This window comes from Enterococcus sp. C50 (genome assembly GCF_040887505.1).
Lineage (GTDB): Bacteria > Bacillota > Bacilli > Lactobacillales > Enterococcaceae > Enterococcus_B > Enterococcus_B thailandicus.
The window spans coordinates 115,344-157,966 of the sequence record NZ_JBFOFW010000006.1 but is presented as its reverse complement, the minus strand read 5'-3'; the positions used below and the strand labels follow the sequence as shown (position 1 = coordinate 157,966).

Here is a 42,623-nt window from a genome sequence, read left to right as displayed (position 1 = left end):
AGTCTTTTTATTTTTTCGGGAAGTAGCTCAGCTTGGTAGAGCACTTGGTTTGGGACCAAGGGGTCGCAGGTTCGAATCCTGTCTTCCCGATTTTTTTATTGATTTTTTATTAAATTTGTTTTATAATTTTTATTAATTGAATATGCGCCCATAGCTCAACTGGATAGAGTGTTTGACTACGGATCAAAAGGTTAGGGGTTCGACTCCTCTTGGGCGCGTTAATACGGAATAGATTATTCCGTATTTTTTTTGTTCTAAAATAGTATTTTATTGAAACTTTTATTAACTAAAGGCATTCTCCTTTCATTCTTTGTTTAAATTAGCTATAATTAAGGTCAATATTAGTCAAAGGGAATGAAGAAGATGGCACATCAAAATACCTCGGATTTAATTGAGTCATATATAAAAAAAATTCTAGAAGAAAATGAAATGATTGAGATTCGAAGGATTGAAATGGCAGACCTCTTTAACTGCGTTCCTTCGCAAATAAATTATGTTATAAATACTCGTTTTACTATCCAACGCGGTTATTTAGTAGAAAGTAAACGCGGCGGTGGAGGCTATATTAGAATTGCAAAAGTTCGAATTTCTGATAAGAGACATATGTTGGACCAAATTAATCAGCTATTCGATGAAACGATTAGTGAAAAAGATTCATTTTCAATTATCCAAAAACTATATGAAGATAAGATGATTACAAAAAAAGAAGGAAACTTAATGCTTAGTGCTATTGCAAAAAGTACTCTAAATTACAGTGACTTAGAAGGTCATATTCGTGCTAGAATTCTACGATCTTTTTTAGAACGGTTAAGTTATGAAGATGGGAAGTGAAGATTGATGGAAGAACTTTTTAATGAACGGGCCCAAGTAGTTTTAGAAATTGCGCAAGATGAAGCAAAAAGATTAAAACACCAATCTGTTAGTTCTGAACATATTTTGTTAGCTTTAGTTTTGGAACCTAATGGAATTGCTGGAAAAGTTTTACGTGAATTAGGTGTAAATGAAACAGATATTTATGAAGAAATTGAACATTTAATTGGTTATGGTGGCGTAAATAAGTATACAGAAGGAATTTATCTCCCATACTCACCACGAATGAAACAAATTTTTGCATTAGCTAATAGCGAAGCAAAAAAAATGAATATTCAAAAAATCGGAACAGAACAGATTTTAGCTAGCTTACTAAAAGATGAGAGTATTATGGCTACACGCATTCTTATTAATCTAGGGGTCGATGTTTCTACTGTTCGCCAAATGCTTAAACGAAAAATGGGTATGAATGAAGGACCTAAAAATAATGCTAGTCGTCGGAGAAGTCCGCAAGACAAACGTCAGACCGTTAAAGGAACACCGACCTTAGATTCGTTAGCACGTGATTTAACTAAATTAGCGAAAGAAAATAAATTAGACCCTGTTGTAGGTCGTTCAAAAGAAGTGAAAAGAGTAATCCAAGTATTAAGTCGACGAACAAAAAACAATCCTGTTCTTGTTGGAGAACCTGGCGTTGGTAAAACAGCCATTGCTGAAGGATTGGCTCAGAAAATTATTTTAGGTGAAGTACCTGAAGAAATGCGTTCAAAACGCTTGATGATGCTAGATATGGGTTCTTTAGTGGCAGGAACAAAATATCGTGGCGAATTTGAAGATCGTATGAAGAAAGTAATTGACGAAATTTATAATGATGGCCAAGTTATTTTGTTTATTGATGAGCTACATACATTGATTGGCGCTGGTGGTGCTGAAGGCGCGATTGATGCATCAAATATTCTAAAGCCGGCATTGGCGCGCGGTGAACTTCAAACAATTGGTGCGACAACCTTAGATGAATACCAAAAGTACATCGAAAAGGATTCTGCTTTAGAAAGACGTTTCGCACGTATTCAGGTAGAGGAACCTTCAGCTGAAGAAGCAGAAGAAATCTTGCGTGGGTTACGTTCACGTTATGAAGAACATCATGGTGTAGCAATTACTGATGAAGCTTTACGCGCTGCAGTTACCCTTTCTGTTCGCTACATCAATTCTAGACAGCTTCCAGATAAAGCAATTGATTTGATTGATGAATCGGCAGCAAAAGTTCGATTAGATCAAACGAGTGATGTAAGCGAGTCAGTTGTAGTTAAAGCTGAGATTGACCGTTTAATTAGTGAGAAAGAAAGAGCAATTCAAAAACAGGATTTTGAAACTGCAGCTCATTTGCGCAACCAAGAAAAGAAAGCTACACAAAAGCTTGAAAAACTTTTGTTGATAGAAGAAAAAAATACAAGTGGTTACGCTAATCGAGTAACGGATGAAGATGTTGCAACAGTTGTGTCTGAATGGACAGGTGTCCCATTACAACAACTGGAGAAAAAAGAAAGCGACCGTTTGTTAGAGTTAGAAGTATTATTACATGAACGAGTAGTAGGACAAGACGAAGCGGTTAAAGCAGTATCTAGAGCAATTCGTCGAGCACGGAGTGGGTTGAAAGATCCACAGCGTCCAATTGGTTCATTCATGTTTCTTGGCCCAACAGGTGTTGGAAAAACAGAACTTGCAAAAGCTTTATCCGAAGTAATGTTTGGTAGTGAAGAATCATTAATTCGTGTAGATATGTCTGAATTTATGGAAAAATATAGTACTAGTCGATTGATTGGTTCGCCTCCAGGCTATGTTGGTTATGATGAAGGTGGACAATTAACAGAAAAAATTCGCCAAAAACCGTATTCAGTTATCTTGTTAGATGAAGTTGAAAAAGCGCATCCAGATGTTTTTAACTTATTATTACAAGTACTTGATGATGGTCATTTGACGGATTCAAAGGGTAGAAAAGTTGATTTTAGAAATACAATTCTAATTATGACATCGAACATTGGAGCGACACAAATTCGAGAAGAAAAAAATGTTGGATTTAACGTCCAAGATTTAACAAAAGATCATAAAGCAATGCAAAAAAGAATTTTGGAAGAATTAAAGAAAGCCTTTCGTCCCGAATTCTTGAACAGAATTGATGAAACAGTAGTCTTCCATTCTCTGAACAAAGAAGAAATTCGTGAAATTGTTCAAATTATGAGTAAAGCGATTGTAAAACGTTTAGCAGACCAAGATATTGAAGTGAAAATTACCCAAGCTGCAATTGATATCATTGGTAAAGCTGGATTTGATCCAGAGTATGGCGCTCGTCCAATCCGTCGTGCTCTTCAAAAAGAAGTCGAAGATCGATTGAGTGAAGCTTTGCTTAGTGGGGAGATTCATCTAGGTGATCGAGTAACTATTGGTGGTTCGAAAGGGAAAATCACTTTGAATGTTAGAGAACCGAAAGTTAGAAAGGAAATCGTTTCTGTCTGAATCTAGATTGGATAAATGACACAAAAATCAAAATTGATTTTTGTGTCATTTTTTTACTTTCTAACTAAGAAAACCAAAATATATTTTCGAAAATCCAACTTTAAATATAACGGACTATTGGAAAGTTTTTAGACCTATGCTACTATTATGAGGTTGTAGAAGGAGGTAACTATGATCGAAATCATAACTACTGTTGAATCATTTAACCAAGCAGAAGAATTACTAAAAGCAGGTGTTGATACTTTATATTTTGGTGAAGAACAATTCGGGTTACGTTTGCCGGCTTCATTTACTAGAAATGAACAGTGCGAATTAGTTGAATTAGCACATAAATATGGAAAAAAAGCGAATATCGCTGTTAACGGTATTATTCATCCAGAAAAAATGAAAAAGGTACCAGAATATCTTCAATTTTTAAAAGAAATTGGAACAGATGTCATTACGGTAGGCGACACTGGAATTATTTATACAATGAAGAAAAATCCAGAATTACGGTTGCCGTTTATTTATGATGGTGAAACACTGGTAACGAGTTCACGCCAAATTAATTTTTGGAGTAAAAAAGGAGCTGTTGGTGCTGTTTTATCGAGAGAAGTTCCTTTTGATGAGATGAAAGCAATGGCAGAATCACTAGCAGTTCCAACAGAAATTTTAGTATACGGTGCTACTTGTATCCATCAATCAAAACGACCACTATTACAAAATTATTATAACTATACACAACAAACAGAAGAAGTTGGACGTGAAAGAGGTCTTTTTATTTCTGAACCTAAGAAAGAAGAAACTCACTATTCGATTTACGAAGATAGTCATGGCACACATATTTTTGCAAGTAATGATTTGAATTTAATGAACGAGTTGGAACAATTAAATACTTATCATTATCAAACTTGGAAACTAGATGGTTTATTCACTTCAGGAGAAGCTTTTGTTGAAATTGCTAAGTTATTTGTCGAAGCAAAAAATAATATTTTAGCAGGAAATTGGAACGAAGGAATAGCAAACGAATTAACAGAGAAAGTTCGCAAGTTACATCCAGAAAATCGAGAATTGGATACAGGATTCTTTTATATTGATCCTACTTCAATCAAATAAGGAGTATGACGAAAGAAAAATGACAACCAAAAAGAAATTAAAACGTCCGGAAGTCTTAGCTCCGGCTGGAACATTAGAAAAATTAAAAACGGCTATTCATTATGGTGCTGATGCTGTTTATATCGGTGGAAATGCTTATGGGTTACGAAGTCGCGCGGGTAATTTTACTTATGAAGAAATGGCTGAAGGTGTTGCTTTTGCAAAAGAACATCAAGCAAAAGTTTATGTAGCTGCAAATATGGTTACGCATGAAGGAAACGAAGAAGGAGCGGGAGAATTTTTCCGTAGTTTACGTGATGTTGGTATTTCTGCTGTGATTGTCTCTGATCCAGCATTAATTGAAATTTGTGCAACAGAAGCACCCGGGTTACCAATTCATTTGTCAACACAAGCTTCTGCTACCAATTTTGAAACTTTGGAATTTTGGAAAGAGGAAGGTTTGGAACGAGTTGTTTTGGCTCGTGAAGTATCAATGGAAGAAGTTGCAGCTATTCGTGAAAATACGGACATTGAGATAGAAGCATTCATCCATGGAGCTATGTGTATTTCGTATTCTGGTCGTTGTACATTATCTAATCACATGTCGATGCGTGATGCAAACCGTGGTGGATGTTCACAATCATGTCGTTGGAAATATGGCTTGTTTGATATGCCGTTTGGTCAAGAACGTAATAGTTTAACAGATTCTGGAGAAATCGAAGAAGAATTTTCAATGAGTGCTGTAGATATGTCAATGATCGAACATATTCCTGAACTAATCGAAAACGGCGTAGACAGCTTTAAAATCGAAGGTAGAATGAAATCAATTCATTATGTTTCTACGGTTTCAAATGTTTATAAAGCTGCGGTAGATAGTTATATGGCTGATCCAGAAAATTATGTATGTAAACAAGAGTGGATTGATGAATTGTGGAAAGTTGCACAAAGAGAACTGGCAACTGGATTTTATTATGATACGCCGAGTGAGAACGAGCAATTATTTGGTGCGCGACGTAAAATCCCTGTTTATAAATTCGTTGGAGAAGTTTTAGCTTATGATACTGAAACGAAAATGGCGACAATTCGTCAAAGAAACTTATTTTCTATTGGGGATGAAATTGAGTTTTATGGTCCTGGGTTCAATCATTTTTATCAAACGGTAGAAGTTATGTATAATGAGGACGGCGAATCAATTGACCGTGCACCAAATCCAATGATGATTTTAACAATGCCGGTTGAGCAACCAGTTAAACCAGGTGATATGATTCGTAAAAAGAAAGAATAATGACCGAGGCAACTCGTCTTTTCTAGGAGGAACGAAATGAAAACCTATGATTATATCGTGATTGGTGGAGGATCCGGCGGGATTGCTTCTGCGAACCGTGCGGGTATGTATGGCGCGAAAGTTTTATTGATTGAAAGTAATGAACTTGGCGGAACTTGCGTAAATGTCGGTTGTGTACCTAAAAAAGTGATGTGGCAAGCAAGCACGATTTTAGAAACAATTGAGCGAGATGCATCAAGCTATGGAATTCAAGCAGATGTAACGAAGGTTGACTTTTCCGAATTAGTAGAAAAACGTCAAAAATATATCGACTTTTTACATGGAGCTTATCAGCGAGGATTAGACAGTAATCAAGTAGATGCAATTAAGGGATATGCAACATTTATTGATAGTCAAACAGTTGAAGTAAATGGTGAACAATACCAAGCACCTAAAATTTTAATTGCGACAGGTGGTCGTGCAAGTCAAATGAAAATCCCTGGTGGTGAATACGCAATTGATTCTAACGGTTTCTTTGAATTAACTGAGTTACCAGCTCGAACAGTTGTACTAGGTGCAGGATATATTGCTGCAGAACTTTCTGGCGTGTTGCAAGGGTTTGGTAGTGAAGTGATGTGGGCATATCGAAAAGAAAGACCCTTACGCACATTTGATAAGATGCTATCAGATAACCTGATTGAAATATACCAATCAGCAGGAATGAAGACTTTTGCTAATCATACAGCGGTTGAGATTATCAAAAATGAAGAAGATTATACAGTTGTTTTTGAGAACGGTAATACGTTAACGGGTGACTGTGTGCTTTTTGCAGGTGGTCGTGTACCTAATACTGAAAATCTTGGACTAGAAAATACAAATGTAACACTTACAAAAAAAGGTTTTGTTCAAGTTGATAAGTATCAAAATACAACAGATGAACATATTTTTGCTGTGGGTGACGTCATTGGGAAAATCGATCTAACACCAGTGGCAATTGCTGCTGGACGCCGGTTATCAGAGCGTTTATTTAATGACAAGAAAGATGAACATTTGGATTATAACTTAGTTCCGACTGTGATCTTTACACATCCACCAATTGCTACGATTGGTTTGACAGAAGAAGAGGCATTGGAAAAATATGGTGAAAAAGAAATCAAAGTTTATCGCTCACGTTTTACTCCAATGTACTTTGCACTGAGTGACTATCGTCAAAAATGTGAAATGAAACTGATTTGTGTTGGAAAAGAAGAAAAAATCGTTGGGCTACATGCTGTTGGTGTAGGTGTAGATGAAATGTTACAAGGTTTTGCTGTTGCCATCAAAATGGGTGCAACAAAAGCAGATTTTGATGACACAGTGGCTATTCATCCAACTGGGGCAGAAGAATTCGTAACTATGCGCTAGAAAATTCATAAAATAAAAAACGTTCAAGCAAAAAATCACTATTGATTTTTTTGCTTGAACGTTTTTAATTTGTTCTAGTCAAAATTGTTTGTGTTAAAGTTAATAAATTTTCTTTGGTTTGTTCAGTTGTTTGAGGTAATTTTTGAATATCTTTCAAAGCAGCATCGGTATATTTAGCAGCTAATCGTTGTGCGTGTTTAACACCACCAAATTCATGAACTAATTGTCGGACTGTGTTGACGTCTTCAAGATTCATATCTCCTCTTTTTTCTAAATAAGGAAGTAAGGCAGCCTGTTCCTTTTGCAAAGAATAAATCAATGGTAGTGAGTAGACACCTTGACGCATGTCTTCCAAAACCGGTTTACCAATTTCCTCACTGTCTTGTGTGTAATCTAAGATATCATCAATGATTTGAAAAGCAAGTCCGATATTTTTGCCAATTTCACCTGCTTTTTTAGCAAAATATTCAGATGTACCACTTTCATAGGCACCAATAAAACAACTCAATTGGAAGAGTTCAGCGGTTTTTCCTGAGATATTTTCTAAATATTCTTTTACAGATAAATTGTATTGATAACGGTCATCCATTTGTCCAAGTTCACCATCGAGTACTTTTTCCATACTTCTTGAGTTTAGTTGTAAACTTTTAAGTGATGTTGAGTAGTCTGATAATAACTTGAAACAACAAACAAATAAATAATCGCCCGCGTATACGGCAACGGTGTTCCCAAATTGATTACGTAAAGTGGGCTTTCCACGGCGTAAATCTGACTCATCAACGATATCATCGTGGATGAGTGTTGCTGTGTGTAACATTTCAATTGACGCAGCAAGCGAAATTGCTTTGTCACGATCACGTTCTGATCCAAATTGTGAAAAAAGTAATTGATAAGCTGGTCGTAATAACTTCCCACCAGCATGAATTGTTTCACGAATTGCTTGCTCGACAGGTTTATTTTTAAGATTGATGATTTGTTCCATTTTGGTTAACGTAGCTTCTAGTTCTAAAGCTAAAGTTGGGTAATTTTTCCACATTGGATGTAGATTCATAAAAAACTCCTCGTATAACGATTATTTTTTTAAAAACACTGGGCTCCATTTTTGTTTGGTTTCCCGTTCATAATCCAGTTGGAATCGTTGAAGTGTTTGGACATGCTGTAATAAATAATTTGCGGCAATACCAATTGCGATTCCAGATAAAATGCCAAAAATTGAAAGGACAGGTAGGTACAGCATAACTGTCCAAGATTGGGCAATAAAGGACGCAGTGACTAATTGACCTACATTATGCATAAAACCACCTGTAGCACTGATTCCAATAATGCTGACGCGTTTTGGCCCTAATTGTTTTATCAAAAGCATTCCAAAGTAACTCAATAAAGCACCGCTCATACTATAAAGAAAAGTTGAAATCGTTCCGCCAAGTAAAGTTGTTAAAAATAAACGCAACCAAATCAAGAGGAAACTATCTCTTTTTTTCATTGTAAAAATGGCTACAATGGTAATTAAATTTGCTAATCCTAATTTTGCACCAGGAGCAAAAGCAAACGGGTAAGGAATCATATTCTCTAATAAACCAATAATGACTCCTTGAGCCACGAGTAAGGAGATATAAATTAATTTTTGTAGTTTGCTCATAATTTTTCCAGCTAGTAAATCAAGCTGTCTGCCTCACTCCCGTCTGTTGATCGAACTTCAATCACTAATTTATGAGGTAAACAAACAATTGTCTCGCCGTTTTTCGTTACCCATCCACGACGAACACAAATTTGATCCCCACAATCTGCTTCTTTCATTCGTATTTTATCACCGGCAATCTCAATAATATTGTAGTCGCCATCTGCATCTGTATATGTGTAAGTATAGCTCTTATTTCCACTGATTAAAGGAAACGTTTTGATTTCTGTTCCATCTACGCGTAAAACAGCTTCTTTTTCTGCAACAGACTGACTTTGTTGACTCCCAAAAATAATAATTGGTAGAAAAGAAAGGACAATCAAAAGCATAATGATGAAAATATCCCATGGTTTGAGTAAACTTTTCTTGATAAAATCTTTCATTCTGTAATTGACCCCCTTGTTCCAGAATAACTGCTCCAATTTTAGCATAGGAACAAAAGAAAGTCCTAGGTTCCCCTAGAACTTTCTTCTAAAATCATTTTATTTTTCGCCGTAGCGAGCTTTTGGTCTACCATACCACCAACTACCTAGTGTACGTTGTAACCATGGGATAACCCAACGATCTAAACCAATTGCGCGACCAGAACCATTCATAAGTGCGAATGCTACAAAGATAAACCAAATGTTTACCCAATAGAACATACCTGATAGACAGAAAGTAATGACAAGAACGATTGTTGTTGCACTACATAACCATGTAAATAATCCTGCAATCAATGCTAATGCTAAAGCAATTTCGAAGAAGACCATGAATTTTTGGAAGAACATTGCAACGTCATTATTGGGCATAATAAATTGCATGATTTTTGTAAACCAATTTGGTGATTTTTCGATAACTGCCATTGGTTGTTCGCCATAAGCGTAACTTAAACCAAAGTGTGCAGCTTGTGTAGCTGTTTCTGCTGTTGCTTCACCAGCACCACTCGCAGCTGTTGTTGCATCACCGGCTGCTGATGCGCCACTTGCAACATCTGCAACGTTGTATTCCCATGTCCAAGGGAATACGCTATTTCCTTGGAACCATGAACCTTCACCAAACCAAGTGCTAGGTTTTAGTACTTCACCATCACCAACAATTTTCTTACCAGCTTCTATAAACCATACCAGTCCGTAGAAAACACGAAGAGGAACACTCCACAAAACATTTCCGTAACGTGAAGAATGTCCGCGGGCAACATTACGATCATCTTTAATGTGGAAGAACTCATGCATCAAGTATTGGAACATATAGTAACCAGAACGAATATCGAAGAAATATTTTAAGTTAACGATATGTTTCATAATGATAGCTAAAAATCCGCTTAAATGAATTTTATCAAATAAGTTTGCAACGCCCCATTTGGCTCCAATTGAAACCATAAATCCTTGATAATTTCCTTTGAATTTATGTTTCTCGCCGCCTTTAATAGAAGCGACGATGTTTGCAGCAGCAGTATGACCTGTTTGTTCAGCCGCTTGAACGATTTGAGGAGTTGGTGTATTTGGAAATTCTTCATAGAATACTAAATCACCAATGATATAAATGTTTTTATCTTCATATCCTTTAGCTTGCATGTATTCATTAGCAACTAGACGTTGGCCACGTGCTGTTTCAAGACCAAAGTCAGCAGCATCCGTTGTACCTTTGACACCAGCAGTCCAAATTAATGTGTGTGTTGGAATTTGACGTCCGTCTTTTAATTTAATGTGATCCGCATCCACTTCAACGATTGGTGAATTTAACAATAGTTCAACGTTGTGCTTTTGTAAGTAACGTTCTGCTTTAGCAGCGTCGTTACGATCAAGCATATTTAAAATTGTTGGCATTGCTTCAACAACCATTAAAGTAATTTCGTTTGGATCTAATTTATAGTCTTTTGCTAAACGAGCTTTCCAATCGATTAACTCACCAATCATTTCAATCCCAGTGAATCCAGAACCACAGACAACGAATGTTAGCATTGCTTTTCGTAAGGCATCATCTGGTTCAATTGCTGCTTTAGCAACAGTTGTTTCAATGTGTTCACGAATTTTTACTGAGTCTTCAAATGACCAAAGTGTGAATCCATGTTCCTTCACTCCAGGAGTTCCGAAATCATTTGGTTCACCACCCATACCTAAAATCAATTGATCAAATGGATAAGTACCTAGTTTTGTTTTAACAATTTTCTTTTCTTTGTCGATACCAATTACTGTATCGGTAACTAATTGCACATTTTTTTGGCGAGAGAATAAGTGTTGTAAGTCATATTGAATGGCTTCTGGTTCAACACGTCCTCCGGCAACTTCATGTAGTTCTGTCATCATAGTGTGATAAGAATGGCGATCAATCAAAGTGATCGTTACGTCTTCTTTTTTAAGTTTTTTTGCCAGTAATTTTGTTGCTGACACACCGGCATACCCTGCACCTACAACGACAATGTTTTGCTTTGTCATTGATAATCCGCTCCTTAGTAAACATTTCAGTTTGATAATTATTACACAATCATTTTACATTATATATACGTTATGTAAATTTGTCTAACTCCTTTTCCATTTTTTAATCAAAAGATTATTAAGCGCTTTTTTCACGAAAGTTACTGAAAGAAAACGATTTACATATTCATGTTATTTTTTTAAGAAAACGGTTGACTTATTGGTGTGATTCATTAGAATGTATAATGAATCACAAATTATTTATAAGAATTATAAAAAGGGATTGGTGGGTTAATAATGAAAAAGAATCGTTTTGTAACTGGATTTGCTGTTTTAGCGTTTTCAGCCTTGGTATTAGGAGCTTGTGGAGCAGACAACAACAGTAGTTCAGAAAGTTCAACTTCAGAATCTTCAGTTGCACAATCTTCACAAAGTTCAACAACTGAATCAACTGCAACTGTAATCGCAGGTGGAGAATTACAAGATGGCACATATAAATTAGAAGAAAAAAATTATTCAAATGGTTATCGTACCGTGTTCACAATCGTTGTTAAAGATGGAAAGATCACTGAATCAAACTATGACAATGTAAATGAAGATGGAAAATCAAAACAAGAAGATGCTGATTACAATAAAAATATGAAAGCAAAATCTGGTACAAATCCAGAAGCATTTATTCCTGAATTAAATGAAAAATTTGTTGAAGCACAAAACCCAGGTGATGTAGAAGTAGTAACAGGAGCGACTCATTCATCAGAAAGCTTCCAAAATTACGCTCAACAATTAGTCCAAGCTGCTCAAGCTGGAAACACAGAAACAATTGAAATTGATAATGGTGCTGACTTGAAAGATGGTACTTATACTTTAGAAGAAAAAAATGAAAAAAATGGTTACCGTACAACATTTGAATTAACTGTAGCTGATGGTAAAGTTACAAAATCAAACTTTGATTACATCAATGCAGATGGAAAATCAAAACAAGATGACGCTGAATACAACAAATCAATGAAAGAAAAAAGCGGAACTGCTCCAGAAACATACATCCCAGAACTAAACGAAGAATTAGTTAAAGTGATGAGTGAAGAAGACGGTTCACCAGCTGATGTAGAAGTAGTAACAGGTGCTACACATAGCTCACATTCATTTATTATGTATGGTCAACAATTGATCAATGCTGCTGAAAAAGGCGATACAACGACAATTGAAGTTGACAACATCGTAACTAAATAATTAAACAAGAAATGATGACGGGCTGATCACTTAATTGGGATCAGCCTCTTTCTTTTTGGTGTCGACCTTTTCATTTAGAAAAAAAGAAGGTATGATAACTTGAGAATAAGTAAAAAGGGGAAAATTATGCGTAAAAAATTACTACTTTCCTTAATAGCCGTATGTACCTTAGTTGCACTAGTTGGTTGTGGTTCATCATCTGAAAAGACAGCTGATAGCGATAAACCAGCCAAAGGAATTTTGAGTGAACCATATGCACAAGAAAAATTCTTGTTAGGAACTTATGTACGAATACGAGTGTATGATGAAGGAAAAAAATCTGTATTAACACCAGCCTTTGATCGAGTAAAAGAATTAGGCGACAAAATTACAATCAATCAATCAGGTTCCGAGATTGATGAGGTCAATGCACAAGCAGGTATTAAACCTGTTAAAGTTTCTGATGATGTTTATTCACTTGTGAAGAAAGCGTATGAATATAGTGAAGATTCTCGTGGCGGTTTTGACATGGCAATTGGTTCAGTAACACAACTGTGGCGCATTGGTTTTGATGATGCCAGAAAACCATCACAAGAAGAAATTGATCAAGCTTTAAAATTAGTTGACTATCATAAAATTGAATTGAATGATGAAGAAAAAACTGTTTACTTAAAAGAAAAAGGAATGATTATTGACTTAGGGGCAATTGCTAAAGGATACATTACGGATGAAGTTGTCAAGGTACTAAAAGATAACGGCGTAACAACAGCAATTGTTGATTTAGGCGGAAATGTGTATGTTTTAGGACACAGTCCTCGTGGAGAAAATCAAGATTGGAATGTCGGCATTCAGGATCCTAATCTTGCTCGTGGTTCGGTTTTAGGGACAATCAAAGAAAAAAATAAAACGCTCGTAACCTCTGGAATTTATGAACGCTATTTGGAAGTAGATGGTGTGAAATACCATCATTTATTTGATCCTCAAACAGGATATCCTTTTGACAATGATATTGCTAGTGTGACAATCATCACAAATAAATCAATTGATGGTGACGGCCTTTCAACAGCAGTTTTCTCAATGGGTGTGAAAAAAGGGTTATCTTATGTTGAAGAATTAGATAATGGAACAAATGCTATTTTTGTTACCAAAGAAGGAAAAGTCTATGTGACTGATCCAATCAAAGATGAATTCAAATTAGCGGAGGACTCAGATTACTCAATGGGTGATCGTTCGAAGCTAGAATAGGAGTAAGCAGATGTCACTGAAAATTTTTTTAGAAGTCGTTGAGATTCGAACAAAAGTGGCAAGTGTATTTCCTTTTGCGATAGGGGTCTTATTCTCTATCGCTTTTTTTCATGAAGTACACTGGTTAAGTACACTTTTATTTTTTATAGGAATGTTAGTTTTTGATTTAGCAACGACAGCAATCAATAATTATATGGATTATCAAAAAGCGCATTCGGAAGTCTATAAATATCAAGAAAACGTAATTGGTCGAACAAATACTTCACCAAAAATTATTCGAAATATGATTTTGGGAATGATTGCATTTGTTTTTATTATCGGTATCATTTTGACAATCCAAACGGGCTGGTTACTGTTAGTGATGGGCGCTGTTTGCTGTTTTATTGGTGTGTTTTATACTTTTGGTCCCATTCCTTTATCACGTATGCCATTAGGAGAAATTTTTAGTGGATTTACGATGGGTCTGGGGATTTTTGCAATGGTTGTTTATGTCAATACTCATAATACGAATGTCTATGATTTAATGATTGATTTCCAAACTGGTAATTTTACGTTGGAAGGAAATTTTTGGGCAGTTGCGGCTATTGTTCTTGCTTCTTTACCATTAGTTTTTACAATTGCCAATATCATGCTAGCCAATAATTTAAGAGATCTTGATCGAGACATTGAAAATCATCGTTATACGTTAGTGTTTTATATTGGTCGCCCAGTGGGAACAGTTCTTTTTCAAAGCTTGATGTATGCTAGTTATGTAGCGATATTATTAGGATTGTTGACGGGCGTATTTGAATGGCCAATCTTGATTATCTTAGCAACTTTTCCGAAAATTCACGGGAACTTGCAAGCATTCAAAAAAAGTTTGCCACAACCAATTAGTTTTAGTTATTCCATCAAAAACATGATTTTGTTTAATGGTAGCTATGTTTTAGGATTATTGTTAACTATTCTTTTTCAAAATATCTAATAAAAAATACGCATATCTTATGATAGAAAATTTGTCATAAGGTATGCGTATTTTTAATTGATTGATGAAAGACTGATTTCCCCAGAAGATAATATTTTAAGTTCTTGAGGGGTTTGAACTACTAATTCACCTGTATTCGTAATTGATTTAGCAACGCCATGATACGTGATACCTTTTTGAGTAAAAGAAACTTGTTTACCTAAAACAAATGATTTTTTTCGATAGAAGGATAAGTATTCTTTATTTGCTGGCTCACGTAAGTAAGCAAATAATTCTTTCCAAATTTCAATGATTAATTGATTACGAGTAATCGTTGCATGACCATCAGGAAATATAGAAGTTGCTTTTTGCTGTATTTCTTGGGGAAATTCATTTTGTGGTAATGAAAAATTAATACCCATCCCAATAATTACATGGCTGATTCTGCCAGATTCCATATCGCTAATCGCTTCTGATAAAATACCACAAACTTTTTTACCATTGATATAAATATCATTGACCCATTTGATTTGAGTTGATGCCCCCGTAAGTTTTTCGATTGCTTTAGCACAAGCGCTGGCTGCAACTAAAGTGTATTGAGGTAATTCATCAAACTCTTGGTTGGGATGCAAAAGTAAACTCATGTAAATGCCACGTTCTGGTTCGGCAAAAAATGGTCGGCCGAAACGACCACGTGCATTTTCCTGCATGTCTGCCACAAATAATGCAGGGTAGTCTGCTCCTTTTGCGGCAACTAGTTTTGCATCTTGCATCGTTGATTCAGAAGTAGCCATTGTCTGCACGTGCAAATGTGGCTGGTCGTTCTGAAGTTCCTGTTTGATTTCTGTTGCGTCTAGTACATCAGAGGGTAAGTACCGATAGCCGGTTGGCCCATGTTCAAATTGATAGCCCGCTTTTTCTAATTCTTTGATTGCTTTCCAAACACTGGTACGAGAAAGTTGTAGTTCTTGGGCAATTTTTTCTCCAGAAAGAAATGTCGTTGAATTTTTTAGTAAACGAAGTACAGTATCTTTTGTAGCCATCTGATTATCCAACTCCTTTTTTGCTATTGTATCAAATTCTGGCTTTCTTCGTATACAATAGTAAAAAGTTAATTTCAGCTGCTTTTCTTTTTATTGAATTAAGCTAAAAGAACAGTATCTTCTTTCAGTGTTGTACCGCTATTCTTTTTGAAAAGATCAAGTAATTTAGTAACAGTTAATTGTTGTTTTTCTTCATTTGCAATATCAACAACGATTTGCCCTTGATGCAACATGATTAAGCGATTGCCGTAACGAATGGCATCTTCCATATCATGTGTAACCATGAAAGCTGTTAATTTTTGTTCCTGAATTAATTTCTGAGTCAATTCCATTACAGTAGCAGAAGTTGCCGGATCCAGTGCAGCAGTATGTTCATCTAATAAAATCAATTCGGGGCGTTGTAACGTCGCCATTAATAATGTGATTGCTTGTCGTTGCCCGCCAGATAATAAACCAATTTCTGTAGTCAAACGATTTTCTAATCCTAAATTCAGGCTTGCTAGTTGTTCTTTAAAAAATTGGCGGTCCTGAGGCTTTACGCCACGAAAGAAACCACGTTTTTTGCCTCGTTTCATTGCAAGAGCTAAATTCTCTTCAACAGTTAAGCGAACAGCTGTCCCTAGCTTGGGATCTTGGAATACACGGCTGATATTTTTGGAACGTTCTACTACAGATTTTTTGGTAATGTCTTGTTCACGTAAGAGAATTTGCCCTTGATCGACAGTAAAAGTTCCCGCAATGCTATTAAGTAAGGTAGATTTTCCAGCACCATTTCCTCCAATAATTGTTACAAAATCTTCTGGTTGGAGTGCGAGGTTGATTCCTTTTAGTACATGATTTTCGTTTGTTGTTCCTTTTTCAAAAGTATGATGTAAATCTTTAATTGTCAATACAGGACTCATTTGTTGTTCCCTCCTCGATTGAATTTAGGAATGCGCAATTTTTCTTGAATTTGTGGGAAAGATAAACAGATAACTAAAACTAATGCAGAAGCTAATTTAGAGTCACTAGGTTCGACATTCAATTCGAAAACGAGTGCCAAAATGAAGCGATAAATCACTGCACCAAGAATGACTGTTAAGAAACGTGAAAGTAGAGGTTGGTTACGGAATAAAACTTCCGCAATAATAATCGAAGCTAAGCCAATAACAATTGTGCCAATTCCAGAATTCAAGTCAGCAAAGCCATTGTTTTGTGCAAGCAATGAGCCAGCTAAAGCAATACAACCATTGGAGATCATATAGCCAATGATTTTCATGTTATCCGTGTTGATTCCATTTGCTTCGCTCATCGCTAGGTTGTCTCCCGTTGCTCGAATTGCAAGCCCTGTTTCTGTTCTTAAAAAAAACACTAGTAGAAAAACAATCAGTAAAGCGATACATAAACCGACAATTAAAACGGCAGTTGTTTTTGAAACACCCAATGATTCGACCCATTCAAAAATAGTGGGCTGTCCAAGCAATGAGATATTAGGTGCGCCCATCACTCGTGAGGTCACAGAATACAAACCTGTCATGGTAATGATCCCTGCAAGTAATGCAGGGATTTTTAGTTTGGTATGAAGCAAGCCAGAAACTAATCCAGCTAACGCACCGCCTAAAAAACCTAGCAGGCAGGCAAGCAAAGGATGAATTCCTTGTGTAATACTCATTGCTGCAATTCCAGCACCTAAAGGAAAACTTCCTTCAGCAGTTAAATCAGCAATATCTAAAATACGAAACGTAATATAAACACCAATTGCTAATAATGCCCAAAGAACACCTTGTGAGGCAGATGATAAGAAAATTGAAAGTAGATTTAACATGTTTTGCTCCTCCTATTGTCTGCTATTCGGCTACTTTGATGCTGGAAGGATCAATCCCTAAAGCATCTGCCATTTTTTCATTCACAACTAGTTCTAAATCGTCTGCAGATTCGACAGGAAGTGAGTCGGGTGTTGCTTTTCCATCAAGAATTTTTGCAGCCATGATTCCAGTTTGTTTTCCAAGTTTTTCATAATCAATGCCGACAGTTGCAAGTCCGCCTTCTTTTACTTGTGCAGCTGAACCAGCGACGACAGGGGTCTGCGTTTCTTTTGCGACTTCACCAACGACACTTGCGGCACTAGCAAATGTATTGTCTGTTGGAATATAAATACCATCAACATCTTTGGCTAAACTTTTCGTTACTTGTTGAACATCGTTGGTGGAGTTGGCAGTTAAGACTTTTACTTTGATTCCCGCTTTTTTTAATTCTTTTTGAGCAAGATCGCCTTGAAGCTTAGAGTTTGCTTCACCGTTGTTGTACATGATTCCGATTTTTTTAGCGCCAGGAACGATGCTTAGTAATAAATCAATTTGTTTTTTGATTGGAACCATATCAGAAGTTCCAGTGACGTTCCCGCCAGGTTCTTTGTTGGAAGAAACTAGTTTTGCTTCTTTTAAATCAGTCACCGCAGTAACAGTAATTGGAATAGTTGTCGTTTCATTTAGTAATGATTGGGCAGCAGGTGTTGCAATTCCCAATAATAAATCAGGTTTTTCTTTGACTAATTTTTCGCTCATACTTTTCAAGTTATCCTGATTGTTTTGAGCGTTTTGATAGTCAATCGTTAAATTTTTGCCTTCAACGTAGCCACCTTCTGACAAGCCTTCTTTGAATCCTTTATAGGAATCGTCGAGTGAATTATGTTGTACAAGTTGAAGTACGCCGACGGTTTTCATTTCTTCATCGCCATTTTTTGCTTCGCTTTTTTGAGCACAGCCGCCTAGTGCAAGTAATACTGTTAGTCCAAGTCCAATTAATACATTCTTTTTCATTTGATTTCCTCCTTAGTTTTAAGAAACAAAAAAATCCATTCAGACATGACGTCTAAATGGATTCGAAAAAGCGAGAAAATAAATAGAAAAGTATGGTACCAGAAATACTTTGTATTTTCTTTGCTTAGCCACTTAGCGTAATGTCTACGTGGCTTTTTGCGTAATACAAAGTTCTTTAGCCATCATAGATACAAACAAGTTGTTTAACGTTTGTATCCATCATGATGAATACAAACCTATCTAAAGTAGCTAAAGTAAAAGTTATTCAGTTGTGTTGGTGTTATTCGATTAGTAATCATAGTAGTTCCTCCACAAAATAAATTTTCTCAATCTTAGCAAAGGAGGTTTGGTCTGTCAACACAAAAGTGAACAATGAAAAAAATTGGTAGTAGATGAAAAATTAAGAAAAGGTTGCGAAAGCAAGTGAGGTAAGCGATGAGAGGTTGACTTTTGTACGAAATACGTGTATTATATGAAGTTGCAAAAACTATCTGATGAATGAAAGGCAGAAACGAAATATTGTCCGTTTCGGCTTTATAAGAGAAACAAAAGTAGGAGCTCACGAAAGTAAGTTTTCAAGAGATTGTTCTATTTTTGGTTTTTTTTTGCCTAAAAGCCGCAAAAAATGTCTGTTGTTACCTAAAAAAAATATTTGAAATATTTTTGTAACAATTAGTCGGGTAGTCTTTTTGAATGACATTTTAGAGGGGTGAAGAGCTTGGCTGGACACGTAGTAAAATACGGAAAACATCGCGAACGTAGAAGTTTCGCACGCATCAGTGAAGTGTTGGAATTACCAAATTTGATTGAAATTCAAACAGACTCTTACCAATGGTTCTTAGATGAAGGACTTAGAGAAATGTTTGAAGACATTTTGCCAATCGATGATTTTAATGGCAATTTATCTTTGGAATTTGTGGATTATGAACTTAAGGAACCTAAGTATACAGTAGCAGAAGCTCGCGCACATGACGCTAACTATTCTGCACCATTACATGTTACTTTGCGTTTAACAAATCGTGAAACAGGTGAAATCAAAGCACAAGAAGTATTCTTTGGCGATTTCCCACTAATGACTGAACAAGGTACATTTATTATCAATGGTGCTGAACGTGTAATTGTTTCTCAATTAGTTCGTTCACCAGGTGTTTACTTCCATGGGAAAATAGATAAAAACGGAAAAGAAGGCTTTGGCTCAACAGTTATTCCTAACCGTGGTGCTTGGTTGGAAATGGAAACTGATGCAAAAGATATTTCTTATGTACGTATCGACCGTACACGTAAAATTCCTTTGACTGTTTTGGTTCGTGCATTAGGATTTGGTTCTGATGATACGATTTTTGAAATCTTCGGCGATAGCGAAACATTGCGTAACACTATTGAAAAAGACTTGCACAAAAATGCAAGTGATTCACGTACAGAAGAAGGTTTGAAAGATGTTTACGAACGTTTACGTCCAGGAGAACCAAAAACAGCAGATAGTTCTCGTAACTTATTAAATGCTCGTTTCTTCGATCCAAAACGTTACGACTTAGCAAATGTTGGTCGTTACAAAGTAAATAAGAAATTAGACTTAAAAACACGTCTATTAAACTTAACATTAGCTGAAACATTAGTTGATCCAGAAACTGGTGAAATCATCGTTGAAAAAGGAACTGTGTTGACTCACCAAGTGATGGAAACATTAGCTCCATTTATTGACAATGGCTTAAACTCAGTTACTTATTACCCATCTGAAGACGGTGTAGTAACTGATCCAATGACTGTTCAAGTGATCAAAGTCTTTTCACCAAAAGATCCAGAACGTGAAGTTAACGTAATCGGTAATGGTTACCCAGAAGCAGCTGTTAAGACAATTCGTCCTGCAGATATTATTGCTTCAATGAGTTACTTCTTGAACTTAATGGAAGATATCGGGAATGTTGATGATATCGACCACTTAGGTAATCGTCGTATCCGTTCAGTTGGTGAATTATTACAAAATCAATTCCGTATTGGTTTAGCTCGTATGGAACGTGTGGTACGTGAAAGAATGTCTATTCAAGACACAGAGACTTTAACACCACAACAATTGATTAATATTCGTCCAGTTGTAGCAAGTATCAAAGAATTCTTTGGTTCTTCACAGCTATCACAGTTCATGGACCAAACAAATCCATTGGGTGAGTTAACACACAAACGTCGTCTATCAGCCTTAGGGCCTGGTGGTTTGACTCGTGACCGTGCTGGTTATGAAGTTCGTGACGTTCACTATTCTCACTATGGTCGTATGTGTCCGATTGAAACCCCTGAAGGTCCGAATATCGGATTAATTAACAGTTTGTCAAGTTATGCAAAAGTTAATAAGTTTGGTTTTATTGAAACACCATATCGCCGAGTTGATCGCGCGACAGGGCGTGTTACTGATCAAATTGATTACCTAACTGCTGACATTGAAGACCACTATATCGTTGCCCAAGCAAACAGCCTTCTAAATGAAGATGGTACATTTGCTGAAGACGTTGTAATGGCTCGTGCACAAAGTGAAAACTTAGAAGTTTCTATTGATAAAGTTGACTACATGGACGTTTCTCCTAAGCAAGTAGTTGCTGTTGCGACAGCATGTATTCCTTTCTTGGAAAACGATGACTCCAACCGTGCCTTGATGGGTGCCAACATGCAGCGTCAAGCTGTTCCATTGATCAATCCGCAATCACCATGGGTTGGTACTGGTATGGAATATAAATCTGCGCATGACTCAGGTGCTGCATTATTGTGTAAACATGACGGTGTCGTTGAGTATGTAGATGCTTCAGAAATCCGTGTTCGTCGTGATAACGGAGCATTAGATAAATATGTTGTAACAAAATTCCGTCGTTCAAACTCTGGAACAAGTTATAACCAACGCCCAATCGCCCTTTTAGGTGAACGCGTTGAAAAAGGTGATACTTTAGCAGATGGACCTTCTATGGAACAAGGTGAAATGGCGCTAGGACAAAACGTTTTAGTTGGTTTCATGACTTGGGAAGGTTACAACTATGAAGATGCGATTATCATGAGCCGTCGTCTTGTAAAAGATGATGTTTATACTTCAATTCATATTGAAGAGTACGAATCAGAAGCTCGTGATACAAAATTAGGACCTGAAGAAATTACTCGCGAAATCCCTAACGTTGGGGAAGACGCTTTGAAAGACTTAGATGAAATGGGCATTATCCGCATTGGTGCGGAAGTTCAAGATGGCGATTTACTTGTTGGTAAAGTCACTCCAAAAGGTGTAACTGAATTATCAGCAGAAGAACGCTTGCTACATGCAATCTTTGGCGAAAAAGCTCGTGAAGTTCGCGATACTTCATTACGTGTACCACATGGTGGTGGCGGAATCGTTCACGACGTAAAAATCTTTACTCGTGAAGCTGGCGATGAATTGTCACCAGGTGTTAACATGCTCGTTCGTGTTTATATCGTTCAAAAACGTAAAATTCATGAAGGGGATAAAATGGCCGGTCGTCATGGTAATAAAGGGGTTGTATCCCGTATTATGCCAGAAGAAGATATGCCATTCTTACCTGATGGAACACCAATCGATATCATGTTGAATCCATTAGGGGTACCATCTCGGATGAACATCGGACAAGTATTAGAATTACACTTAGGTATGGCTGCACGTCAATTAGGAATCCACGTAGCGACTCCTGTATTTGATGGCGCGACTGATGAAGATGTTTGGGCAACAGTTCGTGAAGCTGGTATGGCTAGCGATGCTAAAACAGTTCTTTATGATGGACGTACTGGGGAACCTTTTGATGGACGTGTGTCTGTTGGGGTTATGTATATGATTAAACTTGCCCACATGGTCGATGATAAATTACATGCTCGTTCAATTGGACCTTACTCATTGGTTACACAACAACCATTGGGTGGTAAAGCTCAATTTGGTGGACAACGTTTTGGGGAAATGGAAGTTTGGGCACTGGAAGCTTATGGTGCTGCTTATACCCTACAAGAAATCTTGACATACAAATCAGATGATGTTGTTGGTCGTGTGAAAACATACGAGGCAATCGTTAAGGGCGAACCAATTCCAAAACCTGGTGTACCAGAATCATTCCGTGTATTAGTTAAAGAATTACAATCATTAGGTTTAGACATGCGTGTCTTAGATATCCAAGACGAAGAAATCGAATTACGCGACATGGATGACGAAGATGATGATTTGATTACAGTAGATGCTTTAACAAAATTTGCTGAACAACAATCTGCAAAAGAATTAGAAAAACAAGCTGCAGAACAAGTTGAAGAAGTGCATGAAGATGCGATTCAAAACTTTGAAACTGCAGAAGATAAATTAGACTAATCCGGTCTATGGGCTGCGAGGCGGTCGATGATCAGCCGCCTTGTGGTTTTGCCATTAAACGAAATGGAGGGAACCCCTTTTGATCGATGTAAATAAATTCGAAAGTATGCAAATAGGTTTGGCTTCTCCCGAAAAAATCAGAAGCTGGTCTTACGGCGAAGTTAAAAAGCCTGAGACGATTAACTATCGTACCTTAAAACCTGAACGCGAAGGGTTGTTCTGTGAGCGGATTTTTGGTCCTACAAAAGACTGGGAATGTGCCTGCGGAAAATACAAACGTATCCGTTATAAAGGAATTGTTTGTGACCGTTGTGGAGTAGAAGTTACTCGCTCGAAAGTTCGTCGTGAACGTATGGGTCACATTGAATTAGCTGCTCCTGTTTCACATATCTGGTACTTTAAAGGTATTCCTTCACGTATGGGTCTTGTTTTAGACATGAGTCCACGCGCATTAGAAGAAATCATTTACTTTGCCTCTTATGTAGTTATCGAACCAGGTAATACTAATTTAGAGAAGAAACAATTATTGACTGAACGTGAATATCGTGAAAAACGTGAACAGTATGGTCAAGAATTCCAAGCTGCAATGGGTGCGGAAGCAATCAAACAATTACTAGATAATGTTGATTTGGATGCAGAAGTTGCAGAATTAAAAGAAGAATTAAAATCAGCACAAGGACAAAAACGTACACGTGCTATTCGCCGCTTAGATATTTTAGAAGCATTCCGTGCCTCTGGAAATGAACCAAGCTGGATGGTTATGGATGTTATTCCTGTTATTCCTCCAGATTTACGTCCAATGGTTCAATTAGAAGGTGGACGTTTTGCAACAAGTGATTTAAACGATTTGTATCGTCGAGTAATCAACCGTAACAATCGTTTGAAACGTTTATTAGATTTGAACGCACCAGGAATCATTGTTCAAAATGAAAAACGTATGTTGCAAGAAGCAGTTGATGCATTGATTGACAATGGTCGTCGCGGCCGTCCAGTTACTGGACCAGGTAACCGCCCATTGAAATCTCTTTCTCATATGCTAAAAGGGAAACAAGGTCGTTTCCGCCAAAACTTACTAGGTAAACGTGTTGACTATTCAGGTCGTTCAGTTATCGTTGTTGGTCCTTTCTTAAAAATGTATCAATGTGGTCTTCCAAAAGAAATGGCTATCGAATTGTTCAAACCATTTGTAATGCGTGAATTAGTCCAACGTGAACTTGCATCAAACATCAAAAATGCAAAACGTAAAATCGAACGTCAAGAAGATGAAGTTTGGGATGTTTTAGAAGACGTAATCAAAGAACACCCAGTATTACTTAACCGAGCACCTACACTTCACAGACTTGGTATTCAAGCGTTTGAACCAGTATTGGTCCAAGGACGTGCAATTCGTTTGCATCCACTTGTTTGTGAAGCCTACAATGCCGATTTCGATGGAGACCAAATGGCTGTCCATGTTCCATTGAATGAAGAAGCGCAAGCTGAAGCACGTATGTTAATGCTTGCTGCACAAAATATTTTGAATCCAAAAGACGGTAAACCAGTTGTAACACCTTCTCAAGATATGGTTTTAGGTAACTATTACCTAACTATGGAAGAAGAAGGTCGTGAAGGCGAAGGAATGGTCTTCAGAGATCAAAATGAAGCTGTGATTGCATGGCGTAACGGCTACGTTCATTTACACTCACGTATTGGTGTGAACCCTAACACATTAGGTGACAAACCATTTACTGATTGGCAAAAAGAACGCACAATGATTACTACTGTTGGTAAGATTATCTTTAATGAAATCATGCCACAAGAGTTCCCTTACTTGAATGAACCAACTGACTTTAACTTAACTGTTCAAACGCCAGATAAATACTTTGTTGAAGCGGGTACAGATATTCCTGCACACATCAAAGAACAAGAATTGATCTTGCCATTCAAGAAGAAAAACTTAGGAAATATCATTGCTGAAGTCTTCAAACGTTTTAAAGTCACTGAAACATCTAAGATGCTTGACCGTATGAAAGACTTAGGGTACAAACATTCAACTCATGCAGGTATTACTGTAGGGATTGCGGATATCAGTGTTCTTGAAGAAAAACAAGGAATTATCCAAAATGCACACAAACAAGTTGAAACAATTACAAAACAATTCCGTCGTGGTCTAATTACAGATGACGAACGTTATGAACGCGTAATCGCTGTTTGGAATGCTGCCAAAGATGAAATCCAACAAAAACTGATGGAAGGTTTGGAAGCAAAAAATCCAATCTTCATGATGTCTGATTCTGGAGCTCGTGGTAACATCTCCAACTTTACTCAGCTTGCCGGTATGCGTGGATTGATGGCCGCTCCGAATGGTCGAATCATGGAATTGCCAATCATTTCAAACTTCCGTGAAGGACTATCTGTCTTAGAAATGTTTATCTCAACCCATGGGGCTCGTAAAGGGATGACCGATACTGCCTTGAAGACAGCCGATTCAGGTTACTTGACTCGTCGTTTAGTTGACGTAGCGCAAGATGTCATCATCCGTGAAGAAGATTGTGGTACTGATCGTGGTCTTGAAATTCGTGCAATTCGTGAAGGAAATGAAATCATTGAATCATTAGAAGATCGTTTAATTGGACGTTATACTCGTAAAGAAATCCGTAACCCTGAAACAGACGAACTAATTATTGAAGGAAATGAATTAATTTCTGAAGATATCGCAAAACAAATCGTTGATGCTGGCGTTGAAACTGTAACGATTCGCTCAGTATTCACATGTAATACAAAACATGGTGTATGTAAACATTGTTATGGACGTAACCTTGCAACTGGTTCTGATGTTGAAGTAGGTGAAGCAGTTGGTACAATCGCTGCTCAATCAATCGGTGAACCAGGTACACAGTTAACAATGCGTACGTTCCATACAGGTGGGGTTGCCGGAGATGATATTACTCAAGGTCTTCCTCGTGTCCAAGAAATTTTTGAAGCACGTAATCCAAAAGGACAAGCTGTGATTACTGAAGTAACTGGTGATGTTATTGATATCTCAGAAGATCCTGCAACACGTACAAAAGAAGTAACAATTAAAGGTAAAACAGATACTCGTACGTACACTGTACCTTATACAGCACGTATGAAAGTCGCTGAAGGCGATATGATCCATCGTGGTGCTCCATTAACAGAAGGTTCAATCGATCCTAAACAATTGTTGCAAGTTCGTGATGTTTTATCTGTTGAAAATTATCTATTGCGTGAAGTACAACGCGTGTACCGTATGCAAGGGGTAGAAATCGGCGATAAACATATTGAAGTAATGGTACGTCAAATGTTACGTAAAGTTCGCGTAATGGACCCAGGTGACACAGAAATTTTACCAGGTACTTTAATGGATATTGCAGACTTCAAAGATCAAAACTACAATACTTTAGTTGCTGGTGGTGTCCCTGCGACATCTCGTCCAGTCTTGCTAGGTATTACAAAAGCTTCATTGGAAACAAACAGCTTCTTATCTGCTGCGTCATTCCAAGAAACAACTCGTGTCTTGACGGATGCTGCAATTCGCGGTAAGAAAGATCCACTTCTTGGTTTGAAAGAAAATGTTATCATCGGTAAAATCATCCCAGCTGGTACTGGTATGCAACGTTACCGTGATATGGAACCAAAAGAAGTTGGTGTGGCTAGCGAAAATGTGTACAGTATCTCTGATATTGAAGCACAAATGGCTGCTGAAGATGCAATGAACAATAATCAAACAAAATAAATCATTCACTTGAGAATTTTGAATTGAAATAAAAAGAGGTCGAACGTCTTGACGTTCGACCTCTTTTGTACTTTGTGGATAAAAAAGGAGCTAGAAACAGACAGAAATATCCACAAGAACAATAAATAAAAATAGAAATAGAATTTCCACATGTGGAAAACTTGGTTTCTATTATTTGTAAAGAAGAGTAGCATACATCTTTTGGAATATACCCCTAGAGGGTAAACCAAATAAGACTTTGTGCGCCATTGTTTCAAGCAAAATAATGTCCCTTTTCTGAGAAATGAGTATGATAAAGAAAAGGAGATGACTTAAAATGACAAGTAAAACGAAAACAGCAATTTTTGCTGGCGGATGTTTTTGGTGCATGGTAAAACCTTTTGATACGCAACCAGGAATTATTTCGGTCACTTCTGGTTATACTGGCGGACACGTTCCAAATCCAACTTATGGACAAGTAACAACGGGTACAACAGGACATACGGAAGCTGTAGAAATTGAATACGATCCTGACGTAATCAGTTATGAACGATTACTGGACACTTATTGGCAACAGACAGACCCAACGGATGCTTTAGGGCAATTTGCTGATCGAGGAGACTCCTATCGGCCAGTTATTTATTATGGGAATGAGGAAGAACAAAAACTAGCAGAGGAGTCTAAGCAGCAATTGGAAGCGAGTGGTCGATTTGAGCAACAACCAATTGTAACTAAAATTGAACCAAGAGCTCCCTTTTACCCAGCAGAAGAATATCATCAAGATTATTATAAAAAAAATCGTGTACATTATAATTTATATCGTGAAGGTTCAGGCCGTGCTGGTTTTATCCGAAAACATTGGACAGATAAGATTTCTAAAAAATAATGAAAAGAATTTCTGTTTTGTATAGCTGTAAGTAAAAAGCGATGGCTCTGGGCATCGTTTTTTATTTATGGACTGCTTAAAACAATTATTAATCCCATAGTTAAAAAAGGAATGAAAGGAAGTTGAACAAGTTGTTTCTGGTAACGTAAATAATAGAAAATGAAGAACGTTACGCCTAGTAAGCTCGCAATAAATAATAGTTGAGCCAAAGAGGCAAATGATAATCCGCCGCTCCAACAGATCAACAGTAAGCAATCACCTATTCCTAACGACCTAGGTACAAATGCTAAAAGCAAGCACATAACAAAAACGACGAGGATGACACTCTCCCAGTGAAAACTGGCAGTCAAAAGCCATGAAAACCACAGGACTCCCCAAAAAAGATAAAGAAGTAACGAATCAATCAGTAGATAAAAGACATCCATTAGGCTTAACAGAAAAGCTGTGCTAATCCAAAATAAAGGAAGAAACTCCCACGGATAAAAGTAAAAGTGCCAGCTAAATAAAGCTCCGCAAAGTGTCTCAGCTGAAAAATAACTGATTGACAATTTACAATGGCAATAGCGGCAACGAAACTTTTGCCAAAGTATTGAGAATAAAGGAATCAGTTCATACCAGACCAAGCGTGTTTGACAGTGATTACAATGTGAGCCAGGTGATAGAATGGATTCGTAAACGGGAAGCCGCTGTGCAATTAAACAAAAAAATGATCCGAAACAACTACCAATAATAAAATGAAGTATCATCTGATTTGCCCCTTTCTAAAATGAAATACGCAAAATGAAACGCAGAAAATTATTTAATTAAAATTATCGAAAAAATGATATATCATTTGTTTTTTCGGCAGTTACACAGAAAAAATTTTAGTTGAACAATGATTGGGATGAAAATCATTCTCAGGTAATTGGTTTTAGTGTACATTTAATTGAAAATTGACTATGATTTTATATGTAAACAAATGTAGGGAGGTAACAAAATGAAATTTCCAAAAACAAAAGAAGTATTGAACCAATTAGTTGCAGATTTAAGCCAAATGTCTGTTGTAGTGCATCAAACACATTGGTACATGAGAGGTCCAGGTTTTCTTACTTTGCACCCAATGATGGACGAATTCATGGATGATCTGAATGATCAATTAGATGAAATCTCAGAACGTTTGATCACGCTTGATGGCGCACCTTACTCAACATTACGTGAGTTTGCAGACAATACAAAAATTTCTGACGAAGTGGGACGCTGGGATCGTACTATTCCAGAACGTTTAGAAACGTTAGTGAAAAATTATCGTTATTTAGCTGATCTTTACCAAAAAGGAATTGAAGTTTCTGGTGAAGAAGGCGACGATCCTACACAAGATATCTTTATCGAATTTAAAACAGCAACTGAAAAACGCATCTGGATGATCCAAGCACACCTTGGAAAAGCACCAGAAATCGATGCTTAAATTTTTATTTCTATAATATAGAAGAAAAAAGACACGCAGCTTGAATAAGTCGCGTGTCTTTTTGTGCGAATGAGGTGGGTCGTCCATGTATAATAACAACTTTTCAACAGAACAATTTAAGGTAAGTGAATGGATTCAGATGATAATTGAGCAAATGCGTGGTTGATTTGTGCTCTTACTTGGTCAAAGCCAGTACCACCTTCGGAAGTTCTTCTTTTAACGGCTACTTCTGAGCGCAATGTATCATAAATATCATCTTCAATTAATGAACTGATTGCTTGGTATTCAGTTAGCGGAATATCCTGCAAAAAACAGCCCTTTTGTGTGCAGTGGAGTACAAGTTTTCCGACAATCTCATGCGCTTGTCGGAAAGGGATTCCCTTGGTAGCTAAATAATCGGCTAATTCTGTTGCATTAGAAAAATCTTTTTGCGTGGAGGCGTACATACGTGATTGGTTGACTTTCATTGTCGCAATCATGCCATCCATAATCGTTAAACTAGCTAGGACTGTTTCACTTGAGTCAAACATACCTTCTTTATCTTCTTGAAAATCTTTATTATATGCAAGAGGTAGACCTTTCATCAATGTTAGAAGACCAAAAAGATTTCCGTAAACTCTCCCGGTTTTCCCTCGAATGAGCTCAGCCATATCTGGATTTTTCTTTTGGGGCATAATGGAACTTCCCGTAGAGAAAGTATCTGTCAATTCAACAAATTGAAACTCATGACTGCACCATAAAATCAATTCCTCGCAAAAGCGCGAAAGGTGCATCATTAAAAGGGAACAGTTACTTAGGAATTCTAAGATAAAATCACGATCACTTACAGCATCTAAGCTGTTTTGATAAATACCAGAAAAACCTAATTCTTTTGCAGAAAATTGACGGTCGATTGGAAAGGTAGTTCCAGCCAGTGCAGCGCTGCCCAGTGGCGATAAATCAATCCTTTTTAAATTTTCTGTAAAACGTTCCGTATCTCTGGTCAACATTTGATAATAGGCGAGCAGATGATGGCCAAAGGAGATTGGTTGTGCATGTTGAAGGTGCGTATATCCAGGGGCAATTGTTTCAACATGTTCTTCTGCTGTCTTGACCAAAGTTGTTCGTAATTGCTGAAGTTTGGTGATTAATTCCAAAACAGTTTCCTTGAGAAAAAGATGCATATCTGTCGCAACTTGATCATTTCGACTGCGAGCGGTATGTAACTTTCCTGCAACCGCACCGATTTCTTGATGAAGCAACGTTTCAATATTTAAGTGGATATCTTCGTTTTCAATGGTAAACTGTAACTCATTTTCTGCTAATTTTTGCTGCAAAGTTTCTAAACCAGAAATAATTGCTGAAGTTTCATCTTTAGTTAAAATTCCTGTATGTCCTAACATTTTGACATGAGCTAAGCTACCAAGAATATCTTGCTCTGCTAACTTCTGATCAAAAGAAATCGATGCTCCAAATTCATCAATCCACTGTTCACTTTTTCCTTGAAAACGACCACCCCAAAGTTTTTCCATGTCTATTCCTCCCAAAAAATTATGTAAAACAATGAAGACTTCTTTTTCCTGTTATAACGTAAAGAAATCTTCATTGGCTAATATATTTAAATTATTTGTGACAAGTTTTCTTGCTGCGATTGTACCTCTGCGTGAACCTTAGAAGGTAGTCCCCAAAGTTTGATGAATCCAATAGCAGCTTGTTGATCAAATGTATCTGCCGATGTATAAGTAGCAAGTTCTTCACTGTAAAGGCTATTGGATGACTTCCGCCCCTCCACAATTATATTTCCTTTAAAGAGCTTGACCCGAACGGTACCATTTACATAAATTTGAGTTGATTTTAGAAATTGTAATAAAGCTTCCGTTAAAGGATTGAACCATAAACCATCATAAATCATTTGACCAAGTTGTTGCTCAATCAGTGGTTTAAAGTGCGCTAGTTCACGAACAAAAGTCAAATCTTCCAATTCTTTGTGCGCTTGCATCAATGTTACCGCACCTGGACATTCATAAACTTCACGAGATTTGATACCAACTAACCGGTTTTCAACATGATCAATCCGACCGATTCCGTGTTTACCAGCGAGCTGATTTAATGTCAAGATTAGTTGTGATAAAGACATCTTTTCTTTATTTAATGCAATTGGGATACCTTGTTCAAACGTTAGCTCAATTACATCTGGCTGGTCTGGTGTGTATTCCAAAGCAGTCGTTAACTCATAAGCTCCTGCTGGTGGTGTTGCCCAAGGATCTTCTAGAATTCCGCATTCACATGCGCGACCCCAAAGGTTTTGATCAATTGAATAGGGGTTATCTAAATTTGCAGGAATCGGAATACCATTTTCTTTTGCATAAGCAATTTCTTCTTCACGAGACCACTGCCATTGACGAACGGGCGCAATGATTTTTAAGTCAGGTGCTAACGCATTGATTGCAACTTCAAATCGAACTTGGTCATTTCCTTTTCCGGTACAGCCATGAGCAATGGTTGTAGCTCCTGTTGTTCGAGCAAGCTCGACTAGTTTCTTCGCAATTAAGGGGCGTGAAAGAGCAGAAACCAATGGATAAGATTGTTCATAGAAAGTATGTCCTTGAAGCGCGACCAAAGCAAATTCTTGTGCAAATTCCTCTTTAGCATCAATTGCATAAGAAGCACTAGCACCAACTTGCAAGGCTTTTTCTTTGATAAAGGCAGTATCTTTTCCTTCACCAATATCTAAACAACAAGCAATCACGTCATATCCTTCATCTGTCAGCCATTTAATTGCAACAGATGTATCTAATCCACCGGAATAAGCTAAAATAATTTTCTCTTTCATAAAAAACTCCCCTTACTTTGCATTCTTTTTGAAAATTGATGTTTCAAATAATAGCATCATAAAAATAAAAAAGCAATACTTTTATTTAATAAATATGCATTATATTATAAATAAATTATTTAATATACAAAAAACAATGTAGTTTCTTTCTTTTTTATACAAAAAATAGAATTTTAAATGTAACAGGGAAATGAAAATAGCTAAGAGGTGTAAACTTTTGGAAAATTTTTCATGCGAGCAGAAAAACGTTGACATTATGCAAAGTAGCAGGTAATATGTTAAATGGTATTGTTTGCCCCACAAAGAGCCCCGGAAACTCGAAGTGTATGTCAAACATCAGAACTTAAATTGGAGGAAACTAACGTGCGTACAACATATATGGCCAAACCAGGCGAAGTAGAACGTAAATGGTATGTAGTAGACGCAACTGATGTTCCATTGGGACGTCTTTCAACAGTTGTTGCATCTGTACTACGTGGTAAAAATAAACCAACTTTCACACCTCATGTGGATACTGGCGATTTCGTCATTGTTATCAATGCAGATAAAGTGAAATTAACAGGTAAAAAAGCGACTGACAAAATTTATTACCGTCACAGCAACTACCCAGGTGGATTGAAATCAGTCACAGCTGGCGAATTGCGTGCTAAAAATTCTCGTCGTTTAATCGAAACTTCAGTAAAAGGAATGCTTCCTAAAAACACTTTAGGCCGCAAACAATTTACTAAATTGAACGTATATGGTGGTTCAGAACATCCACATACTGCTCAACAACCAGAAGTTTTAGATATCACAAACTTAATCTAATAGGAGGGAATTTCATTGGCACAAGTTCAATATATCGGCACAGGCCGTCGTAAAAATGCAGTTGCTCGCGTACGTTTAGTACCAGGAACTGGTAAAGTTATTGTAAACAAAAAAGATGTTGAAGAATACATCCCACATGCTGACTTGCGTGAAGTTATCAATCAACCTTTCGCTGTTACTGAAACAAAAGGCGCATATGACGTTTTTGTTAACGTAAACGGTGGAGGCTATGCTGGACAATCAGGAGCTATCCGTCATGGTATCGCTCGTGCATTGCTAGAAGTTGATCCTGACTTCCGTGCAGCTCTTAAACGTGCTGGCTTACTTACTCGTGACGCACGTATGGTCGAACGTAAAAAACCAGGTCTTAAAAAAGCTCGTAAAGCATCTCAATTCTCTAAGCGTTAAAAACAGCTTCATATCAGTACTTTCAGGCGTTTCGCAATTCATTTTGCGAAGCGTCTTTTTTTGAGTTGACACCATTGTTGACACCATTCCGGTCTGCATCTTTTTGAGACAATTTGCGATAGGCAATTTCACCAATGGGTATTTGAATGACGTTTGGTGTGTTTACATAGGTCCTCGTGATGTTTGTATCGCTGTGAGTCAATGCTTCAGAAATCTGTTCTAGAGCGACACCAGCTTGTTTGGCTAAAGTTGCCCCAGTATGCCGTAACTTGTGTGGAGTCGCATGGGTAAGGTGTTTATGTCGTCGCTCAATGGACTTCATACGGTAGTTCAAATAATCTGTATGAAGCCTTTGATTGATATTCCCTTTATCATCAAAGAAGGTAAAGAGTAGCTGTTCTTCGGTTTGTTCGATTTCAAATTGAGCTAGTTCTTCTTTTTGTTGGACTTTCCACTGTTGAAGTAATTGCTTTAGCTCATTTGGAATATGGAAGATTGTCGTTTTATTCCCTTTTGTGCTTTTTTCATTGCCAAATTTATCCAAGGCTTTACCAATCGTAATCTGGGAAGTAGTGAAATTCACGTTCTTCCATTTGATGGCGTAAGTTTCTGATTTTCGATCAGATAAAAAGAAGGTAGTTAGAAATAATACATAGTCTTGTAAAGTTAGTTGTCCACTTTCGTAATCACTTTGGACGGCAGTTAGCCATTCTTGAAGTTGTTCAAAGGAAAGGTATAAATCTTCTTCTTTCTTAGCTTCTTGTAATTGGTTTTTCTTAGTAGCATTGATTCGTTTAAGCGATTTTTCTAGTTTATTCCGTTCAATGTATTCAAGCTCTTCTGCCCAATCGAAAATAGAATTAACGTAGCTACGTAGTATTTTGAAGTTTGCGTATTCGGCAGCCTTTTGAGTCATGATTTTTAGAACAAAGGCTTTGTTTTGATTCAGATAGTTCAACGTGTATTTTCCGAACATTGGTAAGATGTGAAGTCGAAAAATATCTTTTGTATTCGTGATTGTGACAGGAGTAGGAGACTTCGTGTTTCGAGAAGTTAAGCCAGCTGTATAAGCATCAATCCAGATATCTTCATAGAAATCTTTGAACAGTGCTTCGCCACCTAGTTCAAAAGCGTTCTTTTCTTTGTTTTCCCGTAGCTCTTTAATCTTGGCATAAAAATCAATTTCTGCTGCTTTTGCCTCCTTTCTAGTTTTGAAAGTTTTAGAATAAAGTTTGTTTACGCCTATCATCTCTTGGATATCTTGTGGATAGTAAAGCCGTAAACGGTAAGTCTCATTTTCTGTTTTGCTAATTGCCATAGTATTTCCCTCCGAGTTTGCGAGCCGAAATCAAATACTATATATGGAGTATAACGATGTCGGAATTATTTTGCTAGGCTTGCTAGCCATTGATCAATGGCGATACGGTCAAATCTATTAGAACCGTGGATTTGAATAAGGGGTAAGCCCTCTTTAATCCAGCCATCTAACGTATTGTTGGAAACTTGTAGATAGTTACAAGTCTGCTTCTTATTCATATAGCGGTGTTGCAGGTTTTCCTGTGTCTTAATTTTTTCGATTTCAGTTGTGATTAAATTAGATAGTTGAGTAGAAATGATGCCCATCTGATCATCACTGAGTAAAATTTTCATTTCGGTCATATTCTCACTTCCTTTGAATTTTGCGTAGGGAATAATGAATTATTTTTTTATCTTGGTATAGCGAACAGTGCTTTCTTGAAAATCCATCACTTGTTCTGGAGTTCCGCTTTCGTTTATCGCACTGTAAAATATCGGACGTCTTACGAGGTACTCATTGGTATAAAGTACGTCTTGATTTGTGGTATCAAAGGGTTGCTCCACCAGTTGTTTTGTGACGCTGGGCACTTTGAGGTTGCGGGATTTGAAGAAGGCTTTTTTCTTATGCTCTTTCATATCCAAATCTTTATCGAAGTATTTGCTGATATAGCGCCCACGATTTTCGATACTATCCACATCAATCTTGTTGATTTTGACAAATCCATGTCCCCAGATCGTAGTAAGACGATTCACGGATATGAAAGGGAAGGTAAATAAGATAATGTGGTAATGGATCGCACCTCGTTCTTGTTTTTCCCACGTGGCTAGGTATTTTAGATTTGCTTTTTTTGTGTGATAGAGTTTGTAGTTTAGTCGTTTGATAAATTTTTTAAATTCATTATTCGCATAAGCAATGTCTTGAATGTTTTCTCTGAAAGTGAGGGTTAAAAATTTTGTCTGATTGTCAAAATTTGTGTCCACGAGTCGGGCGATTTCAAAACGCATATTTTGATAGTATTTTTGTTTTCGTTTTAAACTGTCGTATTGTCCTTGGGCAGATAGTTCATCATAGTTTTTTCTTTTGTCGGTAGTCGTATCTTCTTCATAAAGCCAAGCTAATTCTTTTTGTCGTTTTGGGTTGGTTTCATTTTTGTCTGCTTTTTGTTTGGGAGTAATGATTGCTTCATAATCATAAATTTCAAGGTACGTGGGAGTTTCAATGATTTTCTGATTATAAGCTTTCAAAAATCATCACTCCTTGGTGAGTATTCAGTTGTCAAAGAACCATCATTTTTTCTCCTGATGTTGTTCTATAAATCAAGTTAAGGGGAAGGGCTGCAAGCAGTCCTTCCAGCCTATGAGTTTATTGGGCGGTCTTAACGGACAGAAACGGCTCTGTGGCGTTGCCCCGCCGTTTCGTCCTAACCACCCAACAAACTCATAGGAAAATTAGTTTTGCGTAGTGGACCCTTGTTTTTTCGGAATCAAGGTTGTCGAATCTGCCGTTGCTGATAAGCCATAGCTGATAAATTGACCATTCACACGCCCCCACGGACTAATGACTAAATTCGAAAAGGTTACAACGGCTAATCCCTGTTGATCCAATTCTTCTTTTGTAATGACTGGATTTTCCGACTTGACTTTCACGCTGATTTTTTCGTAGCGAAGTTTGGGTAGGAGGCATTCATAGCTCCAACCTAGAATTTCGCCATCCTTTTGCCAGCGAGAGACATTAACGACTTGGTATTCTTTTTCGAGTTTTTCTTTTGGTAACATGAGATCGTTGATTTTAATTGGCATAATAGCCCTCCTTATCATATACGAAAATTTATACGTTGGTTTTAAAAAAATAGATGGCCATCTACGATTTATATTTTATACGTTTATTTATACGAAGTCAAGAGATTTTTATAAAAAATATATACGAAATTTTATACGAGTGGTATAATAGAAAAAAAGTGACAGGGAGGAAGCAGAATATGTTTGGTTTAGTGCAACCTGATAAAGTGAAGGTGGGACAAAGGATCAAAGAAATCAAAGAGGGAATGAATCTCTCTTTTACAGAATTAGGAAATCGATTAGGTTTAAAGAAGCCAACGATCAGTTCTTATGTTCAAGGATATGCGTTAGCCCCTGAAAGTGTCATTAATCAGTTGTCCAGCATCAGCGGAAAACCTGTAGGTTGGTTTTATTTTGGGGACATTGAAGAATATATCGCAGACTACTTGCGATTGAAAGGACAGGCAGCGATTGTTCAAGAACATCCCGAAGTTGTTCGAAAGATCAAAGAAGAATTTTATACTGGTGAATATAAAAATCCAGATTGGGAAAATGAAGTCGGGTACCCTTGCGAAGAATTCATTGACGATTATTTTTATGAGTTGCAACAAGAGGTTATCAAGGAAGAAATCCAAAAATTGACATCCAATGAGATTGAGAACCTACCATTTGCCAGTGAACTATCCGATGCGAAAAAAGACGAAGCAGTCACCGTTATTACGAGTGGTATCATCGAATACATGGATGTAGCTGGCGAATTTAATTATGAAAAAAAAGATGATATGATTAAAATGGTGAATCGAGAAGTCAATAAGTACGATTTTTTTGCGGATAGTAATTTTGAAGATCGGTATTTAGTGGGAAAACTAATAAATATTTTGGCAGATCAACAAAAAACCAGCGAATTAATCAATCATTTATCTGAAGAGTTGACAGATAGGGCATTTACAGGATTGTTTGGTGGGAAAGAGTTGGTAGAAACGATTCAGACGTTAAGACCAGCGTTAATTAATCTGTCCAATAAAATTAGTGCTGATCAGCTTGAGGATTGGTTTGAAAAGTATAATTAATTTAAATTAGGGATTGATGATATGTCGCTAGGGGATCAATTGAGACTGAACCGATAATGAATAGGGCTATAAATTGGCTTAATATTCCCCGTCAGATTATTTCAAAAAAATTGTATGCTTACATTTGCATGGTATAATCACTGATAGTTAACATAAGGTATATTTCAGTTTTTTTAATTGTGAAAAGACGATAAGACATTATTTTCTCTTAGCGAAAATCAATCAGGTTGTTTTGAAATATCGCGGATATTGTTTCGTCTTTATCTATTAAAGTATTCATAAATACACTAATTTTTTCAAAAGGAGATTGTAGATAATGGATGATATAGGGGTATTTATTTCCCATTTAAAAAAACAATACCAAAAGTTAGGAGTGGTAGTATCTAGCCAGGGTAAAGAAATTAATATGGATAGAGTGGAATTCGTAAAATTGAACCTACCTTTAAGCGAATTACTTCTGGAAAAGAGTCGGCGAAGTTGGTATCTGGTTACTTCTGATTTTATCAAAGGAATAATAGAACATTCTTCAGAAGAAGTTGTTCTGTTTGATAACTTTGAATTGATAATGAATCCAGAATTAGGTGTCAACTTTATGGATTTATTGCTAGAACTAAGTAAGATAAAAATTGTTTTGATTGCATGGCATTATGATGTTGAAGGGACCACTCTCATATATGCAAAACCTGGGCACAAGGAATACCGCCGAATTGAAATGAAAGAAGATCAATTATTTTTTGGATAGGAGAAGAAAATGCTCTATAAAGAATTAGTAAATTTTGAACCAATTGATTCAGTCATCCAATTAACAGACGCAAATTCAACAGAAAAGGCAATGCACCTGTTGGATACATACGTAATCTCAGATCGCATGGCAGAAACAATTAATGAAATTATTTTTAAGCAACTACAATACACTAGACCAGAGGACAACAAGGGATTATTGGTCGTTGGTAACTATGGCTCAGGTAAGTCACATTTGATGTCAGTGATCTCAACAATTGCTGAGTATGAAGGTGCTAGTAAGCATATTGCAAATAAAGAAGTAGCTGAGCACGCTAAACAAATTGAAGGACAATTCAAGGTAATCAGGTTTGAGATTGGTGGGGTAGATCGCCCGTTCAAAGATATTATTATTTCACAACTCGAAAAAGGCTTTATTGAAATGGATGTCAACTTTGAATTTCCAGAAGATGATTCGAAGTTAACCAATAATAAAGAATGGCTACTGGAAATGATGGATGCCTTTAATACAAAATATCCAGAAAAAGGGTTATTAGTAGTCGTTGACGAACTTCTGGATTATCTTCGTTCACGTAAAGAGTTAGAAATGACATTGGATTTAGGGTTCTTACGTGAGTTAGGTGAAGTAGCGTATGATAGCCGCTTTAGGTTTATGGCCGGGATTCAGGAGATGCTATTCGATAATCCACGTTTCTATTATGTAGCGGATCCACTTCGACGGGTAAAGGAACGTTTTGAGCAAGTACGTATTGTAAAAGAAGATATTGCCTATGTTATTTCACAACGATTACTTAAGAAAAATGATTTGCAAAAAGATAAAATTCGTGAACACTTAACGGAGTTTTCTAAGCTCTATGACCGACTAAGTGAGAATATAGAAACATATGTTGAGTTGTTTCCAATTCATCCAGCATATTTATTGACATTTGAGAATGTTCATAATATTGAAAAACGGATAGCATTAAAAACCATTACCAATGAAATGAAGAAGATTATTAATCACGAAGTGCCGATAGATGATCCAGGATTAGTTTCCTATGATAGTTATTGGACATACATTGAGGAAGACCCATCTTATAAGACAATTCCTGAAGTTCGAGAAGTGATGGATAAAGTATCAATTTTGAAGGATAGAATCAATAGTGCCTTTCCTTCAACAAAAAGACGCTATCAAAAAATGTCTATTCGTATAGTGAATGCTATGGCATTGAATCGTCTAACTACTGATGATATCTATTCTAAGGTAGGGATGACTTCTGATGAATTGAAAGATGACCTTTTTCTAACAATTCCTGGTCAGATGGATATGCTGCTTGAAGATCCTGATCCTGCTGGATTTTTGAAAACAAATATAGATGTGGCTATTAAGACAATTATGGAAACCGTTAGCTATCAATATATTTCAGTAAATGAAGTCAATGCACAATATTATCTAGATTTGAAAAAGGATATTGATGTAGATAGTTTGATTGCAGATCGTGCTGAAATTATTGAAGCGGACACAATGGATCGCTACTATTTTGATTTATTACAAAATGCGATTGCTTTGGATGATCTTACTTATATTTCTGGTTATAAGATTTGGTCATATGAGCTTCCTTGGGAACAACGCCGAGTAATGCGAAAAGGATATCTTTTCTTGGGTTCTCCCAATGAGCGATCTACAGCGCAACCAGAGAGAGATTTTTACATTTACATGTTACGACCATTTAATACCGTAAACTATAAAGATGAGAAGCGCTCGGATGAAGTCTTCTTCAAACTTAATTTAGAAGACGATTACTTTGAAAAGACATTACGAAAATATGCTGCAGCAAAAGAGCAGTACATTGAAACAACACAAGCTCAAAAACCTTTATTTAAAGCTAAGTATGATAGCTACTATAAGCAATTGAATAAATGGCTGTTCGAACATTTTGTAGATGTATTCAAGGTGGTTTATAAAGGTAAAGAAGGATATCTTTCTGATTTTGTAATGTTCCTTCCGCAAGAAGATACTTTGAAAGCAATGGTCAACTATGCTTCTGCAGAGCTCTTGAATGAAGCCTTTCAAGAGAAATACCCAGATTATCCAACCTTTAAAGAATATAAGCCAGGATATCTAACAAATGATAATATCAAAACTTCCGCAAGTGATGCCTTGCAATTCTTAAATGGACGTTCAACAAAAACTGGGGAGGCCATACTGAACGGCTTGGTTATGGAAGATAGCACTGGGAAAGTCACTGCCGAATCCATTTCTAATTCTGACTTTTCACGTTGGATTTTGGAAATGCTAGAAGAAAAAGGTAACGGCAAGGTGGTTAATAATAAGGAAATATATGATCAAGACGCCTTACGCGGTACAGGTGATAGACGACTTTCAAAAGAGTTTAAATTGGAGCCCGAATTAGTAGTTGTCGTGATTGGTGCGCTTCTTTATGCAGGAAAATTAGAGATAAGCGTAGCTGGAACGAACTATACAGCAATGAATTATCGAGAGTTTGCTGCCGAAAATATCGAGGTATTGTCTAATTTCGACTATATCAAAAAGCCATCTGGTCTTCCAATTAATGAAATCAATGCGGTACTAAATCTATTTGATGAGTACGCCCCAAACTTTGATGAAAAGATTCTAGAAGGATATATTAGGCGCTTTAGCAGCAAGTCAATTGAAGAAGTGAGTCATACCTTAAATACTATTGAGATGGTCAAGAAAGGTTTTTCTATTGGCGGCACAGAAGTTATGGATGCAAATACTCGACAAGATACAATTATGAGACTCACTTCTTATAAAGATTTTTGTGAAAAAGTCCAACGGTATAATACCGTTGCTAAAATGAAAAACTTTTCGGCTAGCGTTATTGAAATCTCAGAACAAGAAGAAAACAAGAAATTAATTGATTCAATTGAACAGATGAAGAAAGACGTTGACGAAGTCGGTACACTAGTGACATACATTACACAGGCTACTTACAACTATGGCCTTGAGAGTGATTGGACAAAGAATGCCCAAGAAGCGATTAATGCTGTCGTTGAAGCCGTGAAGAAAGGTGCTGGATTCAAGTCGCAAATGGATGACTTGAAAGAAATTAAAGAGCACTATATAGATGAATATTATGATATTCATCAGAAATCTCGATTAACAAGTAAAGAGGAAATTAATCGTGATGCGCTACTTAATTCAGTTGAGGCAGATGTATTAGCTACACTAAAGGCCAATATCGACATTCTTCCGGGGCAACAGCTTATTGATTGGGTCCGAGAGCTACGTGCTGCAAGAGCTTGTTTTTCACTAACAAAAGCTGAACTAGAACAATATCCGACATGTACTCATTGTAATTTCGAAATTGGAAAAACTGATCGGAATTCTAAATTGGTTGTATCTAATGGTAAAGAAAAGTTAACTGGAATTTATGAAAATTGGATGGAGATTCTTGTAAGTAGCTTACAACAGGGAGACATTGTTGAGAATCGGGAACTCTTGAATAATGAAGAAAAAGTAGAAATTAATCAATTCATTGCTACAAAAGAATTAACATTTCCGGTTAGTCCTCAATTCTTGAATACCATAAATAATTTGTTTAAAGGCTTTGAGAAGGTCGAAATAACTGAAGCGGAGCTGGTTAAAGCGATGGGAGATGGTAGTCCAATGTCAGTTAATGAACTAGAAGGACGTATCCGTCAATTGATTGCAGAGCTAACTGAAGGCAAAGAGAAAAATAAAGTTAGAATTATGTTTAAGAGGTGAGTAGATGTCATTAGAAAATGAACAATTGTCTTTTGATTCTGAACAAAAGGAAAATAAAGGAGTGACAGTTCTCGGGATGGAATTTGAAAACGATAATGCTCGTCGAGAGTATTTCCGGGAGGAACTGAGAAAAAAACTTCCTGATTTGAGGGGAATTGAAGGCTTTCCAATAGGAAATGATGAGAATATTATTGAATTATCTAATCCGCCATTCTACACAGCCTGCCCGAATCCCTGGATTTCAGATTTAATTGATGAATGGAGTGCTGATAAGCCCGGCAATGAATATCATCGCGAACCTTTTACATCTGATGTTAGTGAAGGAAAGAGTGACCGTATTTATAATATCCATAGCTACCATACAAAGGTACCCCATAAAGCAGTGATGAGATACATTTTGCATTACACGAATCCAGGTGATATTATTTTAGACGGTTTTTCAGGTACAGGGATGACTGGTGTAGCTACAAAATATACAAATAGTAGAGAAGAAGTAGAAAAATTAGGTTACTATGTAAATGAAAAAAATGAAATTTTCGATGATTCAAATGAAGTTTTTTCTCAATTAGGAGAAAGACACTCCGTTCTGACGGAACTCTCTCCTGCAGCAAGCTTAATCTCAAATAGTTATAATGAGAATATATGCAGTGAAGATTTTAAAAACAAGAGTGAAAGTATTTTAGCTGAACTTAATAAAGAAACATCTTGGCTTTTTATGACCGAGGATAAAGATGGGAATATTGTTCCGATAAATTATTCAGTTTGGAGTGATGTTTTTCTTTGTCCCAACTGTGATAATGAGCTTGTCTTTTGGGATATAGCTGTTGATATGGACAATAAAGAAATGAAAAAAGAAATGTCCTGCCCTTTTTGTAAAGCAATCGTTACAAAAAAAGATATGAAGCAAGTATTTGTATCGAAGTTTGATAATATATTATCCCAAGTGATTAATGTTCCTAAACAAGAGCAAGTTTTAATAAATTATTCAAATGGATCACAAAAGATTAATAAGCGACCAACTCAGTTTGATTTTGAATTACAAAAAAGAATTGAAGATTATGATATTGCTGGGTTTGTACCTATAAATGCGATAATAGCTGGTGACGAGACGGATAGATTAAAAAAATCTGGAATTCGACATGTGTTTCAGCTCTATTCCAAGAGAAACCTTATCGTAATGTCTGTTTTTTATGAAAAAATTAGAGGTACTAAGTATTTTGG

General features: G+C 36.7%; 32 protein-coding genes, 2 tRNA genes and 1 pseudogene (1 of these 35 only partly in view). 20 read left to right on the top strand and 15 right to left on the bottom strand.

Annotation, left to right across the window (positions count from 1 at the left end; translation table 11 throughout):
• The first annotated feature begins 16 nt into the window (after positions 1 to 16).
• From AB3I20_RS09500 to gor, 7 genes are all read left to right on the top strand, one after another.
• A tRNA-Pro gene (locus AB3I20_RS09500) sits at positions 17 to 90 on the top strand.
• Positions 91 to 144: 54 nt separating this feature from the next.
• A tRNA-Arg gene (locus AB3I20_RS09495) sits at positions 145 to 218 on the top strand.
• 145 nt (positions 219 to 363) lie between these two features.
• Positions 364 to 831, top strand: a complete 468-nt coding sequence (locus AB3I20_RS09490) for a CtsR family transcriptional regulator (RefSeq protein WP_067484428.1) — start codon at positions 364 to 366, stop codon at positions 829 to 831.
• Between the two features lie 6 nt (positions 832 to 837).
• Positions 838 to 3,324: an ATP-dependent Clp protease ATP-binding subunit gene (locus tag AB3I20_RS09485; protein WP_368027216.1), complete on the top strand. Its 2,487-nt coding sequence runs from the start codon at positions 838 to 840 to the stop codon at positions 3,322 to 3,324.
• 171 nt (positions 3,325 to 3,495) lie between these two features.
• Positions 3,496 to 4,419: a peptidase U32 family protein gene (locus tag AB3I20_RS09480; RefSeq protein ID WP_368027215.1), complete on the top strand. Its 924-nt coding sequence runs from the start codon at positions 3,496 to 3,498 to the stop codon at positions 4,417 to 4,419.
• A 19-nt stretch (positions 4,420 to 4,438) separates the two neighbouring features.
• Positions 4,439 to 5,683 (top strand): U32 family peptidase, encoded by a 1,245-nt coding sequence (locus AB3I20_RS09475; RefSeq protein WP_095803882.1) that lies wholly within the window; start codon positions 4,439 to 4,441, stop codon positions 5,681 to 5,683.
• 36 nt (positions 5,684 to 5,719) lie between these two features.
• Entirely contained in the window at positions 5,720 to 7,066 is a 1,347-nt protein-coding gene (gene gor / locus AB3I20_RS09470; protein ID WP_368027214.1) for a glutathione-disulfide reductase, read from the top strand.
• 64 nt (positions 7,067 to 7,130) lie between these two features.
• Here gor and AB3I20_RS09465 read toward each other — a convergent pair whose 3' ends face one another.
• The 4 genes from AB3I20_RS09465 to AB3I20_RS09450 all read right to left on the bottom strand — a co-directional run bounded on the left by AB3I20_RS09465 (position 7,131) and on the right by AB3I20_RS09450 (position 11,161).
• Entirely contained in the window at positions 7,131 to 8,117 is a 987-nt protein-coding gene (locus AB3I20_RS09465; protein WP_368027213.1) for a polyprenyl synthetase family protein, read from the bottom strand.
• A 21-nt stretch (positions 8,118 to 8,138) separates the two neighbouring features.
• The gene (locus tag AB3I20_RS09460) at positions 8,139 to 8,705 is read right to left on the bottom strand and encodes a Gx transporter family protein (RefSeq protein WP_071869254.1); all 567 of its coding nucleotides are present in this window, start codon (positions 8,703 to 8,705) and stop codon (positions 8,139 to 8,141) included.
• Between the two features lie 11 nt (positions 8,706 to 8,716).
• The gene (locus AB3I20_RS09455; protein WP_067484449.1) at positions 8,717 to 9,127 is read right to left on the bottom strand and encodes a NusG domain II-containing protein; all 411 of its coding nucleotides are present in this window, start codon (positions 9,125 to 9,127) and stop codon (positions 8,717 to 8,719) included.
• Positions 9,128 to 9,226: 99 nt separating this feature from the next.
• Positions 9,227 to 11,161 (bottom strand): NAD(P)/FAD-dependent oxidoreductase, encoded by a 1,935-nt coding sequence (locus AB3I20_RS09450; RefSeq protein ID WP_067484452.1) that lies wholly within the window; start codon positions 11,159 to 11,161, stop codon positions 9,227 to 9,229.
• 276 nt (positions 11,162 to 11,437) lie between these two features.
• On the opposite strand from AB3I20_RS09450, the gene pplA reads away from it, so the two are divergent.
• The 3 genes from pplA (at position 11,438) to menA (ending at position 14,558) form a co-directional block, all read left to right on the top strand.
• Positions 11,438 to 12,370 (top strand): extracellular electron transfer flavoprotein PplA, encoded by a 933-nt coding sequence (gene pplA / locus AB3I20_RS09445; RefSeq protein ID WP_067484454.1) that lies wholly within the window; start codon positions 11,438 to 11,440, stop codon positions 12,368 to 12,370.
• A gap of 126 nt (positions 12,371 to 12,496) precedes the next feature.
• Entirely contained in the window at positions 12,497 to 13,594 is a 1,098-nt protein-coding gene (locus tag AB3I20_RS09440; RefSeq protein WP_067484456.1) for an FAD:protein FMN transferase, read from the top strand.
• Positions 13,595 to 13,604: 10 nt separating this feature from the next.
• Positions 13,605 to 14,558, top strand: a complete 954-nt coding sequence (gene menA, locus AB3I20_RS09435) for a 1,4-dihydroxy-2-naphthoate polyprenyltransferase (protein WP_067484458.1) — start codon at positions 13,605 to 13,607, stop codon at positions 14,556 to 14,558.
• A gap of 53 nt (positions 14,559 to 14,611) precedes the next feature.
• On the opposite strand, the gene AB3I20_RS09430 is transcribed toward menA, so the two are convergent.
• The 4 genes from AB3I20_RS09430 to AB3I20_RS09415 all read right to left on the bottom strand — a co-directional run bounded on the left by AB3I20_RS09430 (position 14,612) and on the right by AB3I20_RS09415 (position 18,378).
• The gene (locus AB3I20_RS09430; protein WP_368027212.1) at positions 14,612 to 15,580 is read right to left on the bottom strand and encodes a biotin--[acetyl-CoA-carboxylase] ligase; all 969 of its coding nucleotides are present in this window, start codon (positions 15,578 to 15,580) and stop codon (positions 14,612 to 14,614) included.
• Between the two features lie 98 nt (positions 15,581 to 15,678).
• Positions 15,679 to 16,482 carry an ABC transporter ATP-binding protein gene (locus AB3I20_RS09425; protein ID WP_067484464.1) on the bottom strand — a complete coding sequence of 268 codons (804 nt, stop codon included), beginning with the start codon at positions 16,480 to 16,482 and terminating at the stop codon, positions 15,679 to 15,681.
• Positions 16,479 to 17,384, bottom strand: a complete 906-nt coding sequence (locus AB3I20_RS09420; RefSeq protein ID WP_067484466.1) for an ABC transporter permease — start codon at positions 17,382 to 17,384, stop codon at positions 16,479 to 16,481. The genes AB3I20_RS09425 and AB3I20_RS09420 overlap by 4 nt, the downstream gene beginning before the upstream one ends.
• A 22-nt stretch (positions 17,385 to 17,406) precedes the next feature.
• Positions 17,407 to 18,378 carry an ABC transporter substrate binding protein gene (locus tag AB3I20_RS09415; RefSeq protein WP_368027211.1) on the bottom strand — a complete coding sequence of 324 codons (972 nt, stop codon included), beginning with the start codon at positions 18,376 to 18,378 and terminating at the stop codon, positions 17,407 to 17,409.
• Positions 18,379 to 19,096: 718 nt separating this feature from the next.
• Between AB3I20_RS09415 and rpoB the strand changes: the two genes are divergently transcribed.
• The 3 genes from rpoB (at position 19,097) to msrA (ending at position 27,315) form a co-directional block, all read left to right on the top strand.
• Positions 19,097 to 22,714 carry a DNA-directed RNA polymerase subunit beta gene (rpoB, locus tag AB3I20_RS09410; RefSeq protein ID WP_075491746.1) on the top strand — a complete coding sequence of 1,206 codons (3,618 nt, stop codon included), beginning with the start codon at positions 19,097 to 19,099 and terminating at the stop codon, positions 22,712 to 22,714.
• Between the two features lie 79 nt (positions 22,715 to 22,793).
• Positions 22,794 to 26,450: a DNA-directed RNA polymerase subunit beta' gene (rpoC, locus tag AB3I20_RS09405; RefSeq protein ID WP_067484475.1), complete on the top strand. Its 3,657-nt coding sequence runs from the start codon at positions 22,794 to 22,796 to the stop codon at positions 26,448 to 26,450.
• A 316-nt stretch (positions 26,451 to 26,766) separates the two neighbouring features.
• Positions 26,767 to 27,315: a peptide-methionine (S)-S-oxide reductase MsrA gene (gene msrA, locus AB3I20_RS09400; protein ID WP_368027210.1), complete on the top strand. Its 549-nt coding sequence runs from the start codon at positions 26,767 to 26,769 to the stop codon at positions 27,313 to 27,315.
• A 497-nt stretch (positions 27,316 to 27,812) separates the two neighbouring features.
• Here msrA and AB3I20_RS09395 read toward each other — a convergent pair.
• Positions 27,813 to 28,061: pseudogene (locus AB3I20_RS09395) on the bottom strand (prepilin peptidase); the annotation flags it as partial.
• Positions 28,062 to 28,291: 230 nt separating this feature from the next.
• Here AB3I20_RS09395 and AB3I20_RS09390 point away from each other — a divergent pair.
• The gene (locus AB3I20_RS09390; RefSeq protein WP_067484481.1) at positions 28,292 to 28,759 is read left to right on the top strand and encodes a DNA starvation/stationary phase protection protein; all 468 of its coding nucleotides are present in this window, start codon (positions 28,292 to 28,294) and stop codon (positions 28,757 to 28,759) included.
• A gap of 116 nt (positions 28,760 to 28,875) precedes the next feature.
• Here the strand turns inward: AB3I20_RS09390 and argH are convergent, their stop codons facing one another.
• Positions 28,876 to 30,270 (bottom strand): argininosuccinate lyase, encoded by a 1,395-nt coding sequence (gene argH, locus AB3I20_RS09385; RefSeq protein WP_368027209.1) that lies wholly within the window; start codon positions 30,268 to 30,270, stop codon positions 28,876 to 28,878.
• An 86-nt stretch (positions 30,271 to 30,356) separates the two neighbouring features.
• The gene (locus AB3I20_RS09380; protein ID WP_270344892.1) at positions 30,357 to 31,571 is read right to left on the bottom strand and encodes an argininosuccinate synthase; all 1,215 of its coding nucleotides are present in this window, start codon (positions 31,569 to 31,571) and stop codon (positions 30,357 to 30,359) included.
• A gap of 378 nt (positions 31,572 to 31,949) precedes the next feature.
• Between AB3I20_RS09380 and rplM the strand changes: the two genes are divergently transcribed.
• On the top strand, positions 31,950 to 32,378 hold the full coding sequence (rplM, locus tag AB3I20_RS09375; RefSeq protein WP_306294856.1) for a 50S ribosomal protein L13: 429 nt from the start codon (positions 31,950 to 31,952) through the stop codon (positions 32,376 to 32,378).
• A 15-nt stretch (positions 32,379 to 32,393) separates the two neighbouring features.
• On the top strand, positions 32,394 to 32,786 hold the full coding sequence (gene rpsI, locus AB3I20_RS09370; protein WP_067484493.1) for a 30S ribosomal protein S9: 393 nt from the start codon (positions 32,394 to 32,396) through the stop codon (positions 32,784 to 32,786).
• 22 nt (positions 32,787 to 32,808) lie between these two features.
• Here the strand turns inward: rpsI and AB3I20_RS09365 are convergent, their stop codons facing one another.
• The 4 genes from AB3I20_RS09365 to AB3I20_RS09350 all read right to left on the bottom strand — a co-directional run bounded on the left by AB3I20_RS09365 (position 32,809) and on the right by AB3I20_RS09350 (position 35,882).
• The gene (locus AB3I20_RS09365) at positions 32,809 to 34,104 is read right to left on the bottom strand and encodes a tyrosine recombinase XerC (protein ID WP_208787904.1); all 1,296 of its coding nucleotides are present in this window, start codon (positions 34,102 to 34,104) and stop codon (positions 32,809 to 32,811) included.
• Between the two features lie 65 nt (positions 34,105 to 34,169).
• On the bottom strand, positions 34,170 to 34,445 hold the full coding sequence (locus AB3I20_RS09360) for an AlpA family transcriptional regulator (protein ID WP_048719109.1): 276 nt from the start codon (positions 34,443 to 34,445) through the stop codon (positions 34,170 to 34,172).
• A 39-nt stretch (positions 34,446 to 34,484) separates the two neighbouring features.
• Entirely contained in the window at positions 34,485 to 35,327 is an 843-nt protein-coding gene (locus tag AB3I20_RS09355) for a Rep protein (RefSeq protein ID WP_035020830.1), read from the bottom strand.
• A gap of 204 nt (positions 35,328 to 35,531) precedes the next feature.
• Entirely contained in the window at positions 35,532 to 35,882 is a 351-nt protein-coding gene (locus AB3I20_RS09350) for a hypothetical protein (protein WP_347935126.1), read from the bottom strand.
• A 179-nt stretch (positions 35,883 to 36,061) separates the two neighbouring features.
• Here AB3I20_RS09350 and AB3I20_RS09345 point away from each other — a divergent pair, with 179 nt between their 5' ends.
• From AB3I20_RS09345 to AB3I20_RS09330, 4 genes are all read left to right on the top strand, one after another.
• Positions 36,062 to 36,931 carry a helix-turn-helix transcriptional regulator gene (locus AB3I20_RS09345; RefSeq protein WP_347935125.1) on the top strand — a complete coding sequence of 290 codons (870 nt, stop codon included), beginning with the start codon at positions 36,062 to 36,064 and terminating at the stop codon, positions 36,929 to 36,931.
• 316 nt (positions 36,932 to 37,247) lie between these two features.
• Positions 37,248 to 37,673, top strand: a complete 426-nt coding sequence (gene brxF, locus AB3I20_RS09340; protein ID WP_367604304.1) for a BREX-3 system P-loop-containing protein BrxF — start codon at positions 37,248 to 37,250, stop codon at positions 37,671 to 37,673.
• 9 nt (positions 37,674 to 37,682) lie between these two features.
• A complete protein-coding gene (locus AB3I20_RS09335) occupies positions 37,683 to 41,402 on the top strand; it encodes a DUF6079 family protein (protein WP_367604305.1) in 3,720 nt (1,239 codons plus the stop codon).
• Positions 41,403 to 41,406: 4 nt separating this feature from the next.
• On the top strand, positions 41,407 to 42,623 hold the beginning of the coding sequence (locus tag AB3I20_RS09330) for a DNA methyltransferase (RefSeq protein WP_367604306.1). Its footprint extends 1,561 nt past the window's final position; the window shows 1,217 of its 2,778 coding nt (coding positions 1-1,217); the start codon lies at positions 41,407 to 41,409; the stop codon falls past the right edge of the window.

What these genes read in the sequence shown, in the direction of transcription:
- AB3I20_RS09490 (WP_067484428.1), top strand. Translation starts at nt 364, where the DNA reads ATGGCACATCAAAATACCTCGGATTTAATTGAGTCATATATAAAAAAA.
- AB3I20_RS09485 (WP_368027216.1), top strand. Translation starts at nt 838, where the DNA reads ATGGAAGAACTTTTTAATGAACGGGCCCAAGTAGTTTTAGAAATTGCG.
- AB3I20_RS09480 (WP_368027215.1), top strand. Translation starts at nt 3,496, where the DNA reads ATGATCGAAATCATAACTACTGTTGAATCATTTAACCAAGCAGAAGAA.
- AB3I20_RS09475 (WP_095803882.1), top strand. Translation starts at nt 4,439, where the DNA reads ATGACAACCAAAAAGAAATTAAAACGTCCGGAAGTCTTAGCTCCGGCT.
- gor (WP_368027214.1), top strand. Translation starts at nt 5,720, where the DNA reads ATGAAAACCTATGATTATATCGTGATTGGTGGAGGATCCGGCGGGATT.
- AB3I20_RS09465 (WP_368027213.1), bottom strand. Translation starts at nt 8,117, where the DNA reads ATGAATCTACATCCAATGTGGAAAAATTACCCAACTTTAGCTTTAGAA.
- AB3I20_RS09460 (WP_071869254.1), bottom strand. Translation starts at nt 8,705, where the DNA reads ATGAGCAAACTACAAAAATTAATTTATATCTCCTTACTCGTGGCTCAA.
- AB3I20_RS09455 (WP_067484449.1), bottom strand. Translation starts at nt 9,127, where the DNA reads ATGAAAGATTTTATCAAGAAAAGTTTACTCAAACCATGGGATATTTTC.
- AB3I20_RS09450 (WP_067484452.1), bottom strand. Translation starts at nt 11,161, where the DNA reads ATGACAAAGCAAAACATTGTCGTTGTAGGTGCAGGGTATGCCGGTGTG.
- pplA (WP_067484454.1), top strand. Translation starts at nt 11,438, where the DNA reads ATGAAAAAGAATCGTTTTGTAACTGGATTTGCTGTTTTAGCGTTTTCA.
- AB3I20_RS09440 (WP_067484456.1), top strand. Translation starts at nt 12,497, where the DNA reads ATGCGTAAAAAATTACTACTTTCCTTAATAGCCGTATGTACCTTAGTT.
- menA (WP_067484458.1), top strand. Translation starts at nt 13,605, where the DNA reads ATGTCACTGAAAATTTTTTTAGAAGTCGTTGAGATTCGAACAAAAGTG.
- AB3I20_RS09430 (WP_368027212.1), bottom strand. Translation starts at nt 15,580, where the DNA reads ATGGCTACAAAAGATACTGTACTTCGTTTACTAAAAAATTCAACGACA.
- AB3I20_RS09425 (WP_067484464.1), bottom strand. Translation starts at nt 16,482, where the DNA reads ATGAGTCCTGTATTGACAATTAAAGATTTACATCATACTTTTGAAAAA.
- AB3I20_RS09420 (WP_067484466.1), bottom strand. Translation starts at nt 17,384, where the DNA reads ATGTTAAATCTACTTTCAATTTTCTTATCATCTGCCTCACAAGGTGTT.
- AB3I20_RS09415 (WP_368027211.1), bottom strand. Translation starts at nt 18,378, where the DNA reads ATGAAAAAGAATGTATTAATTGGACTTGGACTAACAGTATTACTTGCA.
- msrA (WP_368027210.1), top strand. Translation starts at nt 26,767, where the DNA reads ATGACAAGTAAAACGAAAACAGCAATTTTTGCTGGCGGATGTTTTTGG.
- AB3I20_RS09390 (WP_067484481.1), top strand. Translation starts at nt 28,292, where the DNA reads ATGAAATTTCCAAAAACAAAAGAAGTATTGAACCAATTAGTTGCAGAT.
- argH (WP_368027209.1), bottom strand. Translation starts at nt 30,270, where the DNA reads ATGGAAAAACTTTGGGGTGGTCGTTTTCAAGGAAAAAGTGAACAGTGG.
- AB3I20_RS09380 (WP_270344892.1), bottom strand. Translation starts at nt 31,571, where the DNA reads ATGAAAGAGAAAATTATTTTAGCTTATTCCGGTGGATTAGATACATCT.
- rplM (WP_306294856.1), top strand. Translation starts at nt 31,950, where the DNA reads ATGGCCAAACCAGGCGAAGTAGAACGTAAATGGTATGTAGTAGACGCA.
- AB3I20_RS09365 (WP_208787904.1), bottom strand. Translation starts at nt 34,104, where the DNA reads ATGGCAATTAGCAAAACAGAAAATGAGACTTACCGTTTACGGCTTTAC.
- AB3I20_RS09360 (WP_048719109.1), bottom strand. Translation starts at nt 34,445, where the DNA reads ATGACCGAAATGAAAATTTTACTCAGTGATGATCAGATGGGCATCATT.
- AB3I20_RS09350 (WP_347935126.1), bottom strand. Translation starts at nt 35,882, where the DNA reads ATGCCAATTAAAATCAACGATCTCATGTTACCAAAAGAAAAACTCGAA.
- AB3I20_RS09345 (WP_347935125.1), top strand. Translation starts at nt 36,062, where the DNA reads ATGTTTGGTTTAGTGCAACCTGATAAAGTGAAGGTGGGACAAAGGATC.
- brxF (WP_367604304.1), top strand. Translation starts at nt 37,248, where the DNA reads ATGGATGATATAGGGGTATTTATTTCCCATTTAAAAAAACAATACCAA.
- AB3I20_RS09335 (WP_367604305.1), top strand. Translation starts at nt 37,683, where the DNA reads ATGCTCTATAAAGAATTAGTAAATTTTGAACCAATTGATTCAGTCATC.